The sequence below is a fragment of the Microcoleus sp. B13-B6 genome (assembly GCF_036705405.1).
GTDB lineage: Bacteria > Cyanobacteriota > Cyanobacteriia > Cyanobacteriales > Microcoleaceae > Microcoleus.
In genome coordinates this window covers 57,672-113,019 of record NZ_JAUBUJ010000006.1, presented here as the reverse complement: position 1 = coordinate 113,019, position 55,348 = coordinate 57,672, and the positions used below count along the sequence as shown (strand labels likewise).

Here is a 55,348-nt window from a genome sequence, read left to right as displayed (position 1 = left end):
CGAACGGACGCTATCCCCTAGAATCGCGCCATCCTGTTTCAACGCGACAATTGATGGATTGGTGGACGGTACGAGCAAAATGCGGTCGCGTTCTGTCTTGTCCATTGATAACGCCCAACCGGCGATCGAACCTAACTCAGTGGATAACTTGCGTCCTAGCTCCGGGTCTTCAATGTTGGCGATGCGGGCGCGGGTTTGCAACGGAATGCAGCGCCTGTCCCAACCATCGCCACTGTTCTCCGTTTGGATGTGTTCGACGGAGGCGATCGCAAATCGCACGTTCCATTTTTTCTGGTAAGCCGATGCCGAAAATAGAGCCCGTCCCGAAATGCCGCCATTGTCTACCAATTCGTAAAAAGCTTTGAGTCCGCTAAGAAATCCGCCCGCGTCGGGGATGTAAAACAAGGATTTACCAGTTAATAATTGATGCCGACCTTCAGGTTTTGTCAGTTCGGTCAAGCTATTGGAACTAACGCTGTTTTCTTCGCCGAGTAAGTTTGCCCAAGTCCGCAGCATCACGCCTTTCCCGCTACCGCTATCCCCAATCAAGTAAGCAAATTTCCCGTAAGGTGCGGTTGGGTCTAAGTACATCGAAGTCAAAGCCCTGATGACTTCTACTTGCTCGATACCGTAGGCAGAAAGTATGAATTTCTTAAATTCGGCTGGACATTCTGACCCCGGCACATAATCGCAGGGGGAACAAGAAAGCAGGTAATGTTCCTTGTCGTGTGGGAACAGTTCGCCAGTTCTCAAATCCACAGTGCCGTTTGAGAATGATTTGAGGTGGTTCCGAGAAGTGTCAACCTTCTGGTGCAGCACCTTCCGGCAATATTTAAAAGCCGAATCTAAGAATTTGTTAGTGCCGAACTTAAACTTTTTGCCGACTTCTGCTGTTTCGTAGCAATTCTCAGTAAAGTCGCCGATGAGTTTGTTCACATCCGCTTCATCTTGGAATTGCCAATAGCGCCCGTTCCATTGGTAGAAAGCATCATTGATGACTATCCAATCATCTCCGAATAAATTCTTGAGGCAATGTACCTCAAACGTTGTGGACTTGGGGACTAAGTATCTGTCTCTAGTTCCACCACTGCCGCCGTCGCCTCCAAAGGTTTTTGATTCCCAGTCCTTAAAAGTAACGGACGTGGCCAGCACTTTCCTAAAAGCTTCAATGCTCTTTCGTTGAATCAAATCATCCATGCCTTTTGTCTCGCCTTCGATGCCCGCATCCCAACCTCCAGTTGCACTGTAGACCGGAACGTCGAATTTGAGCAACTGTAGACCGAGTTTCCGCTGTTCCCAGGTGACGTTTGGGTTGGTGGCGGCATCGGCATCGAAGGCAAAGATAAACCCAAAACCTGCACGGGCGTACTTTTCTAAAGTTTCGACCAAGTAGCGCTTGCCTTGAATGTCTCCTTTTTTAGAGGTAAGACCCATTGAAACGCCCAGCAGTGCAATAGTTGGGATGTCGTTAGCGCACCCGGCGATTCCTTTGAACGGGCCTTCAGTGAGGACAATGCACGGATGCTCGTTGATGCGGTAGCAGTGCTGCTTGAGATTTTCGGTATCCCAGTAGTTTTTGTCGGTGGGATGCTGGGGCAAGAATGCGTCGTATTCACCAACGGGAGTCCGATATTTGGGCGCTTTCTTGCAGCTTTCTGATTTCCAAGGCTTGTCCGGTCTGAATTGGAATTGTGTTGTTTTTCCCACAAACAGGATACCGCCAGACTTTGCCGTGTACCCCAAGTAAAATGATGCCTCATCCGCAGATACGGTGCGACAGTTGGCGTAACTCCAATCATTCAACAACCCCCGGCTCTCAATGTGGCTCTTGTGTTTGGGGCAAAGGTACGCGGTAGATTGAATTTGCTGTACAACATTCATAGATGCCTCTCGCTACTCATAGCGGTGCTAACTGGTTTTTGTACAAAAACCCGCTAAATGTAGAAGAGACGGCTCTGCTGTAACTACCGCTGAGGTGCAAAGGTGCAAATGATGCGGTAGTGGCAGAAATAGACTATGATGAATCTAAAGTTTTTGAAATTTGTTTGTCTGCCGTCTCTTCTAAAGACTGCGGACTCTTTTTTTTGGTCTGGTCTAATCGATGCGGGCGATCGCTTGTCGGCAACAGCCTTTTCAAATTCTATACGCGGACGTATGGCTTAGATTGCTGGCTGGCAAGGAATTGTTGATAAGCTTCCTTATCGCCACCGCATGAATCCACAGAAACCTGGCTAACAATCTCATAAGTCATTGTTTCAGCTTCCTCTGGTGTCAAAGGCTGGCGTTCGCAGTAAGCAATCTGTACATCCCGAAACTCCGGCATATCCCCTTCAACCTCTGATAGGTCAGCTCCGTACCGAAACACTCTGACCACTACCCAGTCTGAGGGAGTGACAAGGTAAGCTTTCCAAGGGCTACCCTCTTTTTTTACGTGGTAAGTGAGCCGTTCGCCAAGTTTGACCTGACGCTTCAGTAGTGGACGCGAATCGTGAGAAAGCTGTAACAGTCGAGTCAACTGTTTCCCAATCACAAGCTCTTTGCTCTCGATCGGCACCCATTTTTCTTGCTCTTTGACTAGGTAAAGGTTCAGCGTAGACTTGCTTGCCAATGGGTCGTATAGTTCGATTTCTTCAGTTGGTGTTATTTGTTCAAGTGCTTTCATAACTATTCCTCATCTTTATCTCGATCGTCTTGGTGGTCGCCCCACATATCCCAGAAGCTGGTCTGTTTGCCTTTGAAGACGCAATCGACTTCGAGGTCTGAATCGTCCTCGTTTTGCTCGACTCTTTTGAGTTCCCACCCATACTTCTTTTCCATCTCCTTGCAATCCTCTTCAGATGACGCCGAATGTCTGTTTTCCTTCTGCGAATCGTCATCTCCATTTTTGCTAAATGGCCATCCAATCATTGCAGTCACTCCTTTAAATGGATGTATTTTAAAACGCCTCCAGCTTTTTATAGTAAGGGTTTGGGGTCGTGGAACTCAAAAAGTTTGAAATGCCGTTCTTAGTTCTGGTTCTACCTAAATGCATTCCACCAAAGTTATTGGCAAAAAATCTGAGACATTTTGAACTTTTAATCCAGCACACTTGGCATTATTGTTTTGGGTATACACCAAACGCGAGATCAACAAATTTTGGTGTATACCCGCTGTTCAACCTAGTTTTTTAAGTAACAAGCGCGTTCGCGAGAGCGCGTCAAACCCCTGGAATTGCAAGTTTGTGCCTCGTATCATTTTGTGGTAGCACCAGTTTCTAACTTTTTCTCAATCTGAAACTTCGGTGATATCCTCTGGCTCCAGTTTTTTGGCATCTCCCTTGAGAATTTGATTCCACAGCTCTTTCCCTGATATTCCCCGCTTCGCTGCGAGGTATTCAATTCGCGCTCGAATCCGCTCCTCCCGCTCTTGCAGCTTTACGCAGAGCAGCGAATTAGCTTGGCTGGAAATTGGACGGGCGTTGATCCAGCTATCGACCTTTAATATGTCGTCGTAGTATTCGCCTAATGGTGCTACGTGCAGTCGGTCATCCTTGCGTGCCATAAACTCTACCAATATTTTTTCTTTATTGTCTCATTTCTGTTGCAATAGTGGTGCATTTGTGGAGCAATGTTAAGATTAGCTCACAAAAGGCTCATGTATTTGTACCACTATTGCACCTGTATTGTCCCTATGCAATGATTGGTTTGCGAGCCAGTTAAGAGCCTGGTTCCACAAAATCGCCAGCAACTAGCTCACGCCATGAACAGCCTGCCATTACCGGAGGACATCTCCTATATATCTCGCAACGAAGCGTTGGAATTGCTGTATATCAGTAAATCTCAATTAAAACGAGATGTTGCGGTGCTTCAAAGATTGGAGCCGATTGGCTGGTACTACCAAGCAAACAGTCGCGGGTTTCGCAGAGAGGCGATCGAAATTCTTTGGGAGTTTCGGCAACTGGTTCAAGCTATGGGTCGCAAGGAGGCGATCGCCCAAATCAATCAATTAATCGAAAAAAACTGCAAACAAACCAAATCCCGCCCCTCTGACTTGCAATCTTCTAGGGCGGGGTCTGGCACATCAACAAGGATGCTCCGACCATCATGACACAACCACAGATACCCATACCCATTGAAGCGGCTGCAACTTTCTTAGCAGCACCCGCACCTGCACCTGCACCAGCACCAGCATCAGAATCAGGTACACCAACAACTGCCGCTTTGTACCGCCAGCTCTTGACATCTGTTAATGCGATGCCGCACCAGGAGCTAAGCGCGCTGATGGAAGCGGCAGTTTATTCATTCCGGCAAAACGACACCCTCACCCGCTCCATCAAAGAATGCGGGACGATCGAACTGTTCGGGGATAAGTGGCCCCTGGCTTTCGACTTCTTGCCAACATCCGCTGAAGCTTTGAGTTTGGTGCGAGCGATCGCCGACCAATTCTCGTGCCGCCAACTCCATCTGTGCTGGCAACAACTCCTAACCACCAGTACCCCCACTCAGAAGCTAGCGCTCGTTGAAGCTATTGCCTACGCCCAGCACTACTCCTGCACCGTATTCGAGGCTTTACAAGAGTGCGACCTCTTAAATCTCTTCCCAACGTCTGAACATTTAAATGTTTGGATGTCTGAAATCGAAGCAATTCAAATGATTCACTTACTCTCCGGTTCTCTGTTAGCCCAAAGTTCAGAGACGCTGCCCAATGTCGGTGATGGGAGGGACGATCGATGAGAGCACTCAGAAGCCATCAATTCAAGTGGAGCGTTACCGTCACCCGCAAGTACAATCCACCCCGCCAGATTATAGTGTTCGGGCGATCGCAAGTAGAAGCACTCCAAGGTGCGGTATCTTCTGCACGGGAAGTCTGGGGAATCTGGGATGCCAAATCATTTAGTACGCCGGAAAGGAAATAATTTATTTTGATTCTTCGTTAGCTACTTCGGGGGGTTCCGAAAACAGCTAACGAAAGAATCAAAGTTTCGGGTCATGGCACTTCTTGGCAATCAAATGCCTGACGTAGCTATTGTTAACAGTCTCAGCAAATGGAACCATCGAATTTACGAAGATTATAAGTATTTCCCTCTCAATGGCGGACACCGAACTCTCTTGAGATTGCATAGCAGCTCTCCAGTTAATTAAGAAGATGTCAGCGGATTCCGATCGAATCCCTGAGAGTAAGCGCAAATCCAACAGTCAATGATGCCGCGCTCTTGGGGAGAGAACGCCAACAGTCTGGAAGAAGAAGCTTATGATGAAGCAATGGAGTTATCCCCTAAACAATGACAAACCCCGAACCCGTTGACTATGCTGCTCTTATCCGCGCTGTGACTCCCAACAGCGAACGAAAGCATCCTGAGTGGCTAGACCCCGGACAGCAGCTCTTCTCTCCCCAGTACGGGCAAGGCGAGGTTAGTTCTTGGATGGGTAACACACTGATAGTCAAGTTTCCCGGATACTCGATTCCCGTTCTATACAAAGATTGGCAGCAATCTCTTGAGAGGAATGAAATCGCCTCTGGGGACGCATCTAAAACACCAGAATCCTTATCCGAAGCTGAAGAAAATGGTGCAGGTGAAATACAGTCTGCTAGCTTTTCTCAGGTAAGTGCAGCAGAAATTGCCGCTATTCCTCAACCTCAATTTAGATCGATCGCGCTTGAGTTAGCTTCAAATCTTAGCGCTGTTCGCATTACCCCTCCCGCATCTGGTTCGTTGTACGCCATTCAAAAAGACTTACCCTCCCCCTTACAAAATGCTCTTCGGGGATTGGGAATTCACCAACTGTATTCGCATCAAATTGAAGCCTTGGACTGCTTGCGGAAAGGTCGCGATTTAAGTATTGTGACTCCCACAGCATCGGGAAAAACCCTGTGCTACAACCTCGCAATTCTCGAAGATTGTCTGAAGAATTCTCAAACTTCCGCGCTCTATATCTTTCCGCTGAAAGCTCTAGCTTTCGATCAGTTTCGCAAACTCCAGCGTATTGTCGAAACATTTCCCCAAGAACAGCGTGTAAAAGTGGGGCAAATGACAGGGGATACTCCCTATACCGAACGTTTGGGACTGTTTGTGCCTCATCTCCCTAATATTTTAGCGGTCAGTCCCGATTTGCTGCATCATCAATTATCCAAGATTCCGCGCTCACAATGGGAACCTTGGCGAGAATTTCTGCGGCGGTTGCGTTGGGTGGTTATTGATGAAAGCCACTCGTATACAGGCGCCTTTGGAGCTCATCTTACTAACCTAATGCGTCGTTTGCGTAGGGCGGTAGACAGTGTGGGAGGCAACAGCAGCAAACTCCAATTTATTTGTTCTTCGGCTACAATTGGAAACCCGCGAGACATGGCAATGCGGTTTAGTGGTAGAACGTCTCAACCCGATCGCCTGCATTTAATTGAAGGCAGCGGGGCGGGCAGTGCTGGAAAGACTGTTTTGTGTTTAGCTCCCAGCGACACGGCAAATTCCGATGCTTGCAAGATTGTTTTAGCTTGGCTGCAACAAGACTTGAGCGGAATTGTGTTTTGCAATAGTAGAGGAGCCGTTAAAAAACTCGTAGATTTAATTCAAAAAGAAAGTACGCGACAGGGAAATAGTTATTTAGCGCAAAAAGTCACTGCTTTCTACGGTTCTTTAAAAAGCGATCGTCGCCAAAATATCATCAGTCAACTGCAAAGGGGGAAACTTAAAGTAATTATTTCCACATCAGCATTAGAAGCTGGACTGGATTTACCAGAATTAGATTGCTGTTTGGTGAAAGGATACCCCGGTTCTATTATGTCCTTTCGTCAGAGGCTGGGACGTGCCGGGAGAGTAAATCCGGGATTGGTAATTTTCTTGCCAATTGCCCAAAGTTCCTTAGACTACTATTACGGTAAGAATCCTGACAAATTGCTAGCAGGAGAAGCAGAAAGCGCTGCATTCAATCCTAATTATCCCACCATTGTCAGCAAACACCTTGAATGTTGCTGCGTCGAAAGCGGTTTGCCTGCTGTTGAGGTAGAAAGTCGATTTGATGCTGTCGGAGGTGCCGTTGCTGAGGCACTGCTGCATCAAGATAGACTTTTCTTCGTTCGCAATAGTACGCTCCGAGGGCGAGGAGAACCTCATCTAAAAGTCAATATTAGAGGCAACGCTATAGATGCTATTGAATTAATTGATGAGAATACGGGAGAATCCTTTGAAGAAATGTCGCGTGACATTGCCTATCGAGAAGTCTTTCCCGGTGCAATTTATACGGCTTTTGACGAAAGCAACCGTTTAGTTACTTATCGGTGTCAAAGCTTAGATATCGACCAGAACAAAGCAATACTCCAGCCCTTTGAAGAAGACCCCAGCTTGTTTACTGAACCTGATTTAGGTTTACAAATCGAACTTTTAGAAAACCTAGAAGAACCCCGCATTATTCCTACCAGCTTACCAGACGCAAGGTTGACGTTAACTTTGGGATGGGGAAAGATTACATCAGAAGTAGCGGGCTATAAGCTTTTTAAAAGAGAATATCGACAAACTTGCACTAATGTCAAATGCCGTCGCCACCAACAGCCCCTTGAAGGTAAAATATGTCCGTCTTGTGGTCGGAGTTTGAAATCGATCGAAATAAATAAACTTATTAAATCCGTACCGTTCACTCCGTCTTATCAAATACAATATGAAGCTCCCGTCGTTAAAGTTGAAGTAAATCCGGCTCTAATTGCTGCAATTACAGAGGAAGTTAACCGCCAAAGAGCTAGTGCAAAAGCCCAATATGGAGATGATATTCCTCAAGAGTTGGAAGGTTTGTTTAAAAGCCCTCCCGTTGCAGTTGCGTTGCACAGTATGGCTCATCAAATTCAACTAGCTGTTCCCCTAGTCGTGCTTTCCTCTACTCACGATGTGAACAGTACGGTAGAACTAGATGATTCGGGTATCGTCGCCTATTTTTTTGATACCACGGATGGGGGAAATGGAGCATCTGAAGAAATCGGGAAGCAGTTACCGTTATTCGCTGCTAAAGCAATGTCTCTAGCTTTAAATTGCGAGTGTTCTGACGGGTGCCCTAAATGCTTGATTCAGATTGGCTGTCCCCAACAAAACCAGGGATTGCACAAGAAAGTCGGTCTGTTTCTGCTTGAAGCAATAGCTACAAATTCTTCAATTTAACAGCCGATAAATTGTCCGGTTCCCATTCCTCAGAAAAATTCATGAGTTCCCAATCGATCGCATCATCAGGGAACAGAGATAATTGCCCCGGCGATACGTTAGACTGACCCCGATTATGATAGGACAGGTGACACGCGGTACACAGAGCGATTAAGTTTTCAGGGCGGTTGTCCTCCGGTATCCGATTGCGATGGTGAACCGTTAAAGTTAAAGCACATCGTTCAGATTTGGTTAAGCCGCTTTGTTTGCCGGGTCGGAGTTTACCGGGTCGGAGGCATTGTTGATGGCACTTAGCACAACGCCACCCCGCGTTTTCCTTAACTGATAGCGCAATGTCAGACCAATTATCGGGATACCTTTTGGGTTTAGGCATAGCTTGTTTCTCTGCAAATAGGGCGATCGCTTTTCCTGTTACCGACTCCATCGAGTTTAGAGAGCTGCGAATCCGTTCTGAAAAACTTACCCATAGCTACCCAAATCTAGACATAGCTGAACATGAGTGCTTGTGGTGTTAACTTCCTGTTTCACAGTAGCGACAACATGACTGCTGTCGGGTTTGTCTACTCCGCAGGCTGACACGGTGGAACTCACCGCCAATTCTGAACGTTCTGGAATAAATATTCCTTCAAACCAACGTTCTATATTTTTCGACGCATTCAAGTCACGGTCTTGAATATTTCCACAACTGGGACATTCAAAGGCTCGGACTCTTAATGGCATTTTATGCCGATGATTACAGCAATTTGAACAGATTTGACTGCTAGGAAAGAATCGATCTATGAGCGTCAATTTTGAGTTAAATTTTTCGGTTTTATATTCAAGTTGACGCTTGAATTCGTACATACCGCAGTCGGCGATTGCACCAGCTAACTTGTGGTTCTTCAAAAATGCCTTAACATTCAAATCTTCAATCTTCACCTCACTGTGGTTTTTGGCGAGGTAAGTTGTTAACTTGTGAATAGCATCTTTTCGGATGTTTGACACTTTTAGGTGCAACTTTGCTAGTTTAGTGACAGCTTTAGCGCGGTTTTTTGAGCCTTTGACTTTACGACTAACAGAGCGCTGCAATCGTTTTAACTTCTTGCTCATCTTGCGGTAGGCTTTAGGATTGGCAAAAACCTTCCCGTCACTGGTGACAGCCAACTCTTTGATACCAATGTCAACGCCAATAGAGGGACGGTCTAGAGACACTGTGGGCTGTTCTATTTCGTACTTGATAGCAATGAACCATCTGTCAGCAGTTCTACTAATTACACAGTTGTGAACTGCCGTAATTGGTAATGGTTCGTGCAGCCTAACCCAACCTATTTTAGGGAGTTTGATACGGTTGCCATCGTTACTGATACCAGGTTTTGCTTTAGTTCCTTGCTCAAGATAAAAGCTGTCCTTAGACTTGCCTTTTTTCTTAAATCTAGGCTGTTTTGATACTTTTTTAAAGCATCTATCCCATGCCGTCCTAACTTCAGTGAGAGCCTGTTGTGGACTTGCTTTCGAGCTTTGATAATACCAGGGATTAGCTGGTTTTATTTCAGCCACTAGGCGCTTGTGCAAGTCAATCGCAGAAGGGATCTTAATAGTTTTATCCGTCTCCCTGAGTGTCAATGTTTCAAGGATGATTGAATTTGCCCAGTTGTAAGCGTGTCTTGCTACTCCGCAATGCTGCCGAAATCTAGTCACCTGTTTGTTATTAGGTTTTAATTCCGTCTTGAAACTAAGTAACATTTGCTTTTACCTCATTTCTGCCTTACTCTTATTGTATGCGGAATTAATACGGAACAACAAAATGCCTAGAAAAAAGATTTACAGCGAGCCTAAGCGTAAGGTCAACCTCAGCCTAACCGAGACTGCTACTAAGTGGCTAGAGGAAAAACGAGTTCAGCTTACCGCAAGCAGTCTTAGTGACGTTATCGAGAGACTTGCTAGAGAGTTACCCAATAATTCCATCAATGAGTAACTTTGTCCAAGAATCACGTTACAGCTTTAAATCCCCTAAAAACACCGCTGCAATAAATTTCCAAGTTTGCTTCAATCCATTGTGCGGTTTCAAAATATCCCAAAGCTACGGCTTGAAGTCGCACCATGTTGGCATTGAACATATTGGTCGTCTGTGCTTCTCGAACTGCATCAATACCTTGGAGGATGCGTTCTGGGATTTGGATCGGTTCCTCTGGCTCTAGGGAACCGGGTAGCTTCCCCAAGAAACCGAGATATTCCTTTACCCGCAGCTCGAAGTTAGCCTCAGCTTCAGCTAAATCGGTGAAGTAACGGCCGTAATAGAATCCACCATCTTGGGCATTGAAAAAGTGCGTTACCCATTCTTCATCTTTGCGCCATTCTCTGAGAGTAATGTAACCAGGTGCTTGCCCACCATCACCGGGAATGGGATGCGATTTTAATATGGAGTGGCTTTGAGCGTTCATAGATAATTTGTGCAGGGTGAACTAGAAGAATTTGTAATCGATCGGTTTGAGCAGCTTGAAAACTAAGTAGCAACTGCCTCAGCTTGCATCATAGTTGTTCTGCCAACCAAGAAAGGTTTTTCCACTCATCAACGGTGAAGCCAAAGCTTGTTTCTTCAGGAAAGCGCTCGACCATCCTTTGCATAGCATCCTGTGCTGTTTCGGCTCGAATGTAATATCCGTTTCTAGCGCCCCGGTCGGAGCGGCCGTCGCAGGGGTGGGAGTAGGGTGCGTTGCGGGTGCAGCGGTATTCTTTCATCGGATTGGTTAAGCGCGAGGTTTGAGAAATTGTAAAAGTTCATTTCCATGTTTTCCAATCGGGTTGTAGCCTATCGGCAGCCAAAAGTAATCAGACGCCCAATAATCGCCGTCGAAATCTTTCAGCCACCAGTCATCATCTACACCGCCCAAACAAATCTTTTCTGCGTTGAAGTAAAGCTTAATTCGCTGAAACTTATTAGCCATCGGTTGAACCATCAATCAAAAAGCTGGGGGATACTCAAAAGCAGGTTGCCAGTTACTATTAATTAGCCTACCCGTTTTTGCTGCATTGTAGTTCCTCTCCAAAAAAGAGCGGCGCTTGGGTTCTGAATTACCCGTCTGCTGTATCAGTGTTTCGCGTAACGGGTGGTGGCTGCCAATCAAAAACTCGTTCCTGGTGCTGAGCCTTTCGAGATAGCGTTGATGGGGGAGCTGGTCGAACTTACCACCCACGCCCCGATTGCAGCTAACGCAAGCTAGCACGAGATTCCAGATGCCTTGATACTCCCCATGCCGTGCATGCGAGGGGATTCTTGAAGAACCCAGAGTCGGATTTTCAAAGGCGCTATCAATTCGCCGCTACTGATTCTGCTAAGATCTAATCCTAGCTTTATCGCTACTTTTCTGATAATGTTTGCTGCGCCGTTGCCATCAGCATTTATTTTCGTACCATCGGCTGAACGATACAGTCCACGAGTTATTCTTTTTCCTGATTCTTTCCACCCTTCAGTTTTTTCACCGAACGCAGGCAGCGAATCATTATCGAGAAAGCTGGCTTTTGAGGTATATGCTTCTTCAGTTTCTAGGAACTTAATTTTGTACTGATGACACAACTGAAGTATTCTCTCTTTTAGCCGACCCGTAGGAATTTGCACAAATTTTTGATGAGTCTTTTGACCCATATTGGCATTTTGTTTTTGCTCTTTATTCCATCCAAATACTACCGTTTTTATCCCATTTTTAAGGCAGTGATCGATTACAATCCTTGCTGCTTTGTTGACTGCATCTCTAACTTGTCGATTCCTTTTTTCGGTAATCCGGGCTAACTGGTTTGACCAGAACCCCTGTGGTCGGTTCTCTTTCAGCACAGAGATTCGCTTGTTGTACCACTGATTCAAAGACTTTAGATGTCGTCCATCAATAATAAAAGAAGTTCCTACATTGGATACGCCTGTTAACCAATTATTAATTCCATGATCTAACCCCAGGACACTTCCGGGAAGCACAGCACTACCAAGCTGCTCCTCTGTTCGATATACAAACTCGGCGTAAAAACAGCGATTTCTGGGAAGAATCCGAATTTCAACCAGTTTCTTGTAGTCCAAGTTTGACGGCATCGGCAAGAAAAATTCTCCGATTCCAAACCAAAGCTTGACTTTACTACCTAGTGGGAACCGTAACAACCCGTTTTTGAGTTTGACATCCGCGATCGGGAATGTCACTAATTTCAGAGAATCTTTTCTGTATTTTGGTAGCTTTGGGTGCTGCGTAACAGTCCCAGATTTGATTCCCAATAGCCGCCCAATGTATGAACTGAAGGATTCAGCGACACTGGTTAAAGTTTGCTGTGCGACATGGGAATACAGAGCCTTAAAATGCAAATTCGATTTAAACATTTTATGGAAATCATATTTCCCAGGGATTTTGCCAGTTTTGAAATACAACTGACGACCGTAGTACAAGGCGCAGTTTGCTAGCTTGTTTGATTCACCACAGACAAACTCTAAAATTGCTTTCAGACTGAAATCAGCATTAATTAAGTTTTGCTGGCATCCGTAATTAGACATTTTTTTGATTTTCGATATACTGCTTGACCACTGATAGTGGCGCACCGCCAACTGTTGCAACAAAGTAACTATTCGTCCACAGAGTTGGCAGTCTGCTTTTTAACCAAGGAAATTCCTGTCTCAACAGTCGAGATGAACGTCCTTTCAAATATCGGATCAACTTGGCAATCCCGAATTGTGGGTCTACTCCTACTAAAACATGAACATGATCTGGCATTACTTCCATTTCTATTAGTTCGGCGTTGAATTCAGTGCAAACTTCTTGTAAAATCGCTTTCAGGCGAACATCTACACCGTTAATCAACACAGACCTACGATACTTTGAACACCACACAATATGATAATTGCAGCAGTAGGTTACATTGCTGTTGGATTTTAGTTTTGTTTTCATATTTACAGTATATACCAACCAACCTGTATACTGTGTGTCGAAATATAAAGAATTGTTCAAGGCGGTTGAAACCGTTACCGACTTTTCCCCGTGTCTAAAGCCAGGGGCCCGGCGGGCTCGTTTTCCGGTCAACGGGATGAGCGATGCGGTAGTTGATGAGAACGCGGGGGAAAAAGTGGGAGGATGTTCATTCAGTAGGCTGCCAGTTTGTATGATAATGCAAATTAAGGAAAAATATTATACTTAATAAATAGCATGAATGGCAAGACAATTGATTACTACTGTCGTAAGTTCTCTCCTCTCTTAAGATTAACAAACCCAACGGGCTTAAATGTGAGTCGGTCTGCGGGGGTAGCTCCCAATAAACCAGTTTTGTTGCTAGCGGTAATCGAACTAATCAATCGTGGTGAGATCCAGCACAATCAAATTTATTTCTCACCTGAGTTAATTGCAGCATTTATGAAGCTGTGGGGCGACTTAGAAATCAACAGGACGGCAGATATCGGTCTGCCGTTCTTTCACTTAAAATACGATGGGTTTTGGCACTTTAAGGCTAAACCGGGTTATGAGTTTGTCGAATCGAGCCAAAACAAAGTAAAAGTGAGGAGCATTAGCGCGATACGACAAACAATAGATTATGCTTATTTAGATGCTGAATTGTTTCTGCTCCTGCAACATCCCGAAACCAGGAATCAGTTGTTGCTGACCCTGATCGATGCTTGGTTCTCAGACAAAACCGAACAAATCGAGCGTTCGCTGCAATTCAATGCCTTCGGTGACTTGCAAAACCAATTATTTTCGACTGGCGGGCGCGTTTATCAGCCAGACGAGATTGCTAGCGTTGGCGAGCAGGAATCTATTGTCAGAGATGCTGCATTTCGGAGAATCATCACCTCGATCTACGACCGCCGCTGCGCCTTTTGCGGCTTGCAGGCGTTCAATAATTTGGAGAATATCGTAGACGGCGCGCACATCAAGCCGTTCAGTAAGTTTTACGACGACCGCATCAATAACGGACTGAGCTTGTGCAAAAACCATCACTGGGCTTTTGACCGCTTTTGGTTTACCCTCAACGACGACTGCACGATCGTAGTTTCCGATACTTTGAGAGAAGATTCCCCCCACGCTCGCCCCATCAGAGATTTTCACGGCGAGCGCATCATGCTACCGCCACGAGAAGAATATCGCCCCCGCCCCGATGCTTTGCAGTGGCACCGCCAAAGTTTTTTAGATCGACAAGTTTGAACGGTTAGCATTCGAGGAGAGAGGGTCGCAGTGAGTGGATGAAGGCATCCTTGTCGGAGGTAATGTGAAAGCAGTTGATGGGAGAGAAAATCGCTTGCATCTGACATACAAAGGCTTGACACTTGTTCGTAAACGAACTATATTAACTGGCAGGTGAACTCCAAGGCGAGCGCAGGAGGGCGAGTATGTTCAAAAACAAAGAATACATGACCGGGCGGCAGCAAGTCCTTGTTGCAGAATTCGAGGCTGAAATTGAATCGGAGTACGCGCTTTGTATAGCCCAGCTCCAAAAAACCAAGCAAGCGATTGAACGGGCGACGGCGGACTTAACCGAACAGCATCAAAACTTAGCAAATTCTGAAATTGACGCGCTCCGCAAGTATTGGTACGAGCGGTTAGAAGCTCTCATCAATCTTGCATCCTGGAGGGCTCCGAAGTTGCTCCAACAATTGAACGAAAAGTATCCGCAATCGCTATCTTAAGCACCTTATTAGAAGTTGAGTTCGAGAGTTGGGTGATAGGTGGTGTGATGGCCGACAAAACGAGGTTGAAAAAGGAGAAAGCATGAAGACAACTGAGCTAATTATTGCCGAACTACAGAAATCCTTGTCCTTCAAAGGACTGAAAATTAACAAACTGGATTCTCCCGTTACTAGCGGTTACTCGGAAGAATGGGATATCCAAGATAGCTACGGGTGGAACTATGCAGGTTTTGGAGTCAAGAATGGGGGGTATGAATACGCTCTTGCACCAAACAAATCTTTACCCTTTGAAGCTCAATCAACTATCGATTGGGTGCAAGCTGAGATTATCCGAGTTCACCAATTAGCTTCTAGCGCTGACGCTACCTAAACAAATAACCCGGAGTTTATTATGTATCGCGAATTAATCGAAATACTAGCAGTAGAGCTAGCCAGACGACAGGGATACTCAATTAGAAACATCAATACCAATAATCCCAAGTTTCAGGTCTACCCAGCAATGGCTAAAGTTTCCCTTGAAACCATTGATGGGTTATTGAAAGAAGAAGGTATCAAGTTCAAAGACCTGGAAGTGTATACTATTGGGCAAACATCTTCCTCTCCCAGTACCAACATTCTGCTGTTGGATGAATTGACCGACAGACTGATAGTTAATCTAGCTAAGGTTAACGGACAAAAGATTGAAAAGCTCTACTTAGGCGATGTCATTATCCAAGTGTATTTAGGAACGGTCAAAACGTGTTTGAGTGTAATCGATAGTTTCCTCTCACAAAGAAAGCTAGAATTTGAGGACTTAAAAGTGTCCGAAATGTGTCAGATACCAACCATATCAAATTAGGAGTCATAACAATGTATCACGAATTACTTGAAAGATTGGCACTTATACTAGCCAAAACGGAGGGATGGGAAATTGAAGATATTCACGGCGACAATCCGAGAATGAAAGTGTATTTAAAAATGGCGGCAGCCTGCTTGGGTGAAATCGATAATTATCTGGAAGAACAAGAGGTTGAATTCGGGGACTTAGAAGTTAATGCCAGGTATGAGATGCCTCACGTTTTAGACCAACAGTAATGAATTTAGATAAGTGCAATTAATCCTAGTTACACTAATCTAAATAACCCAATAGTTTCACAGGTAAAAACGTTAACTCCACTTCCCCCAGCGGAAAAAATCAAAACGATTAGAAAATAATGCTGTATTTAGTTCAACTCAAATTAGAGGGCAAAACTTTTTTTGCTTATCGCAATTCAAATGGTGTGTGGATACAGTGTATCTCTTTTTCCGAAGCTACTCCATTCAAAACACACAAAGGGGCTTGGGATGCACTCAAGCGAGTTCACAAATATTGCAATGAATCTGGGTATGACTCATTGCAGAAAGTAGGCTATGAAATAGACGTGATTGCACTAACTGAAGCTGAGGTTCAAAGTCACATCTCTGAAGAGGAGCAAAGAAGGCGAACTTACATTTTTGAAGATAATAAAAGGAAAATTTACCTATACGGACGCGAAGCTGAAAAGCAAGTGATGGAATTTTTCCTATCATCTTCTATCGGTACTCCAGTCAGGATTTACAAAAAGTTCTCATTTGATTGGGAGTTGGCAGAAATTACTAATATCAATTCAGAGCGCTTCGAGGTCAAGGGCATTGAATTTGAATTACTTACAGGTAAAAATCCTGATTTTTTAGCTTTACCTCCTGATGATGAGGTGAGCGAAGCTATTATCTCTCAGCAATTGCTAAAAGATTTTACAGCAAACTACTGGAAATGGAATCTGACCCCGGAACAGCAAATTACTATTGCTAAAATCCTCGCAACTTCTTTCGTAAATTCCTAACACTCCCTCAATTTAATAGTCAAAACAGAAACAACAAAGAGCAACAAAATGAATCAACCCAATCAATACGATGCCGTACTCGGTGGCAATAGCCCTGGGCCACCCCCAGGAAGCGCGGTTATGGGCATAGCTAACAGATACTCTGAACCGGAACACCGCCAATTTTGCTTGGACATGGCAGCAGCGCAGTTGCCAGTCACCCATTATGACGGTCGCTTCTATTGGTCGGGCCCCTCTGCCATAGTTGGCGACCTCCAAGATGTTCTCGGCCCAACTAAAGTCAAGTGCGTTTGGGATGAGCTGGATTCTCGGTTTGTGGTGTATCCCAGAGCCTACAGCCGCGAAGCGATCGCTCTAATGCGAAGTTTAGATGAGGCAGACATTCTCAGCATTTACTTTTTTGTGAAAGCAGGAACGCAGCCACACAAAAGACTGGCAGAGAATTGCTTGAAAACTATCCATTCAGAATTGGGTTTAAAGGTGGAAATTTTAAAACTTATTACAAGGGAGGGTGTTTCATGACTAAATGCGTTCATTAATTCAGCCATTGACTCAAGGTTTAGATGCCTTGCAGGTAGAATCCTTGCAACCAAAATGAGGAAAAAAATTAATGAAAATGACAGTAACTTGGGATACCTCCAAAGAACTGCCCGTGCCAACAGATGACGAACTAGAGTTAGTCGCAGGGTTAGCAATACAAGAAATGTACTCGCGCTTTGGAGAAAAAGGGGGGAGATTTCTTAGAGAAGGAGGTTACATATTTTGTGCTTGGCAGATTGGTTATAAAATAACCGAAGACCAGTTTCCATTATTTCGGAAACTCTGCGAAGACAAGTGGAAGCTAATAATCCAGTACCTAGAAACCGAGTATCGAGTCCGCTAGTCGGTTATTTACTCGTAACACAATCAAGCTTTAAGTAGGCGCTATCTAAATGTTCGTAGCTCAATCCATCAGACAACCCGACCAGTTTTACTACGCCCATACTTTGTCGAGTGCTAGGCGCTGGAAAACGCGCAGGGGTGCTGACAAAGCCGTGGCTCAATACCCCAACAGTTACATAGTAATCGCAGAAGCGGAAATAGGTTCACTCCTACACAAATCCCAGTTTCTGATAGCTCGTATCCAAGTAGAAAAAGCAGCCGAACAGGCTTATCGCAATCATAGTTCCGAGGCTTTCTCACCCGAATACCCTGACACTCATTTTGAAGAATTGGCGGTGCAAGCTTGGGAACGCTATCAGCAGCAGCGGTTGCAGGAGGTCACAAGTTGAGTTTGTACGCCATCAGGTTCAAAAAGGATAGCAAAGTGCGCTACCTAATCCAAACTCAGGGGAATCCCGAATACAACTCCATTGATTCGGGTACTTTGGAAGGAGCGAAGACTTGGAAAACCGAACGGGGCGCTAACAATTACTTAGCTAAGCTTTTGGTAGAGCCAGGTGGCGACAAACTCCGAAACCGATGGACGACGATCGAAGTTGTGGAAATCTCACCACAGCAACAATATCACACCAACAATCCCGAAGTTATCCGCAAAGCCAAAGCTAAGTACGACAGCAAGCGCCCCGTGTTCTCGTTTCGCCCCAAGCCTGAGATTCTAGAATGGTTAGAGAAGGAGCGATGCGAGGGTGAAAGCGATGCCGATTTGCTCAACCGAAAGCTGGGAAAGTTGATGAATCTGGAACAACAATTAGGAGGAGATTGTGGACGTTGAAACAATTAAGGCAACATTACTATCAGAAATCGAACAATTAGAGGAATCGTTGCAGATAATTACGCGCCGGGTCAAAGAAGGCAAGGCAATAGGTTCGCATACTAATGTAGATGCTTCCAAAGTTAACAATTTGATTGGCAAATATCAATTATTTATGGCGATTTCTTCCAACGACACAAACTCAGAAACCCAACAAAGCGATGAATAATCCAACTGAAACTACGGAAATAGAGCAATTCAAAGGATACTTGCAAGATTTAGTTGCTGTCATGAAAACAGTACCAGGCAGAACGGATTGGAAGTACCGGGGGTTTGAGGAATTGGTCTTAGAGTGTGGCAGGGTGATGGAACCCAAACCGCTACCCAAAAACATCAAACAAGGTCAACCGAGCTTCTGCTACGCCAACTGCCAGCGCTTAGTCTTAAAAAACCGCAGCCTTACTTACGTCGAAGGCTACGCGATGGCGCAAGGCGTATCTCTCCCGCTGCACCATGCTTGGCTGCTCGATGCCAACGGATACGTTATTGACCCGACTTGGGAACCTTTCGGCTGCTGTTATTTGGGCATTCCCTTGGCGACATCGTGGATAAAATCTATTTGGAATTCTCGAAAGCAGAAGGGACGCACTGATGAATTGAGTATTTTGCAGGGGAATCATCTCGAAGATTTTTCGATTTTCAAACAAGGATTTCCGGCAGATGCTCTTGCCTAACCTCGAATTAATTGAATGTCATGAACATTACAGACACCGCTAAAGAATTTGCGATCGCCCAACACGGCACTCAAAAATACGGTGAGCATCCCTACTCGTATCATCTAGCTCAAGTATCTCAAGTGCTAAGCGAATTCGGTTATGCAGGCGATGAAGCAATTGCAGCAGCAGGATGGCTCCACGATACGCTAGAAGATACGCCAACAACTTATGAGATGCTTGTGTCTGAATTTGGGAAAGAAACAGCGGATATTGTGTGGGCTGTAACCAGTGAGTCCGGGGGAAACCGAGTCGATTGCTTTCGCAAAACTGCCTTAAAAATCCAGTCCAACAAAAAAGCTTTGATTGTTAAATTGGCTGATAGAATCGCTAACACCGAAGCTAGCCTCCAAAGCAATCCCAAGCTATATAAAATGTACGCCAAAGAGTTCCCCGTATTCAAGGAACTCCTGTACAATCCCCAGGATATCAAACTAATGCCCCTGTGGAATCGATTGCAAAGCTCGAACAAGTAAACTCAATAGAACAGGAATTTTACCGTGACTAATCTAACTCAAACTATCTCAGGAGAGCAGATAAAGCGCTACTTAGAAAGTGTAGTTGCAGCAATGGAACCAGTGCCCGCCAGAGCCAATTGGATGTATCAACGCTATGAAGAATTAGTCTTAGACTGCGGCTTCATTATGGAACCCCAGTCATTGCCCGAAACGATCGAATGTGGCGCACCGAAGTTTGGTTATTGGAATTGCCAGAAGTTAGCGTTTGCTTCGGACAGCCTCACCTACGTCGAAGGATACGCCCTTCATGCCGATGTTGGATTTCCAATTAGCCATGCTTGGTTGCTCACACCCGATGGATACGCTATCGACCCAACTTGGGATTCTCCCGGTTGCTATTTTGGAGTTCCGCTTTCTACAACATGGGTGGAGTCTGTTTTAGCAGCCCGCACTCGCATAGATAACCTCAGCATATTTGATGGCAACTACATCGAAAAGTTTTCCTTGCTCAAAGAGGGATTGCCTGTTGATGCTTTTGCTAACTTACTGCGGTGAACTCAACTAAACGCTGCGGATTATCTATCGCTTGCACCGTTACGAATGATTGTTCCACAGCAATTGTACGAGCAGTTGCAGGTGTTCGAGTTCGGGCTCGAAGCCACAAGCCTCTTCCCAAGCCTCGGTTAAAGCTGCCCATCCTTCGGGAGTGTCCGGTTTTTGGCGCATTAGGGCGATGAAGTTGGTGGCGGTGCGGGCTCTTGCTGGCTCAATCCCCGACCTCACCAGTTGTAGTTCAAATGATGGATGGCTGCTGTTGGCAAGGATGTCAGCGTAATCCGTGTCTAGTAAATCCAGCGGTTCGATGGGCGAATCAGTCATTTAAGCAATTAGTGACAACTGTTGATTATCAATCATTTTCAACTCTTCTTTAATGGTTCCACAGCAGTTGCAGTTCAAGCGCGGGATAGTTGCTGTGGGCGTGGATGTCGGTTTTAAATCCTGCGGAGCCACTGCGCTAATGCGATGCTTAGAATGACGCAATTTGGCACTCAGTGCGTAAGTCCTAACAGCGATTATGATTAACATAAGTAGGTCAACTTACCTTATATTATGGCAGATCCAATACAACCACCAAGTAAAATGCTACAGGAGGCACAAGAAGCGGATACTAAAGAGAATCCCGATATAAAAACTCATACAATCTCGTCCCGACTGCTCAAGGCGATTCAAGCCCCGACCCCCAGTGAACTCCTTGCCAAGGCAAACTACATGAATCGCAAGCATGAACCGGGGAGCATTGATTTTACTGAGGGTGACGCTCACGAACTGCCCCCACCAGGCTTTGTAGAAGCCCTTCAACGCTGGAGCATTCCGCAAAATGAGAGTTGGTTCGGTTACAAAGACAACCTTCCACAAGCACGAGTCGCTGTGTCAGAAGGTCTGAAGATGCAACGCGGACTCGCGATCGCACCTGAAGATATTTTCTTGACCAACGGTAGTCTGATTAGTCTGAATATTTGTCTTCAGATGCTGACCGAAATAGGAGACGAGGTGATTATCATCACCCCACCTTGGCTAAACTACAGGCGGATGATTCATGTTGCTGGTGCAGTTCCGGTGGGCGTTTCCGTCAATCCAACTACTTTTGATTTGGATCTCGATGCGATAGCGGCTGCCATAACGGAACGTACCAGAGCGATCGTTATCAATTCACCCCACAACCCCACAGGCAAGATTTTTTCAGCAACCACCCTACAACAATTAGCAAATCTGCTCACCAATGCCTCCAATCGCTACGGTAAACCCATCTACCTGATTTCCGATGAAACCTTCAGCCGCATTGTGTTCGACGGGCAAACTTGTCCGAGTCCCACCCAGTTCTACCCGTTTTCCTTCCTCATCTATGGTTACAGTAAGGTCTGGATGGCTCCCGGTCAACGCATCGGCTATATTGCCTTGCCACCCACAATGCCTGAACGGGAATCAATACGGCGCATAATTCGTACACTGCAAGGCAGTCCCTTTGGTTGGTGTTTCCCCAGTGCATTGATGCAATATGCCCTCGTTGACTTGGAGCCACTCACCATCGATATAGAGCATTTACAACGCAAACGCGATTGGATGGTGAAGGCACTCCAAGAAATGGGTTACAAATTACAAATACCTGAAGGGACATTCTTTTTGTTAGTAGAGTCACCCTGGTCAGACGATTGTGCTTTTGCCGAATTGCTAGCTCGCTACGATGTTTTTGTCTTCCCTGGGACACTTCAGGAAATACCGGGTTATTTCCGAATTTCTCTGACTGCCAACCAAGACATGATTTCCCGTGCCCTGCCGAAAATTCAAGCAGCTATAGAACACGCTACTGCCAACGCATTGGGTGGAGTTTAGTCTGAAGTTTTTTTCTCAACATCAAACGGCAATACAACATTATAAAATACTAGAAACATTCTAATGGCGACTTACAATAATATTCTAGAAGCGGTTGGCCGAACTCCCCTGATTAAACTTAATAGTATTAGTCAAGAAATTCCATCAACAATTTATAGCAAGGTAGAATACCTTAATCCGGGTGGTAGTACGAAAGATAGAATAGCTCTGTCCATGATTGAAGCCGCAGAGAAAGCCGGTAAACTGCAACCTGGTGGGACAATAATTGAGGCAACAGCAGGAAATACGGGAGTTGGTCTGGCGCTAATCGCTGCGATAAAAAAATATCGCTGCATATTTGTGATGCCGGATAAAATGAGCCAGGATAAAATTAACTTACTTAAAGCTTATGGAGCCGAAGTAGTAATTACGCCGACATCAGTTGGGCCTGACTCTCCAGAAAGTTTCAACGGTGTCGCAGAAAGGCTTACTAAAGAAATATCAGGAGCTTATAGACCCGATCAATTTGCTAATCCTAATAATCCGTTAGCCCATTACTTAACGACAGGTCCAGAAATTTGGTCAGATAGTAATGGGAAAGTTGATGTTTTTGTTGCGGCGATGGGAACAGGTGGCACAATTTCTGGAGTTGGCAAGTATCTGAAAGAACAAAATCAAAATATAGTAATTGTTGGCGCAGATCCAGAAGGTTCTATTTTCTCTGGTGACACCCCCAAAATTTACCAGGTTGAGGGAATTGGTGAAGATTTTATTCCGAAGACGTTTAACCGCCAAGTAATAGATGAAATGGTCAGAGTTAGCGATCGTGAGTCTTTTAATATGGCTCGCCGTCTAGCGCGAGAAGAAGGTTTATTGGTGGGAGGCTCTTGCGGTACAGCAGTAGCAGCAGCCCTTAAATATGCAGCCAGATTATCAGAACCGAAACAGATTGTAGTGCTGTTACCAGATACAGGAAGAAACTACATCAATAAAATCTATTCTGATTCCTGGATGCAGGAAAATGGTTTTTGGGAAGAACCAACAAAAAAAACAATAAAACTGCAAGAGATACTTGCCCAGAAACAAGATTTTCCCTCACTCGTTTCTGTGAGTTCGCAGGACACATTGAGTCAAGTCATCGAAGTTATGCAAAGACTGAATATCTCACAAGTTCCAGTTATTGAAAACCATCACATCATTGGCAGTTTAAATGAAGCAGCTTTAATGAAACTACTGCATGAAGGGATTGATTTTTCTCACCAAAAAGTTGCGCCTGTTATGAGTAAACCTTTACCGAGTTTAGATGAGAAAGTCGATATTTCCGAAGCTTATAGAGTTTTTTTATCAGCAACTAATGCTATTATTATTGAACAAAATAGTATTCCGGTGGGATTAATTACTAGAACGGATTTAATTAAATATTGGGCAAGCCCAACAGAACGTCTGAATTATGAATGAAAAATAGTTTGATTTCCTAACAGTATAGTTAAGTAGAATGAATGATTTAGTTTTTTTATCTGCTCATCAATTAGCAAAAGCAATCCGCGACCGCCAAGTCTCTTCCACAGAAGTAATAGAAGCTTATTTGAGTCAGATTGCTCAATACAACCCAGAGCTAAATGCAATTGTGACTCTGGATGCAGAAAATGCGATCGCGCAGTCGAAAGCAGCAGATCGAGCATTAGCTCAAGGAGAAAATTGGGGGATTTTACATGGAGTTCCCGTAACTATCAAAGACACCCTCGAAACCAAAGGATTACGCACAACCAGCAGTTATCAACCCTTAGCTAATTACGTCCCCAAGCAAGATGCTACCGTCGTCGCTCGATTACGCGCTGCTGGAGCCATTATTTTGGGCAAGACGAATACACCACAACTAGCTGATAACTTTCAGACCAACAGTCCTCTGTTTGGTAGAACCAACAACCCCTGGAACCATGAATATACACCAGGTGGCAGCACTGGGGGTGGAGCGAGTGCGATCGCTGCGGGGTTATCCCCTCTAGAACTTGGTAGTGATATTGGTGGGTCAATCCGCGTTCCCTCTCACTTCTGTGGCATTTTCGGCTTGAAACCAACCGAGTATAGAGTTTCAACATTTGGGCATATTCCAGAGTTGCCCGGAACACCTAAAACTATCCACCACTTACAAACAATAGGGCCTCTTGCCCGCTCTGTAGAAGACTTGCGATTGTGCCTGTCACTGATTCAAGATCCAGACCCCCGCCAGTCAGAAGTTATACCGATATTCACACAAGTTAACCCAGCAATCACGCTACAATCGTGCCGTTACGCTTGGACAGAAGGTTTTGGTGAGATTCCAGCCACAGCTCAAACCTCATCTGCTCTAGAAAAATTAGCATCATCCCTGACCGAGCTAGGATGCTGTGTAGAGCAACACAACGAGCCGCCAAATTTTGATAGCAATGCGGTACGCGATACTTACCTCAATATTTATAATTTTGAATTGGGTTTATCTCAGTCAGAATTGACGCAGATTCAACAGCAACAACGATATGTCACCGCCCTCATTGAGCGCGATATTCTGATTGCCAATCTCGAAAGTTTCTTATCTAATTGGGATGCTTGGCTGTGTCCAGTGGTGCCAGTGCCTGCTTTCACCCACCGTCAGCCAGGAGAACCTATTGAGGTGGATGGTCGCGAGTTCTCTTATTTGACCGCAATAGGTGCTTACGTAACAATTTTTAATTTAACTGGCAACCCTGCCGTAGTGCTGCCCTTTACACAATCACAAGAAGGACTACCCATCGGCGTGCAAGTGGTGGGACGGCGTGGAAGCGATCTAAAACTGCTAGAGATTGCGGAAAAATTAACTCAAGTAACTGGTTTTTTTCAACGCCCACCTGGATATTAGAAATGTGATTTGTCATTGGTGTCGGGCATCTGGTGGCATTCGCAATGACCGAGAGCCATCAGACCAATCCCGATGAATCAACCTTTTTTAGATGGGAAAACTCTCGCCACTCGCGCTGTTCAAAAGGAAGTTCCAAGTCTTCAATTGCAGAGCGAATTACACGCCAAAGCGCGAGGCTATTCCCCGGTGTATCCAAAGGACGTACCCCACACATTGAGAACTGCTGTAATTTGATAAACAGAATTTGGTTCTCTAAAAAATGCGATGAAAGTGCTGGAACTTTCTGGATGTTCGCGGTACAAGTGCACAACTTTTAAGACACGTTGGGGATTATCCCGCATCAGTTTTAAGATTGTGCCAATGCCGGCAGTAGTACCGGGTGGCGAAGGTATGACAAGATTAATTAAGCTCAAGGTTCCTCCTGTACAAAATCTTCTTATTTTTTAGCTGTAAAACTGGGCTGACGATCGATTAGCTCGTTGGGCAACCACAAAATCTTGTTTATCAGCCTAGCTTAACTTGTCCTAAAAATAAACTTTTTGAATTCAATAACTTCCTGCACAACTTCCTCATCAATGCCACCAGCTTCTTGAATGTCTTGCAGGCAAGTCGAATTGGCGATCGTAACTGATAACTTTATTTAAACTCTTGTCAAACGGTAGATTAACCTTGTGACGTTGTTTTATGCTGCTGACTTGATTTCTTTCGTTTCAGCCATCCTCCCAAGCCCAGGGCTAGAGCTGAACCAAAGATTGCGGTAGGTTCGGGAACTGGTTCGGCAGCATCAACGGTTTCAATTACTAGACTGGAACGACCAAGAGCATCAGTACCTCCCAGAGCGACCCCACCAACGTTCAAGAGACTGATGGCAAACCCAGCAAAAGTATCGCCATTGCTAACTCGCTGATTAACAAACGGAGTTACGTCAAAGCTAAGAGTATCACCCGGAGATGAGGATGAGATATCTACAGAAGTTAACAATACTTCATCCCCCAAAAGATCTGATGCTTCGGCTGTCCCGTTTCCTAAATAGCCAAAGATGCCCAGAGTACCAGGACGGCCTCCTTGGAAACTGGATATCTTATCCTGAAAGATAGCACTACGAATAATTGTGTTAGGAGCAAGAAAAAAGTTGCTAATATTAAATTCAGCTAACCTGGTTGTTATACTACCCGGCCCGTATGACACGTACTCATCCCCAGGGATAAGCCTAACGTCCTCATACACACCCATCTGATACATACTTGCAGTGGCTCCAAATTGGATAGTAGGTGTCAAGGTAAATGTAGCTGCTTTAACTTCTTCGCTTGCTCCCAGAACAAAACCTAGAGCGGTGCAAACAGAGGCAACAGCAACTTTGCGGTATAGATTCTTCATACAAACTACATTTCCTTTTATACTAAACAACTTGACAGGAAAGCTTATTCAGTAATCAAACTACCTAAATACTAGCTAGCTTACTTAAAAAACCATAATTCTTTATTTAACTTATTCAATCTTAACTAGAAAGTTAAGTGCATCAATGCTTTAAAAAGCAAGTAACGATCGCCATTATCAAAACAGAACCGCTGCGAACCATCCTCAAACCGAATCATCCATCCATCCGCACTCCGAACAATCCCAATGCACCGGGGGCGTTTCATATTGGGGATAAGTCATTTCACATTGGGGACACCGACCAGTAAACAAGGGATGGGTATCCAAAAGTTCTAACTGTTGCTCTGATGTCCACCGCTGCCTCGGTTGCAGAATCAATTCGCCGTTGTAGTAGGTCGCGCCCTCGGGTTCCCACAGTTCATCGGGTTCCGCATTAGGGTTTTCTCGAAAGTCAAGGCAAGTGTCGGTGGTGGGGCCTGTGGGATGCACGGCACAGACGAGGTACGGGTTGCGGGCGTACAAAAGGCAACGCTCGCACTCATGGATTTTGGGCATGACGGGGGTTGAGGTTTTGGGTCTGGGTTTAGTTTCTCGCAAATGGGGGTGTTGGGAGCGATCGCCGTGACTTCACTTTTTGGATTGCTAGCATTGTCGGTAGTACAACGGTTGTCTTTTTTGGAATTATTAGCGCTGCCCGACAGCTTCAGCTCGGAGATTTAGCACTATTGGGTTCGATAATTGCTGCTGATTTTGGCTATGCTGAAGGTGAGCGATTAGCTAAGGTTTTAGGTGGGTGGCAAGTTATTGGTTGGGCATTGGTGATTCTCGATTCTTTCTAGGTTTTACCCACAATTTTTGTTGTTTAAAAACAAGAGTTAATAGTTTCACCGAGTGCCTGGTTTGGTTTGGCTTATGTGAGTATTTTTAGTCAATTTATCGCATTTTTTGCCTGGTATCATGGTAGGGCAATGGGTGAAGTTGCACAGCTAGGTCAAATTCAGTTGTTGCAACCATTTTTGACGATTCTGGCTTCGGCAATTTTGCTTGGTGAAACTCACCGAGTAGATCGCCCTAGTCACGGTCTGTTTGGTTGTTGCTAGCGTAGCTGCGGGTAAAAAAGCATCAAATAAGCGGGCAGAAGATTTGTGACGCGCTCGTTTTCTCAACAGGCTATTGACTCGGATCATTGACTTTCACATATCGACTCCATCTAACGACAGATGTAAAGCCGGGCTTATTTCTGTTCAATAATACCAATCAACTGAATTTTTAAGAGAATAGTAATGTTAGATATTGATGAAATGAGTTCACAAGAAATACAGGAGCTGCTACACCAAGTAGGATACGGTCATCTAGGCTGCATACACGAAGGCAAACCCTACGTGATGCCAATGAATTATTATCTCGAAGATTCGGATATTTACCTGTTTACAACCGAAGGCATGAAGACTCACGATCTTGATGCAAATCCAGAAATTTGTTTGCAGATTGAAGAAATACGCGAGCCGCTTCATTGGCGCAGCGTGATTGTGAATGGTCGAGCCTCCCGCCTCACAGTTCAGGAAGACATTGATCGGGCAATGCACTCGATCGAAGAACGCAATCCCACGCTGTCACCAGCTATCAATCGAACCTGGATTGATGCTCAGGGACGTTCAGAAGCGATCGCAATCTACCGCATCGACGTGAGTGAAATGAGCGGACGCACGACTGATGGAGTCAGCAGTCGCTAAGAACCGAGATACCTCAAACGTTCTAGCATGAATGAACATTATGCGATCGCCATTGACCGTGCGATCGCCTATGTCATTTAGCATCCCGGTAATTTTGATGTGAATGAAATCATCCTCCGTCCGACACGTCAAGAACTTTAGACTAATAGGAAAAAATCATGAAACAGCGAAAACTCGGCAATCAAGGATTAGTAGTTTCAGAGTTAGGACTGGGCTGTATGGGGATGTCCGAGTTCTACGGGACAACCGATGAGTCAGAATCGATCGCCACTATTCATCGCGCCTTAGAGTTAGGCGTGACTTTGCTCGATACGGCTGATATGTATGGTGTCGGTCACAATGAAGAGTTGGTCGGCAAAGCGATTAAAGACTGTCGAGATCGAGTCATTATTGCCACGAAGTTTGGCAATGTGCGCGGTAGCGACGGCAGCTTTAAGGGCGTCAATGGCAAACCCGAATATGTCCGCTCTTGCTGTGATGCCAGTCTCAAACGTCTGGGCGTAGATACGATCGATCTTTACTATCAGCACCGAGTCGATCCAAACACTCCCATCGAAGAAACCGTAGGCGCAATGGCGCAGCTCGTCCAAGCCGGGAAAGTTCGCTACCTTGGCCTATCCGAAGCCGCGAGCGCCACGATCCGCCGTGCAATGGCAGTGCATCCTATTTCCGCACTCCAAACTGAATATTCGCTCTGGAGTCGGGAGCCAGAATCTGAGATTTTGCCCACTTGCCGAGAGCTAGGGATTGGATTTGTGCCTTATAGCCCTCTGGGGCGTGGGTTTCTCACAGGCAAAATCAAGAGCCTCGATACATTATCTGAGGGAGACTATCGGGCCGAGCGATATCCTCGCTTTCAAGCCGAGAATCTCCAGCAAAATCTGGAGCTAGTCGAGCAAATCGAGCAGATGGCAGCCGAATCGGGTATCAAAGCCGGACAGTTGGCGCTGGCATGGGTTTTGGCGCAGGGCGAAGACATTGTGCCAATTCCAGGCACTAAACGTCGCACCTATTTAGAAGAAAACATTGCGGCTGCTGCTGTGACGCTGACTCAAGCAGAACTAGAGCAAATTGCCAAAGCGCTGCCATTAGGAATTGCCCTGGGCGATCGCTACCCCGATATGAGTACGGTCAATCGTTAGGATTTGGCGCGAGTGATGTGTGGCATCCATGCCTTTAGTAAATAAAAACAACCGCTAAAACTTAAGTCAATTGAGTTCTGAAAATCTACCCAATAAGGAGAAAATTATGACAGAGATTGTGAGCCGCGAGATTCAGCTAGTCTCTCGCCCCAAGGGGATTCCTACCGCAGATAACTTTGCGATCGCCGAAACCAAACTAGAGCCACTTCAAGATGGGCAAGTGCTCGTTCGCAATCTCTACATTTCGGTAGATCCATATATGCGCGGTCGCATGAACGAGGGGAAATCCTATGTTCCATCCTTCGCGTTAGGAAAAGCACTCGAAGGCGGCGCAGTCGGCCTTGTAATCGAGTCTCGTGTCCAGGAATTCAAGCCTGGTGATGTTGTGACTTCCAACTATGGCTGGCGGGAATACTTCATAGCTGCACCAAAAGATTTGCATCAGGTTAGCCGCGATATTCAACCGCCCTCAGTTTACCTCGGTGTCCTCGGCATGACAGGTATGACTGCTTGGGTTGGGTTGAATTTGGTAGAAGTCAAAGCCGGCGATGTTATTTTTGTTTCGGGAGCAGCAGGCGCGGTGGGAAATGTCGCCGGACAACTGGCTTCATTGCGCGGATGCCGTGTCATCGGGTCTGCTGGGTCAATGGAAAAAATCAAGTTTCTGCGGGAAGAATGCGGATTTGATAGCGCCTTCGATTACAAGGCCGGCCCTGTCCTCGAACAACTGAATCAGGCAGCACCGGACGGAATTGATGTCTATTTCGATAATGTAGGAGGCGAAACGCTGGAAGCGGCGCTCTCGGCATTACGGGTGCATGGCCGGATTATCGCTTGTGGCAGCATCTCCGGTTATAACGATGAAAAGCCCCAGCCGGGCCCTTCCAATCTATTTAATATGATTGGCAAACGCTTGACGATGAAAGGGCTAATCGTTAGGGATTGGCTCGATCGCCAGAGTGAATTTGAACAAGAAGTGGGCGGCTATTTCCAAGCTGGCAAACTGAAGAACAAGGAAACAGTGGTGGTAGGAATCGAGCGAGCGGTGGATGCGTTCATCGGTCTTTTTGAAGGCAAAAATGTTGGTAAAATGGTGGTAAAATTGGACTAGGTAGACACTAATTGAGTGGGTACTTGCTTCATTATTTGAGCAAGTTGCAATCCGAGAGCGCTTAGACATTATTTGGTTGAAGGATAGGATGCGATCGCTTGCATCAGATTGCGAACTATAAATCTAGCAGTACATTTTACTTTCCCAGCATTGGTCGTACCTGCAATTTCCAGAAGTTCCAATTAGAACCGCTATAAATAGGGTTCCGAACAGGACTCTACTGCTCTTTTTACTGCTCGGTCTGTTCACCTGTTAATAACAAAGCTTTTTGGATGGCTGCTTTTCCTTCTTCCGTTCTGTCTACAGCATTGAGTACAAATCCCAGGTTATAGTAAGCTGCCGCATAGCTTGGATCGAGTTCGATCGCTTCTTCAAATGCTGTAATTGCTGCATCAAATCGACCTTGATTACCAAGTATTTGTCCGAGGTATTGATATACAATAGCAGAATTGGGTGCTAGTTCTGTGGTGTGCTGAAGTACGGTGATAGCATCTTCGTCTCTGCCCTGCTTATTCAAAGCAACACCTAAATGGTAATGTGCTGCTGCTGATTGAGGAGCAACCTGAATTGCCTGTTGAAAATTAGTAATTGCCTCGCCGTATCTCTCTAGATTTACAAGTACCATACCAATACCAACAAAAGCCTGTGGTTGGCTCGAATCAATCTCGATCGCTTTTTGATAGACTGTCATAGCCTCGGAAAATCTTTCCCGCTCTGCTAGTGTGGCAGCCATATTCACGTAAGCTGCTGAATAATTAGGTGCAATCCTAATAGCGTTTTGGTATGCCCAGATAGCTTTCTCACCTTGACCTTGATAATCCAAAGCCATTCCTAGCTTGAGGTAGACATACGCATTATCAGGATCGTGCTTCAGAAAACGCCTCCATATTGACTCAGCCTCAACATATTCACCAGCTTGCTGTGCTAAATCTCCGGCTTGAAATAGTTTTTCCAAATCCATAAATTTTCTCCCATGCAAAAGACCAATAACAGCCATCTTGGTGGTGAGGGTCGTAGGGTTCAATTTGCATTCCCAGATGAACTCCTGTTAACTCTGAAAGCTTATGAGAGCATACTACAATACTCTACAATGTCTGATAGCTTGGCTTTGAATGCTTACAGATTTAGGGGACTTTCGCTGATTAACTAGCAATGACCCCAATGTGGTGGGAGGCACCATCTTAAGGCGTTGAGGAGGGTTTGATGACCAAAACAGGATTAGGCATTCAAGAATTACTGTATTATGAGCGATCGCAAATTCTCGCACTTGCCCAAAAGCACGGAGCCTACAACGTGCGCGTATTCGGTTCTGTAGCGCGGGGCGAAGCGACCCCAGAAAGCGATATTGATTTGTTAGTGGATTACGATTTAGACAAAATCACGCCTTGGTTTCCAGGTGGGCTCTTGCTTGATTTGGAACAACTACTCAATCGCAAGGTCGATATCGCCACAGTAGATATGTTGAAAGAACGCATTCGGGAGCGCGTTTTGCAGGAGGCTGTACCACTTTGAGGCGAGAAGCGGAACGGCTGCAAGATATATTAGATGCAATAACGGCAATTGAGCGATATGCAAGCCTTGGCAGGCAAGAATTTGATAACCAAGAATTAATTCAGATTTGGATTGTTCATCACCTGCAAATTATTGGAGAAGCAACAAATGCGTTATCCTCCGAGTTAACTGGCCGATATTCCCAAGTGCCGTGGGCGCAAATTGTAGCGTTTAGGAATCTTGTAGTCCATGAATATTTCCGAGTGTCGCTAAACCTAGTTTGGGCGATCGTACAAAATAATTTACCTCCGTTGAAGGTAACAGTAGAACAGATTTTACAAGAGTTACCAGAGGTGTGAGTTCAGCAGCGTTTCTGACAGCAGCGTTTCTGGGGCAGCAGCGTTTCTGGCAGCAGCGTTTTTCCCAAAGATTTCTGATGACCGTAAAAGCATCTTTATTCGCCACAGAAGGAGGTGGAACGGAGGACTGAGGGACTTCAATGCCCCTGGACGATCGATTGGGTATTCTGCACATCGACTGCATTTACTGGAAGCTTGCCTTGTAAGCGTTACTGAATTCACTGCGGGTTCAAGTGGTTTTTCGATCGGCTTTCCCAAATAAAGAATACCGAGAGCAATCCTAGCTCCCGGTATCAACTTTTCCAGTTCCGTTGTTGCGCGAGTAAATCCAATCAGGCTCAATGAAAGGAAAATTTGCCTCACGATTAAGCACAGCAGATCGTTATTGGTTAGCCTGTTCCAAAGCTGGATTTGTTGAAGCTCCAGCAATTTCTGCTAAGTTAATCTTGACGACTTTATTGCGAGCTTCTTGTACCTTCGGCAGGGTTAGCGTTAGAATGCCATCTTTGCATTCAGCTTGCACGGAGTCGTTTTGAATGGGTGCGGGCAAGGGAAGCACCCGGTGGAATTTGCCGTAGCGGAATTCAGAACGGACGCAGCCAGATTTCTCGTCTGTGTTTTCGCAGCGGCGTTCGCCAGAGATAGAAATTGCTTCGCGAGTCACTTGAACGTCAACACCTTTGGGGTCAATTCCAGGCAGTTGCGCTTTTAAGATGAAGTTGTCCCCAGCATCAGCCAATTCTAGAGCGGGCATCCAAGTGGCTTCTGAATTATTTCTCGTTGTTGCCCGTCGGTCAAAAACTTTATCGAGTTGCTGGCGGAGGGTTTCAATTTCCGTGAAGGGTTGCCAAGAGCGCATCAACATAATCTGTCACCTCAAAGATTGGTAATGCTTTATGAGTTTGTTTGGTTGAAGCTCATTGCTTACAGTTATTATGATGCCGCTTCCGCGCGTGGCAGGAACAGTCAGGAGAACCCCACTCTGTTGGTCGTATTTGCCCGAATAAGTGCGAAAGAATCAGAATTAATTGGCAGTGAAGAAAACCGTACAAAACTATTCCTAGAAACCGAAAAGTTGTGTCAACGCCATGATGACCCTGCGACCAGCGAACTCTGCATGGCGCGAGCTCACCCGCTGGTGCTGGCCGTTTTAGGTCGCAGAACTTCGACATTCAGCTTTAGTTTTTCTCCCAGCCACAAAGAATGTGTTGTGTGGTCTGCCACATCGTCCCCTGTTTCGGGATGGACGAGAATATTGAGATCCTCGCGGTGGAGCATCAACCAAGGAACGACTTTGCCAAACTCCGAGGGTGAAAACGCAACTTGATACATCGCTTGAGGGTGTGGCCCAATGGGTTTGTCGTGCCAACGTCCTAGCTGCACCTCAAACTGAGCCAATCCTTCGCGTACACGCGCAGCAGCATCACGGCTATCATTGTCAAAGTAAATATGTGCGTGAAAACCAACAATTTCGATGGTGTCTGCTTTCATGATTTTCAGTGGGGTATTATGGGGAGGTTCATTGCAGCCAAATCCAACAAAGAAGTATACCCTAGCTTATTAATTTTACCTGCGAGTAAACATTACTCTTTCACAATACCGCCTATATTTCAGGGTGAACTAATGACTCAAGAAAACAACTGGTTTGAGACAGCACGATTGGGAATGTTTATTCACTGGAGTCATAGCAGCCAGTGTGGGTACGAAATATCTTGGCCATTGGTGGGAGGCGTCTTTAGCTTGCCGTACTGCCAAGATGTCCCGGTAGCAGACTATCACCGCACCGCCCAAACTTTCAATCCGACTGAATACGACCCTCAAACTTGGGCTAATTTAGCGAAACGCTTGGGGATGCAGTATGTGATTTTGACGGCTAAACATCATGATGGATTTTCCTTATTTCATACCCAAGAATCCGACTTTTCTATCGAGTATGCGCCGTACAAAAAAGATATTGTCCTAGAATTTGTGGAGGCGATGCGGGCTGAAGGTTTGCGAATTGGGTTGTATTTTTCCTTGATTGACTGGCATTACCCCGACTACCCGGCTTTCACAGAAACCGACAAACCGTATCAGTTTGGGAAGTTTCGACAGCCGACGAGTTCTCAATGGGAGCGCTACCTTGAATTTATGTTCGCTCAAGTCAAAGAATTGTTGAGCAACTACGGAAAGATTGACTTGAAGAGGTTTGATGGCGGTTGGGAGCGAAAGCCAGAACAATGGCAAGCTAGACAGCTACATGAAATGATTCGATCGCTGCAACCGCATTTGCTAATCAACGATCGCCTCAGAGGATTTGGAGACTTCGATACCTGCGAGCAATTCATTCCCCCCCAACCGCCTCCGCGCACTTGGGAAGCTTGCCTAACTCTGAATGAAAGCTGGGGTTACAACCCGAATGACACCCAATTCAAGTCAGCTCGCCAACTTATTCATACCCTCTGTGAAGTTGCAGGTAAAGGTGGCAATCTGCTGTTGAATGTCAGTCCAATGGGTAATGGGCAAATTCAATCTGAACAATTGGATTTGTTGCAATTGGTAGAAGCATGGATGGCTGTTCATGCCCAGAGTATTGTAGGAACACAGCCTGGACTGGAACCTTGGCAATTCTACGGCCCTTCTACTCGGCTCGGCAATCGCTTTTACTTATTCTTGCTAATGAAGCCCTACGAGTCAGTAACAGTACGAGGTGTACCCATTAAACGGATTCAAGCCGTTTTTAAAGTCGCTGGAGGGGAATCATTACAATACTCAACTCGCTGTGCCATTGTCGATTCTATGTTAAGTGCCGATCCTTTTGGGGAGTTAACGATTCAAGTGCCTGAACAAGCTCTAAATCCCTATGCTACGGTGATTGCAGTTGATATTGCTCCAGTCAACGATAACGATACTTAAAGGAAGATGTAACCAGTGTAGCGATCGCACTTCTTCACTTCCTACCCCAGTTGCAGATCGCATCCACCTCAATATCACTCAAAACTTTTGCTTCCATCCCGTACAAATCATTCAGCACAACCTTAACATTCGGAAACAGGAAATACTCTGTCAGCTTGCCAATCCGGTAATTAAACGCTTTGTATCGGTGTTTGAAGTACAGCTCCACATTCCCCCGATGTTCCCACAATCCTAGTAAGTTGACGGCGACATCCGAGTAATGCGCTCTGACATCCCGCTGCACTTCAGCGATGCGTTCCTCGATCGTTCGAGTTGTCACCCCAATTTTATAGAAGCAGTGGCCGTCCGCTTTGACCTCAAGGAAATAGAGCGAATTCACCAGAATCCGACGAAGTTGCGATCGATAAATCAGCAAATCAGCCCGCCGTTCGTCCAAACAAGATAACCCCGCAGCTTCAGCAATCTCTACAGAGCCTTCCAATGAAGCCAGTTCCGACAGCAGCAAGGGTTCTTGGACTTTGTTGAACAATGCCAGGGGAAGCGCACCCACCGGGATTTTACCGAGGTTTGTGAACTGATACAAGCGATCGCCCGATGACTCTAGCAATCCTTTGAGTTCCCACCGAAAGTTTATCAAGTCTTTGGGAATCGATCGCTTTTCTGTCCCGTACTCTTTCCACAGCACCTTCAACTGTTCCAATTCCTCACCCTTGAGTTCGATGTTGAAATGCTCGTAGAGGGGCAACGCGGGGAAAGCTTTGGTTTTAATCCGCTGTGACACGGGCTTACAAGTTTCGTCGGTGTGCGCGAAATGATGTTCTTTCACGTTCCCCTTTTTCGCTGTGAGGGAGCCTCCGCAGTAGAGGCAAGCGAGGTTAGTTTTTCCGCGTACAACCTCATCAATGCTCGCCAGCTCGCCACTGAGAGCAACACCAAATTTTAGCCACATTGTCAAAAGTTCTCCTAAAAGCAGGTTTTGTAGATGCACCTGCTCCACACGATTGAGGATTGTAACACATCCTCTTATCGTGCACATCACTGCCTCAGCATCATTCATTCACACCTTTTATTCTTGAGTCATGCTCCATCATCTCAGTAATGATAATCCTCGCAATCAGAGGCTTTTCCTGCATATATTTCTTAATGTTAGCCATTTTTTCTTTAAATTCTTCAGAGTCTTTGCCTGGATAACCAGCTATTATTATTTCAAATTCCGAGTTGAATTCAAAGTATAATTTCTCTAAATTAATATGTTCATCTTCAGTAAATATGCTTTTAGTGTCCCTTTCATGTCGCCATTGCACAATCTTTGTCAAAACCTGAATTGATGTTCTATAAGAATCATAAATTTTTTCTCGATACCATTTTTGTCGATCGCTTTCTTGTTGTCGAATGCCTTGCTGTTTTTCTCGCTCTAGTTGAAAGTTATTATTAATCGAAGTTACCACTAAATTGTTAATTATCAGCAAAACACCTGAAACTACAGCAGCTAAGATAATATAAATGCCAGGTGATTGGGAAAGCATATTATTCCTATTGTTTTAAAAAAAGAACTCATTAACGCTAGCCTTTTGCTTGGAAAATCAGCAACTGTGAATCAGTGCGGATTTCCGATCCCATCATCTCAAACCCCTGCTACACCTGCCGATCGCAACCGCTTCAAGCTGCTGGGGTGTAAATACTGCGCCCGGCCTCAGAATAAGATTCGTAGACGTGTTGGTAAACCTCTTGGCACTTTCGCTGATACACTTCGGTTGAGTAGCTTTCGGGCAGTCCATCTAAAACTTCCTCGATCGCCACTTTAACTGCTGCCTTGCTTTGCTGCCGCCTGCGCCAATCTAACACTAATTTTTCTTGCTTGAGGGTTGACAAAAGTTCCTTTGCTACTTTCTTAATTGCCAGATTTTCTTTCTCGGTTAAAGTAATATCTGGTTTGGTCAACAGGTCAAAAATTGCTAATTCTTCCTCGGTCAATTTTTCGGATATTGCACGTTTATCCTCAATATTGAGTTCTTGTGCAAACTCCACTAAATCGGCAAAAAATATCTCGACATTGCGGGAACCAGCATTATATTCATCAATCATTTGCTGGAACTTGTCTAAGTAATTCATCCGGCTTTTGTTGAGGCGTAGCATCTGCGTTAATTGGCTGCTAATTATGCCTTTGAGTTTCTCTGTTTCGGTGTGCTTGTAACCGGATGCAAACTGGGCTTTGAGGGCGTCAAAGTCAATCTGGCTGAGGTCGATAAGTTGGTTCGATTCGGGGATGACATATGTTAAAGTGCCGATCGACTGATCGAGGATTTCTTCAACAGCGGCTTTGACTTCGGTAATGTCCGAGTGTGGGGTTAGCTGTTTGATGCGCTTGGTAATTTCAGCAAAAGCATATAAACTAGGATTGAACTCGCCCGCTGCTGGGTCTGGGAGTATGGCTTTGTAGAGTTTGTTAACGTTCTGAGATAGTGCTAGATATCGCTGTTTGGAATCGTCGTTGATGAGGATGGCTTCGACCGCATCATCCCATAGCTTAATACGGGCGAAAGATTCGGTAGTGGTTTGAATTTTATCGAAATTGATGCCACGTCCAGTACAGAATTGTAGCGTAAGGTCGATCGCACTTCTCAATTCATCGACTAGGGCCGCTTTCGCTTGTACGGGAGTGTCGCCTTCTCTGACATCGCCACCCGATGCGAAACCGTAAATTGCTAGGGCTTTTTGCAAGTCGCGGAAAACACCGATATAGTCTACAATCAGCCCGTTAACTTTATCCCCAAACACGCGATTCGCCCTGGCGATTGTTTGCATCAGGGTGTGGTTTCGCATCGGTTTGTCGAGGTAGATGGTGGAACAACTCGGCGCGTCAAATCCTGTCATCCACATGGCGCAGACAAAGACGATTCGCAGGGGGTTGTTGGCGTCTTTGAATTTATCGTCTAATCCAGGTTTTTCTTTGGCGAGGCGCTGACGGTGAGGTTTGATGGTTAAGCCTTTCTTGTTAAAGATTTCTTCCTCATTTTGGGAGGAGGAAATGATAACGGCCATGTCGGTTTCGGCGATGTATTGAATCTGGGCGGTTAGCTGTTCGTGTTCGGTGGTGTTGGCGGTGATGAGTTGGTTTTGTAAATCAGTTAATTGCTGTTGCCAATACTGCTGGACTTTGTTATACATTTTAACAGCGGTGAAGCGATCGATCGAGACAACCATTGCTTTACCCCGATAGCCACGCCCTAAAAAGTGACTGACTATATCTTTGGCGATTTCCTCTAAGCGTTCCTCTCGCGCGATCAGGTGTAATTCTCGCGCAAATTCCCGTTCGAGTTTATTCTCTTCGGCTTCATCTAAGTCTGCTGATTCTATAACATCGGCTATTTCTTCATTAAGTTCGCTGTTGGTGAGTTCGAGTTTGGGGATGCGGTTTTCGTAGTAAAGGGGAACTGTGGCGCCGTCTTCGATGGATTGGCGGAAGTTGTAGGTGCTGATGTAGTCGCCAAATACGCGCTTGGTGGCTTCTTCTCCCACGAGTAAGGGTGTCCCGGTGAAGCCGATAAATCCGGCGTTGGGTAATGCGGTTCTCATGTTGGCGGCCCAACTATCGTATTGGGAACGGTGGGCTTCGTCGGCGATGATTATGATATTATCTCGATCGGAAAGTTTGGAGTAGGTTTCGCCTTTGTGGGTGCGGAATTTTTGAATTAATGTGAATATATAGCGGTGGTCTTCTGTCAATAGTTGTTTGAGGTGTTCGCCGCTGTTAGCGCGGACATTTTCTTCGGGTTCGGTGACTGCGCCGGTTTTGGCAAAGTTTTTGTAGATTTGGTTGTCTAAGTCGTCGCGATCGGTGATAATTACAAATGTCCAGTTTCCGGTAATTGTGCGGTGGACTTTCTGGGAAAAGAACTGCATGGAGAAGCTTTTACCGCTGCCTTGGGTGTGCCAGAAAACGCCGAGTTTGCCTTGATTTTCTCGGATGTTTTGTACGGCTTCTAGGCAATTGTTCACGCCGAGATACTGATGGTTTTTGGCAACGAGTTTGATTAAATGATCTTTTTCTTCGCTAAATAGAGTGAAGTTTTCGACAATATCTAAGAGTTTGGTTTTGTCGCAAGTTCCGCGAATTAGGGTTTCCAGGGAGATGATGCCTTGTTCGCCTTCGTTATTGATTTTTTTCCAGTCTGAGAAATACTCCCAGGTGGCGGTGAGGCTAGCGATTTTGCTGATGCTACCGTTGGAGAGGATAACGATGCTGTTGTACCAAAATAATTGCGGGATTTCTTTTCGGTAGTCGCAGAAGTTGTTTTGATAGGCGAGTTCGACTCGTTCTCCAGAGGCTTTGAGTTCGATAAATATTAGGGGAATGCCGTTTATGAAGCCGATTAAATCAGGGCGGCGGGGGTACAGCTCCCCGGTAATCCAGAATTGGGAGGCGAGGAAGAAGTCGTTGTTGGTGGGGTTTTCCCAGTCGATGACGGTGACGTTTTCGGTGATTTCTTCGCCGTCGTCGTTGCGGTAGGTGACTGTTACTCTGTCTTTGAGGAGGTTGTAAATTTCGCGGTTCGCGTTGGCGAGGGTGAGAGCATTTCTGTCGCGGATCAGTTCGTCAATGGCGAGGTTAATTGCTGGTTTGGGGAGGTGAGGGTTGAGTTTTTCTACGGCTGGTTGTAGTTTGGAGATGAGGACTACTTCGCTTCTGGTTTCTCGCCCTAAGTTGCTGGTTCCGCTAATCCATTCGTTGTAGCAGTTGGCTGTGGTGTAGCCTAGTTGTTGAAATAGGGCGATCGTTTCGAGTTCTAGGGCTTCTTCTGAGTCGGGGTGGGGTTGAGTCATGTGCTAGTCTCTCCAGTGGATTTCAACTGTGGGAATTTGCTCAATGAAACCATTAAGGATTTCTAAGTGCCTCCTCAATCAGATCTTCTGCACCCCTATTCATTTGCTCCTCTTGTTGTCGCCTGAGAAGGCTGTAAATCCAGTTTAATATCAGCGGATTTCTGCGACGGTTATCATAAATTTCATTCTGTACTTTATAAGATTCTTCGGTGACTTCTTGAGGAGTGAATCTTCCTCTAATAGCCTGACTCCACAGCCCTTCGCAACGTTCTTTAAGGCTATCTAATCTAGCAGCCGCTTCAGTATGCTCAATATACTGACGTATTCCTAAAACAACAGCCGGTATTAGCGGTGCCAGGACTACCAAAAAGAATTTTTCTAATGTAAGACCACCAGTAAGACCAACTAAAAACACAATGACTGTCAATCCCACAATTGTGACGAGTCCCAAGACAGCGTAGCGACGACGAAGCTGAGAATCCCACCAACAGTTGGTGCGCTGGCAAATAAGGCGTGCAAGGTGTATTTGCAACTGACCAACACTGACGGGATACCAATTCTGAAGTTTTGAGTAATTGGGATCTATACCTTTATGTCTTGAAGAGGCTGCTACAACTGCTTCTGGTTCTGGACGGCCCCCAGAGTTGAGTTTAGACCAGTCCATTTGCAGGACATCACAATCAAATAACTGTTGTATTTTTGCCGCTTTTTCTTGAAGTAACTTCTGCTGGGGAGTAAATATAACAACATCCAAAATGGTAACAAATATCCCCCAGAAGGCTACATAAACTTGAAGCTTAGGAAATACAGCGACAAGCAAAGTTAACACAATTACACAGGGAACACTAAGAGTTATCAGAACGGCCTGAATTCTCTTAGCATCAGAATAGAGTTGTCGCTGAGCAGCTAGGCGCTCAAGCTGCTTTTGGGTTATTTGCTCTTGAGGTATTGTGTTCATTTGTAGTAGCTGGAGAATTTATTGTCGTAGACTAGATTCCACCAATCAAATGCTAGCTTAAGGTCACCTCTGTTTTTTGCTTCAAGTGCATTTTCAGCACGGGACAAGGCGGTTGAAAGCTTAGACCAAGCATCGTTTAACTTAGCTTGTGTCGAAGAGGGGTTAATATAGCTTGAAATTCCCATAGGGTCTTGCATCTTAGCTAGCTTTACATCATATAGATGCGAGAAAACCCGTTTTACATCTATGTCATAAACAATTGTTTGTTCTCCTTCTGCATATCTAGCTATTCTTAATTCTAAATAGAAAGAAGAAATGGGAACATTTCGATAACACTTCCAAGCTTTTATGAAGCGAATGAGCGGTTTAACTCTGCCGTTTAATTTTTTGTCTACATATGTGACATAAGCATTATGAGTTTCTGGACTTGAATGCCTCCAACCACCTGAACAGTCGGGAATTTCATAGGTTATATAATTGCTCCTTCCAATTTTTCCAATATCTCTTGCTGGTACGACCTCTGTAGATTCCTTAGCATCACTACCAAAAGGACATACAACAGCAGGGCAATCTACATAGACATCTGTAGAGTAAAATCTTTTATTTAATGCTTCTCTTACTTGAGTTAGAGCATAAGAAGAATTCCAACTCAACCTACTAGAGGGAATGCTGGCAAAGTAATCCACGTCACTATATCCCGAAATGCTTGTTCCATTACCAAATGAACCAGTACGGAAGAATCGGTTTAATCCAAAGTTAGCTTTAAGACAAGCTTCAATAGAAGCTCTATGGTTCTTCGCCGCTGTAGATTCATAATCTGAAGGAGTAAGCTTTGCGAGAAAATCTCTAAAGCCTTCATCAATTGTTCTCGGCATTATACACCCCTATATCTATTTCTTCTAAATTGATTTCGCCTGAGATGAGTCTGGGAAGGAGTAAATCGCGGGTTTTGCGGAGGTTGTCGTTTTTTTGTTGTAAAACTTTTATATTTTTAAATAGCGGTTCTGCTAGTTCATTAAACTTTCTCATAACCTCATCAGAAGGCTTGAGGATTTCAAGTGCTTTAATAACCTGTTGACTGATATTTTGCTGAGCGGCTCCCATTCCTAAACTAAAAATCTTTTCCCTATTCTCTAAAAGATAGAGAAAAGCATAATAACTAGAAAACAGTGAATTATTTTTGAGCAGGGCGCAACAAGCCTGATTTGTAGCGGCTGGAGAAGCCAAAATTCCTAGCATTCCAATAGTTGCGCCATACATAGCCATAATGACGGTATCGGGAGGAAACACCTTTGCCGATGATTTTTGTAAACCAAGGTCTGTAATTTTTTCTTCAGTCTCAAAAATAAAACCATCATTTAATTCCCTTGTTTTAATCCAGAGAATTGAGCCACCATAAAAGTCTGAATTTTTTCTGCTAGGAGTTCCCCCTGAGCTAGTACGGTATATATCCTCAACTTTAGCAGCCTCCCAACCTTCAGGAATCAGCCCCAATTCTGAATCTACCATCTGCACCTGTTCGTGTCCGGGGAAGAGGAATTTGACGAACCACTCGCGGTAGAGCGATCGTGCCATCTCTTCCAATATCTCAATCCGCCGCGTGTTATTCTCGATTAGGCGATCGTACGCTGAGAGAATCGCAGCAATTTTGCGCTGGATGGGGAGAGGGGGAAGAGAAATCTCAAAATTGGGAAAATTAGTTAGAGGAATCCTATCAACTGTCGAACCAAAAATCAGATTCGTTGCAATAGTTTTACGCCAATCCTCTCCAAAAAAGTAGTACAACAAAAATTTGGTGTCTATTTTGTCAGGATTGGGACGTATGAGTGCTAATCTCCGACCGAGACATCCTCTAAATCCTTCTGGAATAATGGCGTAACGATTTAATGTAGCTTCATAGGTAAATATGAGATCACCGGGACTTGGTAAAACTCGCCTTGTCCATTTTGGAAACTCCTCTTCAGAAATGTATCGAATCTCTGATAAGTCAAGTTTGCCATCTTCTGTAATATTTTTAATTCCTAAGAATACAGCACCTTCGGATGCTAGTTTGGGCGTGGCGTGAGGCCCATCATAAAAACCTAAATATATATCCTTTATTTTAACTCGTTTCCAAGATTGAGTAGCGGTTGTTGCTGTCATCAAATCCTTTCCTCCAACAACATCACGACATTCTCAGCAATTGTTTCCTCCAACCCCCGCGCCTCAACATTCAAAATCTCCAACTCCTCATTCAACTCCTCCAACCGTGCGGTAAAATCAAAATCCTCCGCCTCCTTGCGTTGGGCCACCCCCACATAACGCCCAGGATTGAGACTCCATCCCTGTGCCTCAATCTCATCCAATGTTGCTATTTTACACAACCCCGCCACATCCCGATAAACCTTGTCTGGGAATGTCTCAGTCAGCATTTCGGAACCACCAACGGTCAACTCTGCCTTTTCCCCTCGGTACAGCCGCACAATATTTGAGATAAACTCAACCTGTGCTTCGCTAAACTCGCGATGGGCCCGATCGACTTGACGGTAAATATGCCGCGCATCAATAAACAATACTTTATCCTGGCGAGGTGTTTTCAGCTTCCGCCTGTCGAAAAACCACAGCGTACAGGGTAGCGTCACCGTATAAAAGAAATTAGAACCGATCGCAATCATCACATCCACCGCCCTTTTTTCTATCAACTGGCGGCGAATCTCCAACTCTGAACCCCGCGCATCCGACGCTGAGTTTGCCATCACAAACCCCGCCCGTCCCTTCGGATTCAAAGCTGTATAAAATAACTGAATCCAGAGATAATTTGCATTGTCAGTTGTCGGTGCACCAAAGGGATAATGAGGGTTGTCCTTAATCTTTTCTCTATCCACCCCATTAACATTAAACGGCGGATTCGCCATCACAAAATCAAACTCACCGACGCTGTTGTGAATATCTTGATAATAAGTGTTACCTTCCCGGATATTGCGTAAACCAGAAACTCCGTGAACTGCCAAATTCATCTGACAGAGTTTCACAGTTCCGTCTACCTTTTCTTGACCGTAAACACTAATTACTTGATTGGGGTCAAATCCTAACTTATTGCGAACCCGAATCGCACTCTGCACCAGCATTCCCCCAGCACCACAAGCCGGGTCTAAAATTCGCCCGTAATTCGGCTCTATTACATCGACAATCAGCTTTACCAGAGAAATTGGAGTAAAAAACTCTCCGCCTTTCTGCCCTTCTTTCTGAGCAAAATTCCCTAGGAAATACTGATAAATTTCTCCAAACGCATCCTCAGTAATATTGTTTCGGGGAATCCGATTTAAGATTTTCAACAACTCCCGCAAAATCGGTTTTTCCAAGCTGTTGTAATTTCTAGGCAAAGCGCCACCCAGTTCCTCATTTTCATCGGCGATCGCCTTCATGGCCGCATTAATCGCCCCGCCAATATCCTCTGCTTCCGGGCGATCGATCAAATAATCAAAACGGGCCGTTTCCGGCAAATAAAGCGCGCCTTTTGCTTGGTAATCCGTTTTGCCCACCGTGCGCCGCCTGCTGCTTCCCGCTGCTATTTCCTGTGAAACCAAGCCAAATTTATAGTCAGCGTACAGCAGAAAAACTAACCCGAGAACGGGTACGGAATATTCCGAAGGCTTGAGTTTAGAGTTGGCTCTGAGGTTGTCGGCTGCTTCCCAAAGGCGTTTTTCGAGTTCGGTGTAGTTGGCTGGCATCTTCGCGTTAAATTCCCACGTCCTTGATTGATTCTCTAGTCTTCGGCAACAAACAGCACCGCCTCGTACAAGCTCTTATTTTACGCGAGATCGTCCGAATGACGAATAATTGTAACCAACTCAGGATTGAGAGCTTCAGGCGCAGGTTCAAGCGATCGTCACCAATCGGGAATTTCTTCAGGCTCCGAGTCTGATAGGCCTTGTGACAGTTGCTCTCTTGGTAACGGCACAGCGGGCAATTCATCCTGTACGCGGGGAAATACCTCTTTCCCCGCGTAGGAAAGCATGGAAAGTGAAGCGATCGCTCCTTTGACTTGCTCCGGCTTCACCTCTAAGTAGCGCTGTAACTGTTCGAGGTTACTGTGGCCGCTGATTTCTTGAATAATCCGCAGCGGAATTCCTGCGTTGCTCATCTGAGTCAGGGCGGTGCGACGGAAGCTGTGGGTGGATGCTCCCTCGATGCCGGCGCGCTCGAACGCTTCTCTCAAAATCCGATCCGCTGAGTTGGGGTGCAAATGCTTCCAGTGGTGTTTCGGGTAGCGGCCGGGAAATAAATAAGTCTGACCCGCGTTAGGTTTCCAAGATGTTAGGAGCGAGCGCAAATCCTCTATCACTGGAATCGTTCGGGTTTGGAGTTTTCCTTTGGTGTTGCGCTTGCGGAAGTTGATTGTAGGTCGGACTGTACCTCTGGCAGTGTAAATATCGATGACTTCTAAGGAACAAGCTTCAGCAATGCGGCAAGCGGTGTACAAACAAATTCCGAAGAGGGTGCGATCGCGAGCGGTTTGCAAAGCTTCGTTGAACAAAAGCTCGATTTCCTCTTGCGTGAATATCTTGGCCTGCCCGTGTCCCTCTATTTTCATCTTGGTAAACTCGACCCGATACCACAGAGTTTGCCGCAAATACTGCGTTACTGCATCGGTAGACGGGGATTTCTTAACGTGGTAGTCCAGCTCACGACGGCTAGAATACACAGCATCCGTCGCTGGGTTGACGACGGGACTGGACAAAATTAGCCCGTTTCTTCGTTGACCGTCATACAGCGCGATCGCACAAATTTGTTTGGTAAGCACGATTATGCTTTGCTTCGGCTGCTGTGAGGTAATGCTTTGAGACGAAACAATCGGGGCCGCGACCAGCAAGACGTTATCGAAATGCTTGATGGGATGTTTTGAATGTTCTTACAGGCTTGTATCAGAAATTCGTTAATTAGGAACGATTTGTCTCTACTTCAAACTCGGTGAAAACCTTTGCCTGCTCTAACACCAACTCGATCGCTCCAAAATCGATCTGTGACCATCGCTCTAAATCTTGCCTTCAAACCTCTGATGCCAGAGGATATACCCCGACACGGTAATAACCAGAGTGATGCCTCCTCCTACCCAAGCCAGCATAGGATTGTAACCGCTACGGCTGAGGGTCTGCATCCATAGATGAGTGCGATCGGAGGATATTAACCAATCTGCGACGACCGGAAAAAGATACATCAAAGATGCACCAACGATAAGCCAGCCCACCATAGAGGCGAGGAGAAAAATAGTTTTGGCTGTAGATTGGCTACCCATGAGCAATTGCGGTAAAGAACTAACTTTGAGATTAGCAAAGTATGTCAGCACAGGTATAGCCCGAGACGGTGGGCGATGCAAGCGTGAAACTGTAAAATTGATTTGAAGCGAAAGTTAAAGGGCATTGCTGATTTAGGGTATGAAAGGCTAAATATGCAAGTCAGAGAAACCAGTATCCACAAAACTACGGGATTTTCAACTTATTGTTTTCATACCCTGATTAAGCAAGGCCCTTGACTTTAGAGTTGTGGGACTAAATACCTTACAGCAAATTTAATTCTGGTAAGCCAAGTTAATGATCTTCAAGTCCCCCTTTTGTTAGCGTAGCCTGTCCAAAGGACATAGGGGGACATAGGGGGATTTAGGGGGATTTAGGGGACTCGCAGCACCACTTATCTGAACGCAAACTGCTGTTAACTTCTGACCCAGAGAGACTTGGGCATCAAGCAATGTAGATGTTTTGCTCCCGGCTCTATTTTGCCAATCCGTGCATCCATAGCTAAACTGGCAAGGGAATAGGCATCAAGGGGTACAAGTCCTTTTAGGGTCTGCATTCTCTCAATAAGACTCATAGCCGCCATGTTCATAGCCTGCATTGCATCACCATCGATGGCATGGGTGACAAAACTATCTGAGGTATCAGTGGTAGGGTTAGGGGCAAGGACTGGAGTTGGTTGTTTCGGTAACATGCAATAGACCCCTTTTAGTTGATTGACCACCTCTGCTACTCGACAATCACCGTAGTTTGCCATGTATTGACGAGCTTCAGTAGTCTTTAAGCCTTTAGATTCAGCAAGAAATTTTAGGGTTTCTTCTTCCAGAATATTGAGCGCAATATTGAGGTCTCGATCATAACCCATCGTTATCCAATGAGTATCTGACTCAATCCGTGGCCAAGTCAGGCGTTTACCCTTAATTACTTCTACAGTCAGGTTCAGTTCATTAAAGGCAGACTCGATCGCTGTTAAATTAATCTCACCATTACCTTGCACCGCATGGGAATCCCCAGACCACAATAAAGCTCCATCCACAAACACTGGTAAGTAAATCGTTGTGCCTTCTACTAATTCTCTACAGTCGAGGTTTCCGCCAAAAGGTCCAGGGGGTACGGTGCTATATTGTCCACTTTCAGGCCTCGCCACCCCAAGAATACCGGGGAACGGACGCACAGGTAATTCAATCCCCGGCAAAAATTCTGTTACCCCACGCTTGAGGTCAAGGAAGAAATGTTTTACTTGGGGTTCCGGGAAGCTAGTTGGGAATTGCCCTAGGGCAAGATTACCCGGCAGGTTCCAGTTGGAGCCATAGGTACGAGGCACAATCCGATTAATTTTGACTTTGAGAGTATCTCCGGGTGCTGCGCCCTCTACAAAGATCGGCCCTGTAATCGTATGGGGGCCACGACCGGGATTATTTACCCGCAGTCTAGTAATTTCTTCGATCGATACCCCCGGCAAAACTTGATTCATGGAAGCCATCATGGTTTCCATGACAACGGTGTCCCCTGATTTAATCCGAGCGCGGGGTGTCTCTGCATTATTAAACCAACCCCATTGGACTGTTTCATCATTGGCTGGCAGTAAGTACACACCACCCTGATACTGTCCTACATATCCTTCCTGTAAAGCTGCCATTTCCGATCGATTGGTTGGAGTTTGAGCAATCAATTTATTTGGTAACAAGGTCGCAGCCGCAGCTACAGTCCCACCAAGAAGAAAATCACGTCGATTCGGCATAGCTTGCTTTTTTATGGTAAATGTCTGTAATCCCCTGATCCATCTAGATCAAAGCAAATATATTATTCAGGCTTATTCTTTGAGAATTTGTTATCTAAAATACAAATAGCTTAGAAAAGGAATAAACACTCACCATAAATCTATCTTAAAGCTGACAGATTTTGAGCATATTTACATCTAATGTCTGAAAACATAAGGAAAATGGCATAAGCTGGTTCAAGGCTTGGAACGGCTTATGCTTCATCAGAATAATCACAATTCCTGACAGTTTGGGATTTTTCTGTTGGCAATGCCGTTGGTACAAAGTGAACGATTTTATAATTGTCTAAACGACCATTTTTCTACTGCAATGCGTTGCTTTTTAAGGGTTGCTAGCACGTTTTCTGGCTTCGGATGCTTTGATATCATAACCAGCGTTAGGATTAGCTTGGTGCAGTTGCATTAATAGGTCGATGTAAAATTTGTAGTATTCCTGTACTGTGGCAAAGTATGAGCTGCGACTTTCTGGGGTGGCTATTTTACTGCGGAGATTTTCAATTAATTTGAGAGAGGCTTCAATATCATTGAGAGCTTCGGTAAAATTGCCTAGCGATCGTTTGACAACAGCCATGCTGTAAAGAGTGAGAGCTTCTTCCTCGGTTGCGCCGATTGCTCGAAAAAGAGAAAGGGACTGGTTGTAAGACTCTAGCGCTTTCTGGTTTTCTCCCAAATTGGAGTATAGTAAGCCGATGTTGGTAAGCGTAAAGGCTTCCACACGGAGAGCGCCTATAGCCCTGCTGAGGGGAAGGGACTGGTTGAAATACTCTAGCGCTTTTTGTTCTTCTCTCACCTCATTGTATATACCGCCGATGTTGTTTAGGGTTAGAGCTTCCCCACGGCGATCGCCTACTGCCCTTCTCAAGGACAGGGACTGGTTAAAATACTCTAGCGCTATGTAGTATTCTCCCAATTCTGCGTATAATAAGCCGATGTTGTTGAGGGTAACGGCTTCCCAACGGCGATTGCCCACTGCCCGACTCAGGGGAAGGGACTGCCTGTAATACTCTCTTGCTTTTTGTTTTTCTCCCAACTTATTGTAAACTAAGCCGATGTTGTTAAGGGTGATAGCTTCCGCATTGCGATCGCCCACTTTCCGACTAAGGAGAAGGGATTGGTTGAAATACTCTTTTGCTTTTTCTTTGTCTCCCAAATTTGCGTATACTAAGCCGATGTTGTTGAGAGTAGTAGCTTCCCCACAGAGAGCGCCTACAGCCCTGCTCAAGGGAAGGGACTGATTGAAATACTCTAGCGCTTTCGAGTTTTCTCCTAAATCTGCATACCTTAAGCCGATATTGGTGAGGGTAATAGCTTCTTGTTTACGATCGCCCACTCCCCGACTCAGAGGAAGAGACTGGTTGTAATATTCTAGCGCTTTCTGTTTTTCTTCCAATTTATAGTAAACCTCGCCGATATTGTTGAGGGTAATAGCTTCTTGCTTGCGATTACTCACTCCTCGACTCAGGGAAAGAGACTGATTGAAATACTCTAACGCTTTCGAGTTTTCTTCTAAATCATCATAGACAACGCCAATCCTGGTGAGGGTGCTAGCTTCCCCATCCCGATCGCCCACTGCCCTAAATAGCTTTAATGCTTCTTCATATTTGACGATCGCACTTCTTTTTGCTTCCGTTGTTCCTTGTTCTTCGAGTTTCTCTGCTTCTCCATATAGTTTTTGGGCAGCGTCGCTACTGTTAGTTTGTGCAGTTTGTACAACTTTACCAACGGGCACGGCTGTCACTGGCTGACTTAGCTGAACCGAAAGTGCAATCAAAAGACTAGCCAAAAACCATTGAGAGCGATCGAACATAGCCACCCCTTTTTTGTTTTTGTCAATCTTAACCCTCTTCTGTCACTCCTGCTAGAGAATAGCTAAAAGCCCCAAACTTTGTTGGGTGCTGCTTGGGTGTACGGACGGAAACAATGCTTCAACAGTATTGCTATTTATTGTTTTCCGATAGTGAGAAAAAAAAGTTAATCACTAGCTCGTTTAGTGTAAAGGCAGGAAGAAGTCAGGGTGATAGAACCTCAAGCTTTCTGAGCATCCCGCATCCTTCGATTTCCGTGATAAATGGCTGAAATACCTGCGGTTTTCGGTTGGTCAGTAATGAGCAAGTCTTCTGTTAGATTCTACGTTTTAACCCCTTCAATTATTTTCTAAAGCCTCTGTTTTCTCTAGCTCTATTTGTAAAAGGAACACGATAGGCTGCCAAAACATTTTTAGACAATAATCTAAGAACTTCCCAAGGACAATCTAACAAAGTAACAGGCAAACATTTTTGATATACCCACTCCCAAAAACCAATTGCTTCTCCCTCAACTCCTGCTGTTGCAGTATCAGGCATTTCAACACCATAGCAGCTACAAATTTCTGGCCATTTAGAATAAGGGGCAGATGGATATAATATTTTACCTTCTATAGATGTTGGATAATAAATTTTGCCAGCTAATACACCTTCAGGAAAATACATAACTTCGTCCATAATCATTATGACGCCGTTATCCGGTACATCTTCCATAGTAAATTCAGTGCCATCACTTGTGAAGCGCTTATCTAATTGGTTGTATTTTTTCAGTTTTTTAGACTGTTTGTCAAACCCTTTAAATTTCATAATTTTATTTTTTGTAATTCGACGTGGCGACCGAAAGCCCAAGCTGTCTCCGCCCACAGCTTACGGTTGTAAGTTAGTTTTTCGCTAACCCAGTGTATCAAAATAGTTCAACCTTCCAGGTCAGCGCCTGAGAGGTTGAATTCACCACTTGGGACTAAAGCTTGAGACAATCTTGATATCCCTAACAAAACTGCAAACTCATGAAAATTCCATCATGGCCCGCGTGGTTTCCTCATCCTATCTCATGTTTGAGGACGATCGCACTAACCGTAACCTATGGCAGTACCTCAAATTTTTTAGCGAAGTTAATACCAATATCAGGCATTGTTTTTTGGTTGTTTGCAAGTTGGGCGGTTTCAGCAGCGTGGATGACTGTTTACCATCACTGTCTTACAGGAATTTCCTTTTGGGCAGCGCCTCGGTATCCTCAATCTTTTCTGGGTCATCAAGAGTTACACCGAAAAAATGCCACTACCCAGCCTGTTAAGGCATGGAACAAACCAAACTGGGACTCTTTGAGAGAGGGAGTCAACGCCCTCATCGCTTCTCTAGTAGCAACAATAATTACTCTAACTTGCCTGGTTTGGCTTTTTTATGCGGCAGCTCCAGAGGGAATTGAAGAAGGTCAAATACACAATGCTGTAACTTATCAAGTGTTAAATACGGTCGCAGCGCTTATCAGTGCTGGTATGACTGGTGCAAAATTCAACCAACCGATAACCGAGGTATTGTCTGAACAAGGCTTTGAACCGCTGGTAAATGCTTGGTTTATTGTATTTTGGCTGTGGGTTGCTTCGGTGCTTCTACTTTATCAGTACGATCTGTGGGCCCGTCAGCGAAAAGCTGCCAAGCAAGAAAGGCGATCACAAAATTCCACTGCACCTGCAGCAAAGCAAAAAAAGCGATCGCCTGTTGCCAAAAACTTACCCGCTCCAAATCCCATAGAACAAGGGCTCAACCAACTGAGCGCCGATGCTGGAGCAACTCGGATGCGACCTGTGAGGCCAGCAGCCCCCGAAGTTGCTGACTGGTACGTATTTCGATCTGGTAAAGCCGAAGGGCCCTATACCGCATTGCAACTCTGGGAAATTCAGAAAATTACAGCTCGCACGAAAGTTAGGCGAGGAAAGGGTGACTGGCAACGCGCTGGTGAAGTTTCAGAGCTGACCAAATATCTTACAAAACAATAGAGATAGCTTGATTTCTGAGTACAACAAATTAGAAATTGGAAAGCATCCTGAGTGAAGGAGTTTCGATCGCACTTTTGCCAGAAGCGCAACCCGTGCCAGCACTCAGCGCCTAATTCTACAATTTCTGCCGTGACAGGGAAAGTGCCACTATTTCCCGTCTAAACAAGGTTTTGAGTGCTTTTACGCTTTGTTCTAATTGTCCGGCGATCCTAGTCGGTGTTGTTCTAATCCCTACCAAAAAAAGCGATCGGTGCAGGGTGAGGTAATTGAGTTTGTAGGGGGAGGTTAGGCGGGAAAACCCTTATGTCCTGATGGCTATAAGGGTTTCAAATTATAGATGAAGAAATTGATTTTCCTCAGCTATTTGCAATGATCGCAGATTCTATCACCCTTGAGACACCTTAGAGAGTCTGCACTTAACCTACCTTCATACCAATATATTTTGGAAGACTTCCCAACTTAGTTATCTAAATTAGGGCAAATCGTGCCTACTCTTTTTCCCACGCTTCGTTGAACCCTTCTAGACTTTCCATAAGGTAAGGGTGAGTACCTTCCTCCTTTCCCCAGTTAAACTGATTCTCAAGTGACTTTGGGGAAATAATTTTCTGCTGGCTGCTACAGGAATCCTGTGTACTCAATGATACAAGTTTAATTGGCTCTAGGATTTGAGTAATTAGATTGTTATCGAAATCAGCCTCGATCAGATTGGACAGTTGGCTGAGTGCCTTTGGGATTTCAGTTATCTGATTGTTATTGAGGTAAAGCTTTCTCAGATTGGACAGTTGCCCTATTGCCTCTGGGATTTTGGTTATCTGATTTTCACTAAGGTCAAGCCATCTCAGATTCGACAAATGCGCGAAACCCCCTGGGATTTTAGTTATCTGATTCTCATTGAGGTAAAGCTGTGTCAGATTCGATAGTTGTCCGAGCTCCTCTGGGATGGAGCCAATCTCATTCTTACTGAGGCTAAGCACTATCAGATTGGACAGTTGCCCGAGTTCCGCTGGAATGGACGTAATCTGATTCTTACGGAAGTAAAGATGTGTCAGATTCAACAGTTGCCCGATGGTTTCTGGGATAGAGGTAATCTGATTGTTGCGGAGGTCAAGCAGTGTCAGATTGGACAGTTGCCCGATGGTTTCTGGGATGGAGGTAATCTGATTGTCACGGAGGTCAAGCACTGTCAGATTGGACAGTTGCCCTATAGTCTCTGGGATAGAGGTAATTTGATTGCTGTCGAGGTAAAGGAGTGTCAGATTGGACAATTGCCCTATCTTCTCAGAGATGGAGGTAATCTGATTGTTATACAGGTAAAGCCCTGTCAGATTCGTCAGTTGCCCAACCGCTTCTGGGATGGAGGTAATCTGGTTGTTACCGAGGCAAAGCCGTGTCAGATTGGACAGTTGCCCTATAGTCTCTGGGATGGAGGTAATCTTATTGCTACTGAGGTAAAGCTTTGTCAGATTGGATAGTTGCCCAACAGCCTCTGAGATTTTTATTATCTGATTCCAACTAAGGTCAAGCCCTGTCAGATGGGAGAGGTGCCTGATTGCCTCTGGGATTTCGGTAATTTGATTGATATGGAGGTCAAGCAGTGTCAGATGTGACAGTTGCCCGATCGTCTCTGGGATGGAGGTAATTTGATTTTTATTGAGGTAAAGCTTTCTCAGATTGGATAGTTCCCCGAGTGTCTCTGGAATTTTAGTTATCTTATTGTCACCGAGGTAAAGCTTGGTCAAATTGGACAGTTGCCCGATCTCTTCTGGAATTTTAGTTATCTTATTGTTACCAAGGTGAAGCTTGGTCAGATTCAACAGTTGCCCGATCTCTTCTGGGATTTCAGTTATCTCATGGTCACTGAGCTTAAGAATTTTTAAGTTGGTTAATTTAAGAACAGCATCAGGAAACTTAGTTATCCGATATGTCCTTGCTCCAAACTTGTCTGCCTGGTGGTATCCCGACAAATTCAGTTCCGTCAAATTATTCTGGGCTACCATGTCAATTCGTCGCATTGTTTCCTTGCATTCCGTCATATCTTTTGTCTCTCGGTAGAATTCTTTTTATTGTGACAATAATTTTTGTTTGATGAAGAAAGCCAGCAAAAATTAGGAGACGGCAGTATCCTGAGCGAGTCATACCAGGTTCAAGCCCTAGACTGGGAAAATTGAGTATCCCCGCCTATCCGTTTATTGAAATCGTGGCTTCCCTTATCTCTCGCAACCTATGCCGTCCTTATCTCTATCAAATCCATGTGGGTCTGGCTGTAGTACGCGAAAGCGTTTCTGGGAAATGTCGCCACAATTTAAATCAGGTGGCGCTGGCGGAATGCACACATCGGGATAAATCGGGTCGCCACTATTTTGTGGACTAAAGGCACGTTTTTGCTGGCGATGGAGTCTATAAATCAAGAAAAATCAGCCTAAACCAAGAAAATCAACCTCAACCAAGAAAATCACAATAAGTAAGGAAAGTCAGCCTAAAATACGGTTTATCTACTGGCAAACCAAGGATAAACTATGGATGATTGAGCTACCGCATCCAGTCGATCGCCCCTGGTTGTCTCTTCAGTTTTTAAGCAGGGAAGGGACAGGCTAGCATTGATATTGTTAGTGGCTGTGTCCCGCAACTATTAGCGGGGTACCCGCCTAAATTGTTCCGGGCACAATTGAAGACCTTCTTTAAGCAAGATATTGTCGGCAACAAATCTAGAATCTGCTGTAGAATCAGAGTTTCTGATAGCAGGTTTTACAATGCGAAGAATTGGGTAAAGTTTTTTGTTGCCGATAAGATTATGTGGTTTGCCATCAGGAGAAATAAAGAAAACCCACCGCTCCAAGGGTGAAATTCTACAAACTAGAGTGCCACTTTTTACAGTAAGGGGCCAGTCCGTACCGAATTCTTTTTCGGAAACAGGTCGCCCGTTCCTTTGCTCACACCCTGCCGTCAACAGTAACAAGCCTATTGCCACACACTTTTTCCAACTCATTTGATTTGTCTCCCTGTTCCTCTTGCTTTTTCTAAGTCTGGCATTATCTACCAAAATTTTTATTACTCAATCTTTGCTCCATATAGGTTGATTTTGAGCGCCCAAATTGTAGAGTTTTGGCGCTTGTTTATTGATGCACTATTGCTGGCAGGCAAAAATTCTATTGCGGGCAAAGTCTTCGCCCGTCATCTATCAGCACTCCAAGATACCTCTTTGAGCGTGTATTTACAGGATCTGGCAAGGTAATTGGATCAATCGAGGGATAGCCCGCAGTTATGGCGAAACCGTTGACGGCATATTGGTTTCCGTCAGGCGCAGTAAAAATGACAGCCTGGTCTACGCAAGATAATGTGCCGTTCGTCACGGTAAGTGGCCACGTTTTTCCATACGTTTGTTGGTTAACAGCTATGCTTGTCTCTTCCGCACAACCTGTCGCTAGCAACAGAGCCAGTGTCATGCACTTCTTCCAACTCATAGGCTTGTGTCCCAATTCCTTGCTTTTCTTAAGTCTGGCATAAGGTAGTTTGGATGAGTTAGGATATGCGTTCATGGGTAACAGCGTCGGTGGGGACGCTAATAAGGATATTGAAATTGCTGCTCGATCGGCTCAAAATTAGACTGGCAAAACTAGGTCAGAGACAGAAGACGGGGCAACACTCGACAACCCGCTTAAACTCTGCAAATTGCACCTCGCCGATAACCGCGTAAGAAATTTAAGTTAATGGCTCTATCTCCTCTAGCTGTAGGAAATATACGCGACCGGATTCATCACCTGCTACAATTGCTACTCCATTGGACGCAACGGTGTAGCAAAATAAGGCTGAAAGTAGCGATCGTCTCCCCACTTCTAAATCCCAGACTTTTAGGGT

General features: G+C 45.2%; 66 protein-coding genes (2 of these 66 only partly in view). 31 read left to right on the top strand and 35 right to left on the bottom strand.

The window, feature by feature from the left end; translation table 11 throughout:
• The 4 genes from QUB35_RS04685 to QUB35_RS04670 all read right to left on the bottom strand — a co-directional run.
• A protein-coding gene (locus QUB35_RS04685; RefSeq protein ID WP_333139833.1) for a DUF3854 domain-containing protein crosses the window boundary here: on the bottom strand, positions 1–1,881 show its 5' portion. The gene continues 1,107 nt to the left of window position 1, outside the view; only the first 1,881 of its 2,988 coding nucleotides appear in the window; its start codon is at positions 1,879–1,881; the stop codon falls past the left edge of the window.
• Positions 1,882–2,140: 259 nt separating this feature from the next.
• Positions 2,141–2,662 (bottom strand): hypothetical protein, encoded by a 522-nt coding sequence (locus QUB35_RS04680; protein ID WP_333139832.1) that lies wholly within the window; start codon positions 2,660–2,662, stop codon positions 2,141–2,143.
• Positions 2,663–2,664: 2 nt separating this feature from the next.
• Positions 2,665–2,907, bottom strand: coding sequence for a hypothetical protein (locus QUB35_RS04675; protein ID WP_333054223.1), 243 nt, complete (start codon positions 2,905–2,907; stop codon positions 2,665–2,667).
• 357 nt (positions 2,908–3,264) lie between these two features.
• Positions 3,265–3,540, bottom strand: coding sequence for a hypothetical protein (locus QUB35_RS04670; protein ID WP_333139830.1), 276 nt, complete (start codon positions 3,538–3,540; stop codon positions 3,265–3,267).
• Between the two features lie 198 nt (positions 3,541–3,738).
• Here QUB35_RS04670 and QUB35_RS04665 point away from each other — a divergent pair, with 198 nt between their 5' ends.
• The 4 genes from QUB35_RS04665 (at position 3,739) to QUB35_RS04650 (ending at position 8,119) form a co-directional block, all read left to right on the top strand.
• On the top strand, positions 3,739–4,086 hold the full coding sequence (locus tag QUB35_RS04665) for a hypothetical protein (protein WP_333139828.1): 348 nt from the start codon (positions 3,739–3,741) through the stop codon (positions 4,084–4,086).
• Positions 4,083–4,712, top strand: coding sequence for a hypothetical protein (locus QUB35_RS04660; protein ID WP_333139826.1), 630 nt, complete (start codon positions 4,083–4,085; stop codon positions 4,710–4,712). The genes QUB35_RS04665 and QUB35_RS04660 overlap by 4 nt, the downstream gene beginning before the upstream one ends.
• A complete protein-coding gene (locus tag QUB35_RS04655; RefSeq protein ID WP_333139824.1) occupies positions 4,709–4,894 on the top strand; it encodes a hypothetical protein in 186 nt (61 codons plus the stop codon). The genes QUB35_RS04660 and QUB35_RS04655 overlap by 4 nt, the downstream gene beginning before the upstream one ends.
• 366 nt (positions 4,895–5,260) lie before the next feature.
• Positions 5,261–8,119 (top strand): DEAD/DEAH box helicase, encoded by a 2,859-nt coding sequence (locus QUB35_RS04650; protein WP_333139822.1) that lies wholly within the window; start codon positions 5,261–5,263, stop codon positions 8,117–8,119.
• On the opposite strand, the gene QUB35_RS04645 is transcribed toward QUB35_RS04650, so the two are convergent.
• Positions 8,100–8,543, bottom strand: coding sequence for an HNH endonuclease (locus QUB35_RS04645; protein ID WP_333139820.1), 444 nt, complete (start codon positions 8,541–8,543; stop codon positions 8,100–8,102). The two genes, QUB35_RS04650 and QUB35_RS04645, sit on opposite strands and share 20 nt — an antisense overlap.
• Positions 8,544–8,578: 35 nt before the next feature.
• Positions 8,579–9,841 (bottom strand): RNA-guided endonuclease TnpB family protein, encoded by a 1,263-nt coding sequence (locus QUB35_RS04640; protein WP_333139818.1) that lies wholly within the window; start codon positions 9,839–9,841, stop codon positions 8,579–8,581.
• Positions 9,842–9,902: 61 nt separating this feature from the next.
• Between QUB35_RS04640 and QUB35_RS04635 the strand changes: the two genes are divergently transcribed.
• Positions 9,903–10,073, top strand: a complete 171-nt coding sequence (locus QUB35_RS04635) for a hypothetical protein (protein ID WP_333139816.1) — start codon at positions 9,903–9,905, stop codon at positions 10,071–10,073.
• Positions 10,074–10,086: 13 nt separating this feature from the next.
• On the opposite strand, the gene QUB35_RS04630 is transcribed toward QUB35_RS04635, so the two are convergent.
• The 5 genes from QUB35_RS04630 to tnpA all read right to left on the bottom strand — a co-directional run bounded on the left by QUB35_RS04630 (position 10,087) and on the right by tnpA (position 13,017).
• Entirely contained in the window at positions 10,087–10,539 is a 453-nt protein-coding gene (locus QUB35_RS04630) for a DUF5049 domain-containing protein (protein WP_333139814.1), read from the bottom strand.
• A gap of 88 nt (positions 10,540–10,627) precedes the next feature.
• Complete coding sequence (locus tag QUB35_RS04625; protein WP_333139812.1) at positions 10,628–10,837, bottom strand: hypothetical protein; 210 nt, start codon at positions 10,835–10,837, stop codon at positions 10,628–10,630.
• Between the two features lie 8 nt (positions 10,838–10,845).
• Complete coding sequence (locus QUB35_RS04620; RefSeq protein ID WP_333139810.1) at positions 10,846–11,043, bottom strand: hypothetical protein; 198 nt, start codon at positions 11,041–11,043, stop codon at positions 10,846–10,848.
• Positions 11,044–11,315: 272 nt separating this feature from the next.
• On the bottom strand, positions 11,316–12,626 hold the full coding sequence (locus tag QUB35_RS04615; protein WP_333139808.1) for a transposase: 1,311 nt from the start codon (positions 12,624–12,626) through the stop codon (positions 11,316–11,318).
• On the bottom strand, positions 12,619–13,017 hold the full coding sequence (gene tnpA / locus QUB35_RS04610; protein ID WP_333103011.1) for an IS200/IS605 family transposase: 399 nt from the start codon (positions 13,015–13,017) through the stop codon (positions 12,619–12,621). Before tnpA ends, QUB35_RS04615 begins: the two co-directional genes overlap by 8 nt.
• Before the next feature lie 255 nt (positions 13,018–13,272).
• Here tnpA and QUB35_RS04605 point away from each other — a divergent pair, with 255 nt between their 5' ends.
• From QUB35_RS04605 to QUB35_RS04540, 14 genes are all read left to right on the top strand, one after another.
• Positions 13,273–14,262 (top strand): HNH endonuclease, encoded by a 990-nt coding sequence (locus QUB35_RS04605; protein WP_333139806.1) that lies wholly within the window; start codon positions 13,273–13,275, stop codon positions 14,260–14,262.
• Positions 14,263–14,447: 185 nt separating this feature from the next.
• Positions 14,448–14,744, top strand: a complete 297-nt coding sequence (locus QUB35_RS04600) for a hypothetical protein (RefSeq protein ID WP_333139804.1) — start codon at positions 14,448–14,450, stop codon at positions 14,742–14,744.
• Positions 14,745–14,826: 82 nt separating this feature from the next.
• Entirely contained in the window at positions 14,827–15,114 is a 288-nt protein-coding gene (locus QUB35_RS04595; protein ID WP_333139802.1) for a hypothetical protein, read from the top strand.
• A gap of 21 nt (positions 15,115–15,135) precedes the next feature.
• Positions 15,136–15,582 carry a hypothetical protein gene (locus QUB35_RS04590; protein WP_333139800.1) on the top strand — a complete coding sequence of 149 codons (447 nt, stop codon included), beginning with the start codon at positions 15,136–15,138 and terminating at the stop codon, positions 15,580–15,582.
• Positions 15,583–15,593: 11 nt separating this feature from the next.
• A complete protein-coding gene (locus tag QUB35_RS04585) occupies positions 15,594–15,818 on the top strand; it encodes a hypothetical protein (RefSeq protein WP_333139798.1) in 225 nt (74 codons plus the stop codon).
• A gap of 119 nt (positions 15,819–15,937) precedes the next feature.
• Positions 15,938–16,585, top strand: coding sequence for a hypothetical protein (locus QUB35_RS04580; protein WP_333139796.1), 648 nt, complete (start codon positions 15,938–15,940; stop codon positions 16,583–16,585).
• A gap of 48 nt (positions 16,586–16,633) precedes the next feature.
• Complete coding sequence (locus QUB35_RS04575; protein ID WP_333139794.1) at positions 16,634–17,107, top strand: hypothetical protein; 474 nt, start codon at positions 16,634–16,636, stop codon at positions 17,105–17,107.
• Between the two features lie 88 nt (positions 17,108–17,195).
• The gene (locus QUB35_RS04570) at positions 17,196–17,468 is read left to right on the top strand and encodes a hypothetical protein (RefSeq protein ID WP_333139792.1); all 273 of its coding nucleotides are present in this window, start codon (positions 17,196–17,198) and stop codon (positions 17,466–17,468) included.
• 49 nt (positions 17,469–17,517) lie between these two features.
• Positions 17,518–17,856, top strand: a complete 339-nt coding sequence (locus QUB35_RS04565) for a hypothetical protein (RefSeq protein WP_333139791.1) — start codon at positions 17,518–17,520, stop codon at positions 17,854–17,856.
• A gap of 35 nt (positions 17,857–17,891) precedes the next feature.
• Positions 17,892–18,299: a hypothetical protein gene (locus QUB35_RS04560; RefSeq protein WP_333139789.1), complete on the top strand. Its 408-nt coding sequence runs from the start codon at positions 17,892–17,894 to the stop codon at positions 18,297–18,299.
• Positions 18,289–18,507 carry a hypothetical protein gene (locus tag QUB35_RS04555; protein ID WP_333139788.1) on the top strand — a complete coding sequence of 73 codons (219 nt, stop codon included), beginning with the start codon at positions 18,289–18,291 and terminating at the stop codon, positions 18,505–18,507. Before QUB35_RS04560 ends, QUB35_RS04555 begins: the two co-directional genes overlap by 11 nt.
• Positions 18,500–19,012: a hypothetical protein gene (locus QUB35_RS04550; protein ID WP_333139786.1), complete on the top strand. Its 513-nt coding sequence runs from the start codon at positions 18,500–18,502 to the stop codon at positions 19,010–19,012. Before QUB35_RS04555 ends, QUB35_RS04550 begins: the two co-directional genes overlap by 8 nt.
• A 20-nt stretch (positions 19,013–19,032) precedes the next feature.
• Positions 19,033–19,527: an HD domain-containing protein gene (locus tag QUB35_RS04545; RefSeq protein ID WP_333139784.1), complete on the top strand. Its 495-nt coding sequence runs from the start codon at positions 19,033–19,035 to the stop codon at positions 19,525–19,527.
• A 24-nt stretch (positions 19,528–19,551) separates the two neighbouring features.
• The gene (locus QUB35_RS04540; RefSeq protein ID WP_333139782.1) at positions 19,552–20,064 is read left to right on the top strand and encodes a hypothetical protein; all 513 of its coding nucleotides are present in this window, start codon (positions 19,552–19,554) and stop codon (positions 20,062–20,064) included.
• Between the two features lie 39 nt (positions 20,065–20,103).
• Here the strand turns inward: QUB35_RS04540 and QUB35_RS04535 are convergent, their stop codons facing one another.
• Both QUB35_RS04535 and QUB35_RS04530 read right to left on the bottom strand, forming a co-directional pair.
• A complete protein-coding gene (locus QUB35_RS04535) occupies positions 20,104–20,388 on the bottom strand; it encodes a DUF4129 domain-containing protein (RefSeq protein ID WP_333139780.1) in 285 nt (94 codons plus the stop codon).
• Positions 20,389–20,595: a hypothetical protein gene (locus QUB35_RS04530; RefSeq protein ID WP_333139778.1), complete on the bottom strand. Its 207-nt coding sequence runs from the start codon at positions 20,593–20,595 to the stop codon at positions 20,389–20,391. It lies immediately after the preceding gene.
• A 24-nt stretch (positions 20,596–20,619) separates the two neighbouring features.
• On the opposite strand from QUB35_RS04530, the gene QUB35_RS04525 reads away from it, so the two are divergent.
• From QUB35_RS04525 to QUB35_RS04515, 3 genes are all read left to right on the top strand, one after another.
• Positions 20,620–21,900 (top strand): aminotransferase class I/II-fold pyridoxal phosphate-dependent enzyme, encoded by a 1,281-nt coding sequence (locus QUB35_RS04525; protein WP_333139776.1) that lies wholly within the window; start codon positions 20,620–20,622, stop codon positions 21,898–21,900.
• Between the two features lie 63 nt (positions 21,901–21,963).
• Positions 21,964–23,337, top strand: a complete 1,374-nt coding sequence (locus tag QUB35_RS04520; RefSeq protein WP_333139774.1) for a cystathionine beta-synthase — start codon at positions 21,964–21,966, stop codon at positions 23,335–23,337.
• A gap of 37 nt (positions 23,338–23,374) precedes the next feature.
• Complete coding sequence (locus QUB35_RS04515; RefSeq protein ID WP_333139772.1) at positions 23,375–24,754, top strand: amidase; 1,380 nt, start codon at positions 23,375–23,377, stop codon at positions 24,752–24,754.
• A gap of 176 nt (positions 24,755–24,930) precedes the next feature.
• On the opposite strand, the gene QUB35_RS04510 is transcribed toward QUB35_RS04515, so the two are convergent.
• The 3 genes from QUB35_RS04510 to QUB35_RS04500 all read right to left on the bottom strand — a co-directional run bounded on the left by QUB35_RS04510 (position 24,931) and on the right by QUB35_RS04500 (position 26,686).
• Positions 24,931–25,167, bottom strand: a complete 237-nt coding sequence (locus QUB35_RS04510) for a hypothetical protein (RefSeq protein ID WP_333139770.1) — start codon at positions 25,165–25,167, stop codon at positions 24,931–24,933.
• Positions 25,168–25,417: 250 nt separating this feature from the next.
• Positions 25,418–26,131, bottom strand: a complete 714-nt coding sequence (locus QUB35_RS04505; protein WP_333139768.1) for a PEP-CTERM sorting domain-containing protein — start codon at positions 26,129–26,131, stop codon at positions 25,418–25,420.
• A 204-nt stretch (positions 26,132–26,335) separates the two neighbouring features.
• Complete coding sequence (locus QUB35_RS04500; RefSeq protein WP_333139766.1) at positions 26,336–26,686, bottom strand: hypothetical protein; 351 nt, start codon at positions 26,684–26,686, stop codon at positions 26,336–26,338.
• 359 nt (positions 26,687–27,045) lie between these two features.
• On the opposite strand from QUB35_RS04500, the gene QUB35_RS39075 reads away from it, so the two are divergent.
• From QUB35_RS39075 to QUB35_RS04485, 4 genes are all read left to right on the top strand, one after another.
• Positions 27,046–27,231, top strand: coding sequence for an EamA family transporter (locus QUB35_RS39075; protein WP_333448366.1), 186 nt, complete (start codon positions 27,046–27,048; stop codon positions 27,229–27,231).
• 183 nt (positions 27,232–27,414) lie between these two features.
• Entirely contained in the window at positions 27,415–27,864 is a 450-nt protein-coding gene (locus QUB35_RS04495; protein ID WP_333139764.1) for a pyridoxamine 5'-phosphate oxidase family protein, read from the top strand.
• Positions 27,865–28,022: 158 nt separating this feature from the next.
• Positions 28,023–29,006 (top strand): aldo/keto reductase, encoded by a 984-nt coding sequence (locus tag QUB35_RS04490; protein ID WP_333139762.1) that lies wholly within the window; start codon positions 28,023–28,025, stop codon positions 29,004–29,006.
• Between the two features lie 106 nt (positions 29,007–29,112).
• On the top strand, positions 29,113–30,117 hold the full coding sequence (locus QUB35_RS04485) for an NADP-dependent oxidoreductase (protein ID WP_333139760.1): 1,005 nt from the start codon (positions 29,113–29,115) through the stop codon (positions 30,115–30,117).
• Positions 30,118–30,346: 229 nt separating this feature from the next.
• Here QUB35_RS04485 and QUB35_RS04480 read toward each other — a convergent pair whose 3' ends face one another.
• Positions 30,347–31,078, bottom strand: coding sequence for a tetratricopeptide repeat protein (locus tag QUB35_RS04480; protein ID WP_333139758.1), 732 nt, complete (start codon positions 31,076–31,078; stop codon positions 30,347–30,349).
• A 242-nt stretch (positions 31,079–31,320) separates the two neighbouring features.
• On the opposite strand from QUB35_RS04480, the gene QUB35_RS04475 reads away from it, so the two are divergent.
• From QUB35_RS04475 to QUB35_RS04465, 3 genes are read left to right on the top strand one after another with little or no spacing between them, the layout of a single operon-like run.
• Positions 31,321–31,629, top strand: coding sequence for a nucleotidyltransferase domain-containing protein (locus QUB35_RS04475; RefSeq protein ID WP_333054236.1), 309 nt, complete (start codon positions 31,321–31,323; stop codon positions 31,627–31,629).
• A complete protein-coding gene (locus tag QUB35_RS04470) occupies positions 31,626–31,967 on the top strand; it encodes a HepT-like ribonuclease domain-containing protein (protein ID WP_333139756.1) in 342 nt (113 codons plus the stop codon). The genes QUB35_RS04475 and QUB35_RS04470 overlap by 4 nt, the downstream gene beginning before the upstream one ends.
• Complete coding sequence (locus QUB35_RS04465; protein WP_333139754.1) at positions 31,964–32,098, top strand: hypothetical protein; 135 nt, start codon at positions 31,964–31,966, stop codon at positions 32,096–32,098. The genes QUB35_RS04470 and QUB35_RS04465 overlap by 4 nt, the downstream gene beginning before the upstream one ends.
• Before the next feature lie 251 nt (positions 32,099–32,349).
• On the opposite strand, the gene QUB35_RS04460 is transcribed toward QUB35_RS04465, so the two are convergent.
• Both QUB35_RS04460 and QUB35_RS04455 read right to left on the bottom strand, forming a co-directional pair.
• Positions 32,350–32,832 (bottom strand): Hsp20/alpha crystallin family protein, encoded by a 483-nt coding sequence (locus QUB35_RS04460; protein ID WP_333139752.1) that lies wholly within the window; start codon positions 32,830–32,832, stop codon positions 32,350–32,352.
• 263 nt (positions 32,833–33,095) lie between these two features.
• Positions 33,096–33,458, bottom strand: coding sequence for a DOPA 4,5-dioxygenase family protein (locus QUB35_RS04455; protein WP_333139750.1), 363 nt, complete (start codon positions 33,456–33,458; stop codon positions 33,096–33,098).
• Between the two features lie 132 nt (positions 33,459–33,590).
• Between QUB35_RS04455 and QUB35_RS04450 the strand changes: the two genes are divergently transcribed.
• The gene (locus tag QUB35_RS04450; RefSeq protein WP_333139748.1) at positions 33,591–34,862 is read left to right on the top strand and encodes an alpha-L-fucosidase; all 1,272 of its coding nucleotides are present in this window, start codon (positions 33,591–33,593) and stop codon (positions 34,860–34,862) included.
• A gap of 34 nt (positions 34,863–34,896) precedes the next feature.
• Here QUB35_RS04450 and QUB35_RS04445 read toward each other — a convergent pair whose 3' ends face one another.
• The 12 genes from QUB35_RS04445 to QUB35_RS04390 form a co-directional block, all read right to left on the bottom strand.
• Positions 34,897–35,811, bottom strand: a complete 915-nt coding sequence (locus QUB35_RS04445) for a GIY-YIG nuclease family protein (protein WP_333139746.1) — start codon at positions 35,809–35,811, stop codon at positions 34,897–34,899.
• 100 nt (positions 35,812–35,911) lie between these two features.
• Positions 35,912–36,388 (bottom strand): hypothetical protein, encoded by a 477-nt coding sequence (locus QUB35_RS04440; protein WP_333139744.1) that lies wholly within the window; start codon positions 36,386–36,388, stop codon positions 35,912–35,914.
• A gap of 133 nt (positions 36,389–36,521) precedes the next feature.
• On the bottom strand, positions 36,522–39,686 hold the full coding sequence (locus QUB35_RS04435) for a type I restriction endonuclease subunit R (RefSeq protein ID WP_333139742.1): 3,165 nt from the start codon (positions 39,684–39,686) through the stop codon (positions 36,522–36,524).
• A gap of 52 nt (positions 39,687–39,738) precedes the next feature.
• Positions 39,739–40,644 carry an S-4TM family putative pore-forming effector gene (locus QUB35_RS04430; RefSeq protein WP_333139740.1) on the bottom strand — a complete coding sequence of 302 codons (906 nt, stop codon included), beginning with the start codon at positions 40,642–40,644 and terminating at the stop codon, positions 39,739–39,741.
• Positions 40,641–41,519, bottom strand: coding sequence for a nucleotidyltransferase (locus QUB35_RS04425; RefSeq protein WP_333139738.1), 879 nt, complete (start codon positions 41,517–41,519; stop codon positions 40,641–40,643). The genes QUB35_RS04430 and QUB35_RS04425 overlap by 4 nt, the downstream gene beginning before the upstream one ends.
• On the bottom strand, positions 41,503–42,786 hold the full coding sequence (locus QUB35_RS04420; protein ID WP_333139736.1) for a restriction endonuclease subunit S: 1,284 nt from the start codon (positions 42,784–42,786) through the stop codon (positions 41,503–41,505). Before QUB35_RS04420 ends, QUB35_RS04425 begins: the two co-directional genes overlap by 17 nt.
• Positions 42,786–44,354, bottom strand: coding sequence for a class I SAM-dependent DNA methyltransferase (locus QUB35_RS04415; RefSeq protein ID WP_333139734.1), 1,569 nt, complete (start codon positions 44,352–44,354; stop codon positions 42,786–42,788). The genes QUB35_RS04420 and QUB35_RS04415 overlap by 1 nt, the downstream gene beginning before the upstream one ends.
• Positions 44,355–44,512: 158 nt before the next feature.
• Entirely contained in the window at positions 44,513–45,427 is a 915-nt protein-coding gene (locus QUB35_RS04410) for a site-specific integrase (protein ID WP_333139732.1), read from the bottom strand.
• Positions 45,428–45,658: 231 nt separating this feature from the next.
• Positions 45,659–45,919 carry a hypothetical protein gene (locus QUB35_RS04405; protein WP_333064676.1) on the bottom strand — a complete coding sequence of 87 codons (261 nt, stop codon included), beginning with the start codon at positions 45,917–45,919 and terminating at the stop codon, positions 45,659–45,661.
• A gap of 413 nt (positions 45,920–46,332) precedes the next feature.
• Complete coding sequence (locus QUB35_RS04400) at positions 46,333–47,655, bottom strand: acetamidase/formamidase family protein (protein WP_333139730.1); 1,323 nt, start codon at positions 47,653–47,655, stop codon at positions 46,333–46,335.
• A 361-nt stretch (positions 47,656–48,016) separates the two neighbouring features.
• Positions 48,017–49,501 carry a tetratricopeptide repeat protein gene (locus tag QUB35_RS04395; protein WP_333139728.1) on the bottom strand — a complete coding sequence of 495 codons (1,485 nt, stop codon included), beginning with the start codon at positions 49,499–49,501 and terminating at the stop codon, positions 48,017–48,019.
• Between the two features lie 340 nt (positions 49,502–49,841).
• Positions 49,842–50,303, bottom strand: a complete 462-nt coding sequence (locus tag QUB35_RS04390; RefSeq protein WP_333054833.1) for a hypothetical protein — start codon at positions 50,301–50,303, stop codon at positions 49,842–49,844.
• Between the two features lie 200 nt (positions 50,304–50,503).
• Here QUB35_RS04390 and QUB35_RS04385 point away from each other — a divergent pair, with 200 nt between their 5' ends.
• Complete coding sequence (locus tag QUB35_RS04385) at positions 50,504–51,493, top strand: DUF4339 domain-containing protein (protein ID WP_333139726.1); 990 nt, start codon at positions 50,504–50,506, stop codon at positions 51,491–51,493.
• A 488-nt stretch (positions 51,494–51,981) separates the two neighbouring features.
• Here the strand turns inward: QUB35_RS04385 and QUB35_RS04380 are convergent, their stop codons facing one another.
• From QUB35_RS04380 to QUB35_RS04365, 4 genes are all read right to left on the bottom strand, one after another.
• Positions 51,982–53,526 carry a leucine-rich repeat domain-containing protein gene (locus tag QUB35_RS04380; protein WP_333139724.1) on the bottom strand — a complete coding sequence of 515 codons (1,545 nt, stop codon included), beginning with the start codon at positions 53,524–53,526 and terminating at the stop codon, positions 51,982–51,984.
• A gap of 596 nt (positions 53,527–54,122) precedes the next feature.
• Entirely contained in the window at positions 54,123–54,479 is a 357-nt protein-coding gene (locus QUB35_RS04375) for a hypothetical protein (protein ID WP_333054839.1), read from the bottom strand.
• Between the two features lie 160 nt (positions 54,480–54,639).
• The gene (locus QUB35_RS39070; RefSeq protein ID WP_445252109.1) at positions 54,640–54,936 is read right to left on the bottom strand and encodes a DUF2511 domain-containing protein; all 297 of its coding nucleotides are present in this window, start codon (positions 54,934–54,936) and stop codon (positions 54,640–54,642) included.
• A gap of 256 nt (positions 54,937–55,192) precedes the next feature.
• Positions 55,193–55,348: the 3' portion of a hypothetical protein gene (locus tag QUB35_RS04365; RefSeq protein ID WP_333054840.1), read on the bottom strand. It continues 57 nt past the right edge of the window; only the last 156 of its 213 coding nucleotides appear in the window; its start codon lies beyond the right edge, outside the window — the gene reads right to left on this strand; the stop codon is at positions 55,193–55,195.

Excerpts from the sequence above, each read along its gene's own strand:
- QUB35_RS04675 (WP_333054223.1), bottom strand. The coding sequence starts at position 2,907 with ATGATTGGATGGCCATTTAGCAAAAATGGAGATGACGATTCGCAGAAG.
- QUB35_RS04630 (WP_333139814.1), bottom strand. The coding sequence starts at position 10,539 with ATGAACGCTCAAAGCCACTCCATATTAAAATCGCATCCCATTCCCGGT.
- QUB35_RS04430 (WP_333139740.1), bottom strand. The coding sequence starts at position 40,644 with ATGAACACAATACCTCAAGAGCAAATAACCCAAAAGCAGCTTGAGCGC.
- QUB35_RS04405 (WP_333064676.1), bottom strand. The coding sequence starts at position 45,919 with ATGGGTAGCCAATCTACAGCCAAAACTATTTTTCTCCTCGCCTCTATG.
- QUB35_RS04475 (WP_333054236.1), top strand. The coding sequence starts at position 31,321 with ATGACCAAAACAGGATTAGGCATTCAAGAATTACTGTATTATGAGCGA.
- QUB35_RS04400 (WP_333139730.1), bottom strand. The coding sequence starts at position 47,655 with ATGCCGAATCGACGTGATTTTCTTCTTGGTGGGACTGTAGCTGCGGCT.
- QUB35_RS04435 (WP_333139742.1), bottom strand. The coding sequence starts at position 39,686 with ATGACTCAACCCCACCCCGACTCAGAAGAAGCCCTAGAACTCGAAACG.
- QUB35_RS04625 (WP_333139812.1), bottom strand. The coding sequence starts at position 10,837 with ATGAAAGAATACCGCTGCACCCGCAACGCACCCTACTCCCACCCCTGC.
- tnpA (WP_333103011.1), bottom strand. The coding sequence starts at position 13,017 with ATGAAAACAAAACTAAAATCCAACAGCAATGTAACCTACTGCTGCAAT.
- QUB35_RS39070 (WP_445252109.1), bottom strand. The coding sequence starts at position 54,936 with ATGACACTGGCTCTGTTGCTAGCGACAGGTTGTGCGGAAGAGACAAGC.
- QUB35_RS04380 (WP_333139724.1), bottom strand. The coding sequence starts at position 53,526 with ATGACGGAATGCAAGGAAACAATGCGACGAATTGACATGGTAGCCCAG.
- QUB35_RS04395 (WP_333139728.1), bottom strand. The coding sequence starts at position 49,501 with ATGTTCGATCGCTCTCAATGGTTTTTGGCTAGTCTTTTGATTGCACTT.
- QUB35_RS04375 (WP_333054839.1), bottom strand. The coding sequence starts at position 54,479 with ATGAGTTGGAAAAAGTGTGTGGCAATAGGCTTGTTACTGTTGACGGCA.
- QUB35_RS04595 (WP_333139802.1), top strand. The coding sequence starts at position 14,827 with ATGAAGACAACTGAGCTAATTATTGCCGAACTACAGAAATCCTTGTCC.
- QUB35_RS04575 (WP_333139794.1), top strand. The coding sequence starts at position 16,634 with ATGAATCAACCCAATCAATACGATGCCGTACTCGGTGGCAATAGCCCT.
- QUB35_RS04460 (WP_333139752.1), bottom strand. The coding sequence starts at position 32,832 with ATGTTGATGCGCTCTTGGCAACCCTTCACGGAAATTGAAACCCTCCGC.
- QUB35_RS04565 (WP_333139791.1), top strand. The coding sequence starts at position 17,518 with ATGTTCGTAGCTCAATCCATCAGACAACCCGACCAGTTTTACTACGCC.
- QUB35_RS04390 (WP_333054833.1), bottom strand. The coding sequence starts at position 50,303 with ATGAAATTTAAAGGGTTTGACAAACAGTCTAAAAAACTGAAAAAATAC.
- QUB35_RS04415 (WP_333139734.1), bottom strand. The coding sequence starts at position 44,354 with ATGCCAGCCAACTACACCGAACTCGAAAAACGCCTTTGGGAAGCAGCC.
- QUB35_RS04485 (WP_333139760.1), top strand. The coding sequence starts at position 29,113 with ATGACAGAGATTGTGAGCCGCGAGATTCAGCTAGTCTCTCGCCCCAAG.
- QUB35_RS04455 (WP_333139750.1), bottom strand. The coding sequence starts at position 33,458 with ATGAAAGCAGACACCATCGAAATTGTTGGTTTTCACGCACATATTTAC.
- QUB35_RS04440 (WP_333139744.1), bottom strand. The coding sequence starts at position 36,388 with ATGCTTTCCCAATCACCTGGCATTTATATTATCTTAGCTGCTGTAGTT.
- QUB35_RS04450 (WP_333139748.1), top strand. The coding sequence starts at position 33,591 with ATGACTCAAGAAAACAACTGGTTTGAGACAGCACGATTGGGAATGTTT.
- QUB35_RS04680 (WP_333139832.1), bottom strand. The coding sequence starts at position 2,662 with ATGAAAGCACTTGAACAAATAACACCAACTGAAGAAATCGAACTATAC.
- QUB35_RS04660 (WP_333139826.1), top strand. The coding sequence starts at position 4,083 with ATGACACAACCACAGATACCCATACCCATTGAAGCGGCTGCAACTTTC.
- QUB35_RS04495 (WP_333139764.1), top strand. The coding sequence starts at position 27,415 with ATGTTAGATATTGATGAAATGAGTTCACAAGAAATACAGGAGCTGCTA.
- QUB35_RS04645 (WP_333139820.1), bottom strand. The coding sequence starts at position 8,543 with ATGGAGTCGGTAACAGGAAAAGCGATCGCCCTATTTGCAGAGAAACAA.
- QUB35_RS04530 (WP_333139778.1), bottom strand. The coding sequence starts at position 20,595 with ATGTTAATCATAATCGCTGTTAGGACTTACGCACTGAGTGCCAAATTG.
- QUB35_RS04605 (WP_333139806.1), top strand. The coding sequence starts at position 13,273 with ATGAATGGCAAGACAATTGATTACTACTGTCGTAAGTTCTCTCCTCTC.
- QUB35_RS04580 (WP_333139796.1), top strand. The coding sequence starts at position 15,938 with ATGCTGTATTTAGTTCAACTCAAATTAGAGGGCAAAACTTTTTTTGCT.
- QUB35_RS04515 (WP_333139772.1), top strand. The coding sequence starts at position 23,375 with ATGAATGATTTAGTTTTTTTATCTGCTCATCAATTAGCAAAAGCAATC.
- QUB35_RS04420 (WP_333139736.1), bottom strand. The coding sequence starts at position 42,786 with ATGACAGCAACAACCGCTACTCAATCTTGGAAACGAGTTAAAATAAAG.
- QUB35_RS04425 (WP_333139738.1), bottom strand. The coding sequence starts at position 41,519 with ATGCCGAGAACAATTGATGAAGGCTTTAGAGATTTTCTCGCAAAGCTT.
- QUB35_RS04670 (WP_333139830.1), bottom strand. The coding sequence starts at position 3,540 with ATGGCACGCAAGGATGACCGACTGCACGTAGCACCATTAGGCGAATAC.
- QUB35_RS04445 (WP_333139746.1), bottom strand. The coding sequence starts at position 35,811 with ATGTGGCTAAAATTTGGTGTTGCTCTCAGTGGCGAGCTGGCGAGCATT.
- QUB35_RS04535 (WP_333139780.1), bottom strand. The coding sequence starts at position 20,388 with ATGACTGATTCGCCCATCGAACCGCTGGATTTACTAGACACGGATTAC.
- QUB35_RS04550 (WP_333139786.1), top strand. The coding sequence starts at position 18,500 with ATGAATAATCCAACTGAAACTACGGAAATAGAGCAATTCAAAGGATAC.
- QUB35_RS04500 (WP_333139766.1), bottom strand. The coding sequence starts at position 26,686 with ATGCCCAAAATCCATGAGTGCGAGCGTTGCCTTTTGTACGCCCGCAAC.
- QUB35_RS04655 (WP_333139824.1), top strand. The coding sequence starts at position 4,709 with ATGAGAGCACTCAGAAGCCATCAATTCAAGTGGAGCGTTACCGTCACC.
- QUB35_RS04570 (WP_333139792.1), top strand. The coding sequence starts at position 17,196 with ATGAAAATGACAGTAACTTGGGATACCTCCAAAGAACTGCCCGTGCCA.
- QUB35_RS04545 (WP_333139784.1), top strand. The coding sequence starts at position 19,033 with ATGAACATTACAGACACCGCTAAAGAATTTGCGATCGCCCAACACGGC.
- QUB35_RS04520 (WP_333139774.1), top strand. The coding sequence starts at position 21,964 with ATGGCGACTTACAATAATATTCTAGAAGCGGTTGGCCGAACTCCCCTG.
- QUB35_RS04505 (WP_333139768.1), bottom strand. The coding sequence starts at position 26,131 with ATGAAGAATCTATACCGCAAAGTTGCTGTTGCCTCTGTTTGCACCGCT.
- QUB35_RS04620 (WP_333139810.1), bottom strand. The coding sequence starts at position 11,043 with ATGGCTAATAAGTTTCAGCGAATTAAGCTTTACTTCAACGCAGAAAAG.
- QUB35_RS04640 (WP_333139818.1), bottom strand. The coding sequence starts at position 9,841 with ATGTTACTTAGTTTCAAGACGGAATTAAAACCTAATAACAAACAGGTG.
- QUB35_RS04635 (WP_333139816.1), top strand. The coding sequence starts at position 9,903 with ATGCCTAGAAAAAAGATTTACAGCGAGCCTAAGCGTAAGGTCAACCTC.
- QUB35_RS04665 (WP_333139828.1), top strand. The coding sequence starts at position 3,739 with ATGAACAGCCTGCCATTACCGGAGGACATCTCCTATATATCTCGCAAC.
- QUB35_RS04600 (WP_333139804.1), top strand. The coding sequence starts at position 14,448 with ATGTTCAAAAACAAAGAATACATGACCGGGCGGCAGCAAGTCCTTGTT.
- QUB35_RS04615 (WP_333139808.1), bottom strand. The coding sequence starts at position 12,626 with ATGTCTAATTACGGATGCCAGCAAAACTTAATTAATGCTGATTTCAGT.
- QUB35_RS04525 (WP_333139776.1), top strand. The coding sequence starts at position 20,620 with ATGGCAGATCCAATACAACCACCAAGTAAAATGCTACAGGAGGCACAA.
- QUB35_RS04650 (WP_333139822.1), top strand. The coding sequence starts at position 5,261 with ATGACAAACCCCGAACCCGTTGACTATGCTGCTCTTATCCGCGCTGTG.
- QUB35_RS04385 (WP_333139726.1), top strand. The coding sequence starts at position 50,504 with ATGAAAATTCCATCATGGCCCGCGTGGTTTCCTCATCCTATCTCATGT.
- QUB35_RS04480 (WP_333139758.1), bottom strand. The coding sequence starts at position 31,078 with ATGGATTTGGAAAAACTATTTCAAGCCGGAGATTTAGCACAGCAAGCT.
- QUB35_RS04490 (WP_333139762.1), top strand. The coding sequence starts at position 28,023 with ATGAAACAGCGAAAACTCGGCAATCAAGGATTAGTAGTTTCAGAGTTA.
- QUB35_RS04585 (WP_333139798.1), top strand. The coding sequence starts at position 15,594 with ATGTATCACGAATTACTTGAAAGATTGGCACTTATACTAGCCAAAACG.
- QUB35_RS04590 (WP_333139800.1), top strand. The coding sequence starts at position 15,136 with ATGTATCGCGAATTAATCGAAATACTAGCAGTAGAGCTAGCCAGACGA.